Annotated in this window: 53 protein-coding genes and 1 pseudogene (2 of these 54 only partly in view); 34 read left to right on the forward strand and 20 right to left on the reverse strand. The window is 36.0% G+C overall.

The genetic code is table 11. The annotated features are described in order from the left end of the window. A protein-coding gene (locus ACZ430_RS10265; protein WP_297213076.1) for a type II toxin-antitoxin system HicB family antitoxin crosses the window boundary here: on the reverse strand, positions 1 to 43 show its beginning. 167 nt of this gene lie to the left of the window's left edge; the window shows 43 of its 210 coding nt (coding positions 1-43); the start codon lies at positions 41 to 43; its stop codon lies off the left edge, out of view. Beyond that, positions 36 to 301: pseudogene (locus ACZ430_RS10270) on the reverse strand (type II toxin-antitoxin system HicA family toxin). Before ACZ430_RS10270 ends, ACZ430_RS10265 begins: the two are co-directional and overlap by 8 nt. A gap of 712 nt (positions 302 to 1,013) precedes the next feature. Here ACZ430_RS10270 and ACZ430_RS10275 point away from each other — a divergent pair. The 8 genes from ACZ430_RS10275 to ACZ430_RS10310 all read left to right on the forward strand — a co-directional run bounded on the left by ACZ430_RS10275 (position 1,014) and on the right by ACZ430_RS10310 (position 8,166). Beyond that, a complete protein-coding gene (locus tag ACZ430_RS10275) occupies positions 1,014 to 1,295 on the forward strand; it encodes a DUF4372 domain-containing protein (RefSeq protein WP_297213075.1) in 282 nt (93 codons plus the stop codon). A 45-nt stretch (positions 1,296 to 1,340) separates the two neighbouring features. After that, the gene (locus ACZ430_RS10280) at positions 1,341 to 1,550 is read left to right on the forward strand and encodes a hypothetical protein (protein ID WP_297213073.1); all 210 of its coding nucleotides are present in this window, start codon (positions 1,341 to 1,343) and stop codon (positions 1,548 to 1,550) included. Between the two features lie 368 nt (positions 1,551 to 1,918). After that, positions 1,919 to 2,500: a tyrosine-type recombinase/integrase gene (locus tag ACZ430_RS10285; RefSeq protein WP_440871063.1), complete on the forward strand. Its 582-nt coding sequence runs from the start codon at positions 1,919 to 1,921 to the stop codon at positions 2,498 to 2,500. 46 nt (positions 2,501 to 2,546) lie between these two features. Continuing rightward, positions 2,547 to 3,686, forward strand: a complete 1,140-nt coding sequence (locus tag ACZ430_RS10290; protein ID WP_297212041.1) for a Druantia anti-phage system protein DruA — start codon at positions 2,547 to 2,549, stop codon at positions 3,684 to 3,686. After that, entirely contained in the window at positions 3,687 to 4,838 is a 1,152-nt protein-coding gene (locus tag ACZ430_RS10295; RefSeq protein WP_297212044.1) for a DNA double-strand break repair nuclease NurA, read from the forward strand. 30 nt (positions 4,839 to 4,868) lie between these two features. Next, a complete protein-coding gene (locus ACZ430_RS10300; RefSeq protein ID WP_297212047.1) occupies positions 4,869 to 6,671 on the forward strand; it encodes an ATP-binding protein in 1,803 nt (600 codons plus the stop codon). 775 nt (positions 6,672 to 7,446) lie between these two features. Further along, the gene (locus ACZ430_RS10305; RefSeq protein WP_464910589.1) at positions 7,447 to 7,611 is read left to right on the forward strand and encodes a hypothetical protein; all 165 of its coding nucleotides are present in this window, start codon (positions 7,447 to 7,449) and stop codon (positions 7,609 to 7,611) included. 126 nt (positions 7,612 to 7,737) lie between these two features. Beyond that, positions 7,738 to 8,166, forward strand: coding sequence for a Fic family protein (locus ACZ430_RS10310; protein WP_297212053.1), 429 nt, complete (start codon positions 7,738 to 7,740; stop codon positions 8,164 to 8,166). Between the two features lie 17 nt (positions 8,167 to 8,183). Here ACZ430_RS10310 and ACZ430_RS10315 read toward each other — a convergent pair whose 3' ends face one another. Further along, entirely contained in the window at positions 8,184 to 9,089 is a 906-nt protein-coding gene (locus ACZ430_RS10315) for a hypothetical protein (RefSeq protein ID WP_297212056.1), read from the reverse strand. Between the two features lie 849 nt (positions 9,090 to 9,938). Here ACZ430_RS10315 and ACZ430_RS10320 point away from each other — a divergent pair. The 4 genes from ACZ430_RS10320 (at position 9,939) to ACZ430_RS10335 (ending at position 14,665) form a co-directional block, all read left to right on the forward strand. After that, positions 9,939 to 11,675 carry an McrB family protein gene (locus ACZ430_RS10320; protein WP_297212058.1) on the forward strand — a complete coding sequence of 579 codons (1,737 nt, stop codon included), beginning with the start codon at positions 9,939 to 9,941 and terminating at the stop codon, positions 11,673 to 11,675. After that, on the forward strand, positions 11,672 to 13,054 hold the full coding sequence (locus ACZ430_RS10325) for an McrC family protein (RefSeq protein WP_297212061.1): 1,383 nt from the start codon (positions 11,672 to 11,674) through the stop codon (positions 13,052 to 13,054). The genes ACZ430_RS10320 and ACZ430_RS10325 overlap by 4 nt, the downstream gene beginning before the upstream one ends. A 244-nt stretch (positions 13,055 to 13,298) precedes the next feature. After that, a complete protein-coding gene (locus ACZ430_RS10330) occupies positions 13,299 to 14,228 on the forward strand; it encodes a 4Fe-4S cluster-binding domain-containing protein (RefSeq protein ID WP_297212064.1) in 930 nt (309 codons plus the stop codon). A gap of 245 nt (positions 14,229 to 14,473) precedes the next feature. Beyond that, positions 14,474 to 14,665, forward strand: coding sequence for a hypothetical protein (locus ACZ430_RS10335; protein WP_464910590.1), 192 nt, complete (start codon positions 14,474 to 14,476; stop codon positions 14,663 to 14,665). A gap of 973 nt (positions 14,666 to 15,638) precedes the next feature. Here ACZ430_RS10335 and ACZ430_RS10340 read toward each other — a convergent pair. After that, the gene (locus ACZ430_RS10340; protein ID WP_297212069.1) at positions 15,639 to 16,016 is read right to left on the reverse strand and encodes a gamma-glutamylcyclotransferase family protein; all 378 of its coding nucleotides are present in this window, start codon (positions 16,014 to 16,016) and stop codon (positions 15,639 to 15,641) included. Positions 16,017 to 16,031: 15 nt separating this feature from the next. Then, positions 16,032 to 17,294, reverse strand: coding sequence for an AAA family ATPase (locus tag ACZ430_RS10345; protein WP_297212072.1), 1,263 nt, complete (start codon positions 17,292 to 17,294; stop codon positions 16,032 to 16,034). Positions 17,295 to 17,476: 182 nt separating this feature from the next. Between ACZ430_RS10345 and ACZ430_RS10350 the strand changes: the two genes are divergently transcribed. After that, complete coding sequence (locus tag ACZ430_RS10350; protein WP_297212075.1) at positions 17,477 to 19,516, forward strand: hypothetical protein; 2,040 nt, start codon at positions 17,477 to 17,479, stop codon at positions 19,514 to 19,516. Between the two features lie 505 nt (positions 19,517 to 20,021). Here the strand turns inward: ACZ430_RS10350 and ACZ430_RS10355 are convergent. From ACZ430_RS10355 to ACZ430_RS10370, 4 genes are read right to left on the reverse strand one after another with little or no spacing between them, the layout of a single operon-like run. After that, the gene (locus ACZ430_RS10355) at positions 20,022 to 20,873 is read right to left on the reverse strand and encodes a 2-oxoacid:ferredoxin oxidoreductase subunit beta (protein ID WP_297212077.1); all 852 of its coding nucleotides are present in this window, start codon (positions 20,871 to 20,873) and stop codon (positions 20,022 to 20,024) included. Next, positions 20,857 to 22,569: a 2-oxoacid:acceptor oxidoreductase subunit alpha gene (locus tag ACZ430_RS10360; protein WP_297212080.1), complete on the reverse strand. Its 1,713-nt coding sequence runs from the start codon at positions 22,567 to 22,569 to the stop codon at positions 20,857 to 20,859. The genes ACZ430_RS10355 and ACZ430_RS10360 overlap by 17 nt, the downstream gene beginning before the upstream one ends. Beyond that, positions 22,569 to 23,192 (reverse strand): TusE/DsrC/DsvC family sulfur relay protein, encoded by a 624-nt coding sequence (locus tag ACZ430_RS10365; RefSeq protein WP_297212083.1) that lies wholly within the window; start codon positions 23,190 to 23,192, stop codon positions 22,569 to 22,571. The genes ACZ430_RS10360 and ACZ430_RS10365 overlap by 1 nt, the downstream gene beginning before the upstream one ends. 9 nt (positions 23,193 to 23,201) lie before the next feature. Then, a complete protein-coding gene (locus ACZ430_RS10370; RefSeq protein ID WP_297212086.1) occupies positions 23,202 to 23,780 on the reverse strand; it encodes a superoxide dismutase in 579 nt (192 codons plus the stop codon). A 118-nt stretch (positions 23,781 to 23,898) separates the two neighbouring features. Between ACZ430_RS10370 and ACZ430_RS10375 the strand changes: the two genes are divergently transcribed. Genes ACZ430_RS10375 through uvsE form a run of 5 tightly spaced genes read left to right on the forward strand, consistent with a single transcriptional unit; the run spans position 23,899 to position 29,344 of the window. Next, a complete protein-coding gene (locus ACZ430_RS10375) occupies positions 23,899 to 24,828 on the forward strand; it encodes a methyltransferase domain-containing protein (protein WP_297212089.1) in 930 nt (309 codons plus the stop codon). A 10-nt stretch (positions 24,829 to 24,838) separates the two neighbouring features. Continuing rightward, positions 24,839 to 26,881: a molybdopterin-containing oxidoreductase family protein gene (locus ACZ430_RS10380; protein ID WP_297212092.1), complete on the forward strand. Its 2,043-nt coding sequence runs from the start codon at positions 24,839 to 24,841 to the stop codon at positions 26,879 to 26,881. Positions 26,882 to 26,886: 5 nt separating this feature from the next. Continuing rightward, the gene (locus ACZ430_RS10385) at positions 26,887 to 27,798 is read left to right on the forward strand and encodes a bifunctional methionine sulfoxide reductase B/A protein (RefSeq protein ID WP_297212095.1); all 912 of its coding nucleotides are present in this window, start codon (positions 26,887 to 26,889) and stop codon (positions 27,796 to 27,798) included. After that, a complete protein-coding gene (locus ACZ430_RS10390; RefSeq protein WP_297212097.1) occupies positions 27,767 to 28,459 on the forward strand; it encodes a hypothetical protein in 693 nt (230 codons plus the stop codon). The genes ACZ430_RS10385 and ACZ430_RS10390 overlap by 32 nt, the downstream gene beginning before the upstream one ends. 3 nt (positions 28,460 to 28,462) lie before the next feature. Next, positions 28,463 to 29,344 carry a UV DNA damage repair endonuclease UvsE gene (uvsE, locus tag ACZ430_RS10395; protein WP_297212098.1) on the forward strand — a complete coding sequence of 294 codons (882 nt, stop codon included), beginning with the start codon at positions 28,463 to 28,465 and terminating at the stop codon, positions 29,342 to 29,344. A 41-nt stretch (positions 29,345 to 29,385) separates the two neighbouring features. On the opposite strand, the gene ACZ430_RS10400 is transcribed toward uvsE, so the two are convergent. Genes ACZ430_RS10400 through ACZ430_RS10420 form a run of 5 tightly spaced genes read right to left on the reverse strand, consistent with a single transcriptional unit; the run spans position 29,386 to position 33,480 of the window. Beyond that, the gene (locus ACZ430_RS10400) at positions 29,386 to 29,817 is read right to left on the reverse strand and encodes an ACT domain-containing protein (protein WP_297212103.1); all 432 of its coding nucleotides are present in this window, start codon (positions 29,815 to 29,817) and stop codon (positions 29,386 to 29,388) included. An 11-nt stretch (positions 29,818 to 29,828) separates the two neighbouring features. Further along, complete coding sequence (locus ACZ430_RS10405; RefSeq protein WP_297212107.1) at positions 29,829 to 31,133, reverse strand: phenylacetate--CoA ligase family protein; 1,305 nt, start codon at positions 31,131 to 31,133, stop codon at positions 29,829 to 29,831. 9 nt (positions 31,134 to 31,142) lie between these two features. After that, positions 31,143 to 31,571, reverse strand: a complete 429-nt coding sequence (locus tag ACZ430_RS10410) for an ACT domain-containing protein (RefSeq protein ID WP_297212109.1) — start codon at positions 31,569 to 31,571, stop codon at positions 31,143 to 31,145. Positions 31,572 to 31,592: 21 nt separating this feature from the next. Further along, positions 31,593 to 32,888, reverse strand: coding sequence for a phenylacetate--CoA ligase (locus tag ACZ430_RS10415; protein WP_297212112.1), 1,296 nt, complete (start codon positions 32,886 to 32,888; stop codon positions 31,593 to 31,595). After that, positions 32,824 to 33,480 (reverse strand): indolepyruvate oxidoreductase subunit beta, encoded by a 657-nt coding sequence (locus ACZ430_RS10420; RefSeq protein ID WP_464910591.1) that lies wholly within the window; start codon positions 33,478 to 33,480, stop codon positions 32,824 to 32,826. The genes ACZ430_RS10415 and ACZ430_RS10420 overlap by 65 nt, the downstream gene beginning before the upstream one ends. A 219-nt stretch (positions 33,481 to 33,699) precedes the next feature. On the opposite strand from ACZ430_RS10420, the gene fabG reads away from it, so the two are divergent. Genes fabG through ACZ430_RS10440 form a run of 4 tightly spaced genes read left to right on the forward strand, consistent with a single transcriptional unit; the run spans position 33,700 to position 36,444 of the window. Next, positions 33,700 to 34,437, forward strand: a complete 738-nt coding sequence (fabG, locus tag ACZ430_RS10425) for a 3-oxoacyl-[acyl-carrier-protein] reductase (RefSeq protein ID WP_297212116.1) — start codon at positions 33,700 to 33,702, stop codon at positions 34,435 to 34,437. Positions 34,438 to 34,466: 29 nt separating this feature from the next. Beyond that, positions 34,467 to 34,703, forward strand: a complete 237-nt coding sequence (gene acpP, locus ACZ430_RS10430; RefSeq protein ID WP_297212119.1) for an acyl carrier protein — start codon at positions 34,467 to 34,469, stop codon at positions 34,701 to 34,703. 6 nt (positions 34,704 to 34,709) lie between these two features. Further along, positions 34,710 to 35,957 carry a beta-ketoacyl-ACP synthase II gene (gene fabF / locus ACZ430_RS10435; protein ID WP_297212122.1) on the forward strand — a complete coding sequence of 416 codons (1,248 nt, stop codon included), beginning with the start codon at positions 34,710 to 34,712 and terminating at the stop codon, positions 35,955 to 35,957. Next, a complete protein-coding gene (locus tag ACZ430_RS10440; protein ID WP_297212125.1) occupies positions 35,920 to 36,444 on the forward strand; it encodes a ribonuclease III family protein in 525 nt (174 codons plus the stop codon). Before fabF ends, ACZ430_RS10440 begins: the two co-directional genes overlap by 38 nt. Here the strand turns inward: ACZ430_RS10440 and coaD are convergent. From coaD to ACZ430_RS10470, 6 genes are read right to left on the reverse strand one after another with little or no spacing between them, the layout of a single operon-like run. Next, the gene (coaD, locus tag ACZ430_RS10445; protein ID WP_297212127.1) at positions 36,353 to 36,838 is read right to left on the reverse strand and encodes a pantetheine-phosphate adenylyltransferase; all 486 of its coding nucleotides are present in this window, start codon (positions 36,836 to 36,838) and stop codon (positions 36,353 to 36,355) included. The two genes, ACZ430_RS10440 and coaD, sit on opposite strands and share 92 nt — an antisense overlap. Continuing rightward, entirely contained in the window at positions 36,835 to 37,347 is a 513-nt protein-coding gene (gene rsmD / locus ACZ430_RS10450) for a 16S rRNA (guanine(966)-N(2))-methyltransferase RsmD (protein ID WP_297212130.1), read from the reverse strand. Before rsmD ends, coaD begins: the two co-directional genes overlap by 4 nt. Continuing rightward, a complete protein-coding gene (purN, locus tag ACZ430_RS10455; protein ID WP_297212132.1) occupies positions 37,348 to 37,995 on the reverse strand; it encodes a phosphoribosylglycinamide formyltransferase in 648 nt (215 codons plus the stop codon). A gap of 2 nt (positions 37,996 to 37,997) precedes the next feature. Then, positions 37,998 to 39,014 carry a uroporphyrinogen decarboxylase gene (gene hemE, locus ACZ430_RS10460; protein ID WP_297212136.1) on the reverse strand — a complete coding sequence of 339 codons (1,017 nt, stop codon included), beginning with the start codon at positions 39,012 to 39,014 and terminating at the stop codon, positions 37,998 to 38,000. Then, positions 39,011 to 40,069, reverse strand: coding sequence for a radical SAM/SPASM domain-containing protein (locus ACZ430_RS10465; protein WP_297212139.1), 1,059 nt, complete (start codon positions 40,067 to 40,069; stop codon positions 39,011 to 39,013). The genes hemE and ACZ430_RS10465 overlap by 4 nt, the downstream gene beginning before the upstream one ends. A gap of 57 nt (positions 40,070 to 40,126) precedes the next feature. Continuing rightward, positions 40,127 to 40,990 carry a UbiA-like polyprenyltransferase gene (locus ACZ430_RS10470; RefSeq protein WP_297212141.1) on the reverse strand — a complete coding sequence of 288 codons (864 nt, stop codon included), beginning with the start codon at positions 40,988 to 40,990 and terminating at the stop codon, positions 40,127 to 40,129. Between the two features lie 31 nt (positions 40,991 to 41,021). Between ACZ430_RS10470 and ACZ430_RS10475 the strand changes: the two genes are divergently transcribed. The 12 genes from ACZ430_RS10475 to ACZ430_RS10530 form a co-directional block, all read left to right on the forward strand. Next, positions 41,022 to 42,017, forward strand: coding sequence for an HlyD family secretion protein (locus ACZ430_RS10475; RefSeq protein ID WP_464910592.1), 996 nt, complete (start codon positions 41,022 to 41,024; stop codon positions 42,015 to 42,017). Beyond that, positions 41,999 to 43,708 (forward strand): ATP-binding cassette domain-containing protein, encoded by a 1,710-nt coding sequence (locus tag ACZ430_RS10480; RefSeq protein WP_297212146.1) that lies wholly within the window; start codon positions 41,999 to 42,001, stop codon positions 43,706 to 43,708. Before ACZ430_RS10475 ends, ACZ430_RS10480 begins: the two co-directional genes overlap by 19 nt. Continuing rightward, positions 43,701 to 44,831 (forward strand): ABC transporter permease, encoded by a 1,131-nt coding sequence (locus tag ACZ430_RS10485; RefSeq protein WP_297212149.1) that lies wholly within the window; start codon positions 43,701 to 43,703, stop codon positions 44,829 to 44,831. Before ACZ430_RS10480 ends, ACZ430_RS10485 begins: the two co-directional genes overlap by 8 nt. Continuing rightward, the gene (locus ACZ430_RS10490) at positions 44,831 to 45,955 is read left to right on the forward strand and encodes an ABC transporter permease (RefSeq protein ID WP_297212152.1); all 1,125 of its coding nucleotides are present in this window, start codon (positions 44,831 to 44,833) and stop codon (positions 45,953 to 45,955) included. Before ACZ430_RS10485 ends, ACZ430_RS10490 begins: the two co-directional genes overlap by 1 nt. Before the next feature lie 47 nt (positions 45,956 to 46,002). Next, positions 46,003 to 48,645: a preprotein translocase subunit SecA gene (gene secA / locus ACZ430_RS10495; RefSeq protein WP_297212154.1), complete on the forward strand. Its 2,643-nt coding sequence runs from the start codon at positions 46,003 to 46,005 to the stop codon at positions 48,643 to 48,645. A 188-nt stretch (positions 48,646 to 48,833) separates the two neighbouring features. Further along, positions 48,834 to 50,858: a TonB-dependent receptor gene (locus tag ACZ430_RS10500; protein WP_297212156.1), complete on the forward strand. Its 2,025-nt coding sequence runs from the start codon at positions 48,834 to 48,836 to the stop codon at positions 50,856 to 50,858. Next, positions 50,840 to 51,889 (forward strand): ABC transporter substrate-binding protein, encoded by a 1,050-nt coding sequence (locus tag ACZ430_RS10505; protein WP_297212158.1) that lies wholly within the window; start codon positions 50,840 to 50,842, stop codon positions 51,887 to 51,889. Before ACZ430_RS10500 ends, ACZ430_RS10505 begins: the two co-directional genes overlap by 19 nt. Positions 51,890 to 52,258: 369 nt before the next feature. Next, complete coding sequence (locus tag ACZ430_RS10510) at positions 52,259 to 54,502, forward strand: TonB-dependent receptor (protein WP_297212161.1); 2,244 nt, start codon at positions 52,259 to 52,261, stop codon at positions 54,500 to 54,502. 12 nt (positions 54,503 to 54,514) lie between these two features. Beyond that, complete coding sequence (locus ACZ430_RS10515) at positions 54,515 to 55,303, forward strand: ATP-binding protein (RefSeq protein ID WP_297212163.1); 789 nt, start codon at positions 54,515 to 54,517, stop codon at positions 55,301 to 55,303. Next, entirely contained in the window at positions 55,290 to 55,697 is a 408-nt protein-coding gene (gene tsaA / locus ACZ430_RS10520; protein WP_297212165.1) for a tRNA (N6-threonylcarbamoyladenosine(37)-N6)-methyltransferase TrmO, read from the forward strand. Before ACZ430_RS10515 ends, tsaA begins: the two co-directional genes overlap by 14 nt. Before the next feature lies 1 nt (position 55,698). After that, positions 55,699 to 56,790 carry an iron ABC transporter substrate-binding protein gene (locus ACZ430_RS10525; RefSeq protein ID WP_297212166.1) on the forward strand — a complete coding sequence of 364 codons (1,092 nt, stop codon included), beginning with the start codon at positions 55,699 to 55,701 and terminating at the stop codon, positions 56,788 to 56,790. Next, positions 56,756 to 57,662: the 5' portion of a FecCD family ABC transporter permease gene (locus tag ACZ430_RS10530; RefSeq protein ID WP_297212170.1), read on the forward strand. 176 nt of this gene lie beyond the right edge of the window; only the first 907 of its 1,083 coding nucleotides appear in the window; its start codon is at positions 56,756 to 56,758; its stop codon lies off the right edge, out of view. Before ACZ430_RS10525 ends, ACZ430_RS10530 begins: the two co-directional genes overlap by 35 nt.

A 57,662-nucleotide genomic window follows, 5' to 3' on the forward strand; every position in this document is an offset into this window, starting at 1 on the left:
CATCTTCCTCAGACCAATAGATTATTATTTCATACCTATACATCTTTTACCCCCTTGTGAAGCTTATATTTTAATATCAAACTTCTCACTTGTTTTACTTGATAGGGTTTTGCTTTTCCATCAATCAACGGTTGCAAATTTATTATTTCCTCAATTTCTTCCCTAAAAATATATGATGACTTCCCTTTATTCTCTCCTTAAAGCCAAAATCTATTAACAGTTTTCTTAGATCTTCAAACCTTAAATTTTTATCTGATAATCCAGACAACAATTTATCAAGAAATTTTTTGTTTACGCTCATTGATATATTTTATCACAGACTTTTCTTTTATCTAAAACTATTTAATTAAGGAAATTACGGTAACGAATAGTGTCAAAGCCTTGAAGCTAAAATTTACCATCAAAGAATTTGAATTTCTCTAGACAGTATTAATATTTTCTAAAGTGTAAATAAATTTTTGAGTAAAGGCACGAACGGTCATTAATGGCTACAGATAAAATTTATATGAAAAAGGCAGAAGGGTTCTTTTTATCTGTTAAAGATTTTTATCGATGTATAACAACGATGTCGGGACGTCCCGACATCGTTTCTGAATTCAAAACTTCTGAATGAGAAGTGATAGAAAAATTCCTATAGCTTATTATTGCAATATGTTTTCAATTTTTATCTGCGATTTCAATATTGTTTATGAGATTATTATTAAATTTAGATGTTGCCACGTGGCAACACATCTGTTAATTATATTTTAAGTTCATAAATAAAACTATTATCGTGTCTAACAAAATAGTATTGTTAACCTTTATGGCATCGTTAAATCTGAAAGATATTGGCACTGAATATTTATTCCAGTTAGTCCCGAGTTTATCAATTTAGCGTCAAAAAATAGCAAAATCAGCTCTTAAACACTTGTTTTTACTTGATGTCCACATCTGTCCAAAATAATTTTTAGAAGGAAGCCTCGATAGGGTAAAATTGTCTTGCCCAAAAAACAAACCCTATAAGGAGGCTTCCCATGAATAAGTTTAACAGTATTTTTGGACAAATTCTACAGATAGTTTCAAGGAGCGAGTTTTGCAAGGCAGTAATGGAGACAGGAACAGAAAAAGGAGCTAAGGGGTTCACCTGTTGGGAGCAGTTTGTTGCGATGCTTTTTTGCCAGTTAGCTAAGGCACATTCTTTAAGAGAGATAGGTGGCGGACTTGCAAGCTGTCTTGGGAAGGTAAAGCATCTTGGCATTAAAGGTGCACCCAAACACTCAACTCTCTCTTATGCTAATGAACACAGACCATGGTAGCTTCATCAGATAAAGACCTTTGTAGGGACATCGCCGAATGCAGTAATGATACAGATTTGGACAGCATTGATAGCAATACTTATTCTTAGGTATTTGAAGTTTCGCTCCTCTCTTGGGTGGTCACTGAGCAACCTTGTGGTGATGCTTAGGTATAATCTATTTACATATAGGGACTTATGGGAGTGGATAAATAATCCTTATGAAATGCTGCAGATTATGCCAGATGCAGAACAGCTTTCTTTAGAGGGGATTTAATTGGACAGCATAATGAAAGAGAGAGAAAAAAGAGGGGAACCTGATTTTGAAAACACGGATTAACCTGTCTAAAATCCTTGTTTTATAAAGGATGATTCTATGAATTCAGATTATTTTGGACAGATGTAAAGACCTTTTATTAATTAATCTAAAATTTGTATACGACAACTTATTTTTTATCTAAAAACTAATAAGCTCAAAATAACCCTGTTTCAATTTTCCATAAGGTTTTTGAAATAATTTCATTATTTATAACAAAATTTTGTTATGAATAGTTGATTTTCCTATTATCTTTTCCTATTATCTAGTAATATAATCATGTCATAATATCTTGACTATTTATAACATTTCTACTAAGATAAAAAGAAATGCTTACTCTAAAAAAGAATTCCTTTATTATAACATCTTCGCAGGAAGGAGAAATATATAATCTTACCGAAGATGAACTTAACAGGCTTACCACAGAATTTCAGAAATGGTTTGAGGAAAAGAAAGGCATTGTAAGGGTAAGATACTGGCTTGTATTTTTATTCCTGAGATACACAGGGGCAAGAATCTCAGAAATTAATGAAATCCGTGATATAGATTTCAGAAACTCAACGGTAAGGCTTATAACCCTTAAAAGAACTGGCAGAAAAAAAGGACAGTATAGAATTATCCCTATTCCTGACAGGCTTATCTCCGCGTATATAAGAACTGTAAAAATATATCCTTCTTTAGAAGGTAAGGTTTTCAAAATAGAGAGAAATAATTTTTTCACTGTTTTTAGAGAAATTTGCAAAAAAGCAGGGATTCCGTCTGAAATTTCACACCCCCATGTTTTAAGGCATAAAAGAGCGATAGAGCTACTGAGGGCAGGTATTCCGACTACTGTAGTTCAGCAGTTAATGGAACATGCAAGTTTAAATACAACAGCTATGTATTTGAGATTCAGTAATATTGAGATGTAGGGATTGATGAAAAGTAAGAGATTAATATAAGTTCAGATAGAAAGAAATGGAATTAAATCAGTTTGAAAATGAACTGAGAGAGCAAATCATTAAGGCATTAAAAGAACAAGGATTTAAAATAAATCCTCATTTAAGACCAGTAGAATGTAACAAGGAAGTATATCGCAGTATTCAACTGAAATCAAAGTTTGAACAAATGTCTTTGCATAAAAAATTTTTATTGAATTCCATAAAACAAGTAAAAAATTACTGTAGAAATGGTTATGAAATTAGCCCCGAAAAGATTACTTTACAGGTAAGAGAAGTTAAATGTAGGTCAATGGAGGAAGTTTTATTTAAATGGTGGAATTTAGTTTGGTGGAGCATCCCTTATCAGCGTCCTTATGGACGCCAGTTGAGATTTTTGCTTTGGGATATCAGTCATGATGCTCCTTTTGGCTTAATTGGTTTACAAAGTCCTGTATTAAAATTGTCTGTTCGTGATAAATATCTTGAGTTACCTAAAGAGACAATGGATATCTGGGTAAATATGTCAATGAACGCTCAAAGAGTTGGTGCACTGCCTCCATACAATCAATTAATTGGTGGGAAAATGGTTGCTCTAGCATTAACCTGTAATGAAATAAGAGATTTTTACAGAAAAAAATATGGAAATACTATAACAATCTTACAAAAAAGAAAATTAAAACCAGAACTTTTGTTTATAACTACAACAAGTGCCTTTGGCAAAAGTAGCATATATAATCGCTTGAAATATAATGGAGAGACTATTGCTATTAATCTTGGTTATACAAGAGGTGCTGGCACCTTCCATATTCCTGAGAGTTTATATGAACAAATTTTAAAATTTTTATCCCTTAAAGGAGTTAATATTGCCAGAGGCTATGGATATGGTCCGTCAAGAAAAATTAAACTGATAACTCTTGGTTTAAGATTGCTTGGGTTGTTTCAGTATGAGTATCACGGAATTAAACGAGAATTCTATCTCTTTCCGCTTGTTAAAAATCTAAAAGAAGTTATTCAAAAAGGGCAAGAACCTATATGGATTGACCGTCCTTTTGGCGAGCTGGTTGATTACTGGAAGAAAAGATGGGCACTGCCACGAGCAGAAAGAATATCTAACTGGAAATACTTTAATAGTCATAAGTTTTTTGAAGAAACCGAAAAAATGCTAAAAGAGATATAGATGGAAAAGTTTAATCAAACACCTTTTGCTGAACTTCCAGAAGCTTTGGTGGAAGAGATGCTTTCTAAAAGTGAGCAAGTCGGGGATAAGCTTTATGATTCTTTTAAAGAAATTCAAAATAATAAAGATAATTTACGAAAACAATTACAAGAACAAAATATTCTAAAACAAGATACAGAAGTTGGCTATCCGGGAATCCCAACAACTTGTGGTGTAGATGGTTCATATGCTGTTGAGAGGCTTTTAACGACTGATTTAGTTGCCTGTGCAGCAGTTGCCTGTGAAGGATTAACTCCTCCCTCTGAAAGAAGATACTGGGTAAAGCCTCATCATAGAGTATTTATTCATCCAGAGAAGCACGATCCAGATACAGGCACGGTTGCCAGGGGAGTAATGATAGAAATGGAATTTGAGCTTGCAGCAAATGCTCCTCATGATATAGTTTTTTTAGATGGTTCTTTTACAACGCCTTTAATTTATATGAATCAGGCCATAAATAAAGTTTTAGAATGGGAAAATGAAAACAATAGCACACAAATTGGGAAAGCACTAAGAGAAAGATTCAGGAAATTCCTTGAGGATTATAAAACCATTCTAAAGTCTGAAAGAACTGATAAATTATGGGTAAGTTTACCTAAATATACTACAAGAAGAGAATTGGGCAAAATATTAAATTGGTCATCCAATTATGATGACCGTGCAATTTTAACTGCCATTTTATTACCAGGTGAATTTACCTTACCGGTTCCTTTAGAAAAGCCTCATCAACCATGGCATTTGAAAATGCCTTCTGATGATCCAGAACTTGAGAGATTAAAGGATGATGTTATTTCAGCAATAAATAAAATTTATGTTATATATTACAGACCCTATAGCTGGACACCTGTTTTTAGAATTGAAATCGCCTCTTCTATTGCTTTTAATAATTTTCGGATAGCAATATTGCTTCAAGGTGTCAGATATCAGTCTGGAACACCCGGAATTATGGAACTTTATCCTCTTTACATAGCAGACCGAATGGTAAAACACCTTGGCAGTGCTATTCCTGCCTTCAGACAAACAGCTACCAGGAGAATGACAGAACTGCATCAGGGCGATGTTGGAGAAATATTTTTTAGTATGCATGGTTATAGAACAGAAAGTTGGAGGTAAAAAGTAAAGCGAATAGGGGGTGATTAAAAAATGTCGGATATAAATGTTGACCAACTAATTAATTCCTCTGAACGAATTGGTACAATAGGTTCCCCTTCTTCCACAAGTGAGCTTTCCATAGATATTCTTGGCACTGCAGTTGGGAGGAAACTGGTGGGTGAGCTTGCTCTTTTTAGCTTTTACCAAGATGGCAAGCCCCATTATGCCTTAGGGCAGATAACAGAGGTTCAATTAAAAAATATATGGCTCGAAGATCCAACAATGAGATCTCTTGCAAGACAGAGGGGACAGGTAAATCCTGTAAGCGGACAACAGGATACTCATCTTGGTGAGATGACAGTAAGTGCAGTGTTCAGAGATGATGGTTATAGATTTGAACCAAGTATTCTGGGAACTGTTCCAGCAACAGGAACTTTTATACATCTGGTAAGTGATCCAATATTAAATAAATTATTAGAAAATTACAAAGAAGAAATATTTTATCTTGGTCATGTTTATGGTTCAACACCAAAACTACCTTTCTGGTTTAAACATTTTGGAACAGGACTACATGGAGCTGGTGAGGCATACCATATCGGAATTTTCGGTAAAACCGGTTCTGGAAAGTCAGTTCTGGCAAAGATGATTCTCTTGGCCTATGCAAGATATCCTGAGATGGCTATATTTGTGATTGATCCCCAGGGAGAATTTTCAAAAGATGTCCGAGGAGAAATAAGGACAGAAGGATTTCCTTTAAATTTATCCGATATCTTTTCATATTTAAACAAAGAAGTCGTCATTACAAATGTTAGAAATTTGATTCTGGATAGATGGGATCTTTTCAGTGAAATTCTTTATGAATCTCCGTTTTTTGAACGCCTAAGCATTCCAAAAGGTGAAAATAGAAGAATAGCTTCTGAAGTCTTAGCAGAAAGATTGCAGAGAGCAGGTATTACTTTACAAAATTTATATCAACGTGAATCATTTAATCGTACATGGCAAATTATTGGCGATTCAAATGTTCAGATGCAATTCTATAGAACTTCGCAATCTCGTGACAGGTTTAATGCAGTTTATCAAGAATCAGATCAAAATGAGTTTTTTAATAATTATTGGATTCCGGTAACCAGGTTATTCAGAAAAGATCGTGAAGGAGCTATAAGTGTTGATAATCTTATACAACAAACTTTTGATGTGAATAGAAATCGTCGCCCAGTTGTGGTTATAGACCTGTCAAAGGAGATGGCATCGGGACTTTTCTGGAATGAGACAATACAGGCACTGGTTATAAAAAGGTTATTAGACGGACTAACTTATCTGGCTGAAAATGCTTATCGTGAAAACAGATTTTTAAATACTCTTGTGATACTGGACGAAGCCCACAGATTAGCCCCGAGAGATAAAATTGAAAATGAAAAACAGGAAAGTGTTAGAATGTCCTTGCTGGATGCAGTGAGAACTACAAGAAAATATGGACTTGGCTGGATGTTTATCAGTCAGACATTGTCAAGTTTACATAAAGAAATTATCAATCAATTGAGAATTTTTTTCTTTGGATTTGGTTTATCTATGGGTACAGAGTTTATGTCTTTAAAAGAGATTGTTGGCGGAGAACCTAATGCTTTAAAACTTTATCAATCATTTCGTGACCCTCACAGTGCTTTTGATATTACATCCAGACAATATTCTTTCATGACTGTGGGTCCAGTCTCTCCTCTTTCATTTGCTGGTACACCTCTTTTCTTTACTTCATTTAATAATCCTGAAGAATTTTTGAGAACCAATAGATTATTAAGACAAGTTCAAAAGTTTTTTGTTTCTGGAGGCTCTGGAAAACTTTTTAATGAAAAATAAAGATTAATATAAATGGATAAAATGCCTAAATGTACTTTAAAATTCTAACTGTTTGAAGAAGAGTATACCCTTAAAACCTATCTAAACGGGAAAAATTGATAGAGGTTGTATATGAGTTGGACAAATATTTGCTGGATAAGTTCCCAGTTCAAGAACATGTTTTTTCACGATTAGAGAGATAGCAGAAAAAGGTAGAGATAAACTATGGCAAATAATGGAATACTATAACCTGTCATTGGACGATGATGACTAAAATTATAAGTAATAGAAAGTGAAAATTATTAGAAATTTATTTGTATTTATTCGCTTAATTAGTTTATTTTTTTAACTTCTCTTGATTCCTATGCTATTACCTGTCAAGTAATCCGTATCCTTAAAGGTGATATTTTTCATTGTCTACCTAAAAAGCCACCATTTGGTGCTAAAGTTCACAAATATGGCAACATCTCAGTTAGCATGGATGGTATTGATGCTCCTGAAAAAAGGCAGAATTATGTTAAAGATACAGGACTTTCAATTAAGTAAAGAATTGGTAGCAAAAATGTAAATCTTGACGTTAAAGAGAGAATACCCTCTAAAATTTACCCCTATCCATAAAATTTGAAATTTCTACTAAAAACTCTGTAAATTTTTTTTAGCATTCTCTTCCCCTACAACACTCTATAAATCTAGAACTTTACTTACATTAGCTGCTTCAAATTTCTTCACCTTATTATAACAAAAACTTGATTTTTTTTATTTATTAGCATGGTATAATATAAATATGGATATTGATGTGAATGTAATAAAAGAGTATATTTCTCAGAAAGAAAAATTAAGGAATTTATTCTCTGACTTAGAAATTCTTGAAAAAATGTGGGATGAGGATTATAAGAAACGCAAAAGCAAGGAAAAAGATAACAATATAATTTCAGATAAAAAGCCAGAGGATAGTGAATAATAAAATACTTTGACAATAAATTTCTTTGAGGCGTCTATCTATTATTCACTCTTAAATGGCTCTCGATAAATATAAATCCCGTTCAAACATTATTAATAATATTCTAAAATCCTAAAGAATTATAAAATGAACGAAAATTTTTATAGAATATTTGAGAAAATTTACAAGCGAAGAAAAGAAATTCTACTAAAGCTATCGGGGAAAAGTATTATTCTCCCAACAGTTGATGAAATTATTGAAATTAATAAAAGAATCACCCAAATCCACAGGGAGACTTATGAAATAAAAGATTTAAGAATTTTGCATCACATTGTAGATTCAGTCAAGAATGAAAAGGAAGTTTTAAAAGCAGCACTGATATTATTTGAAAAAATTATAAAAAACAGGCCATTCAAAGAAGGCAATAAAAGAACAGCTGTGATTGTCTTTGACATGACTTTAGAAAATAACAACGTAAATATAGAGATTTCCAATGAAAAGCTTTATCAATGGGCGATTGGATTGACTGAAAATCGAATAACAACTGATGATATAATCAAACAAATCAATTTTTGAAAAATGTGCGGAAATCACTAAAACCATCCTAATAATACGAGTTCTGTTATCCTTTCTCTGATCTTTCTATACTGAAGGGAATCACTTAATGCAGTTTCATGACTTGGTAATCCACTTCTTATGTAATTAATTAAATCACTCAACAGTTGAAGGTTTTTCTCAATTAAAAGTTCTGCAGGGTCTTTCCTTGAAACTATAAAGTCTATAACCTCCACATACCGTTCTCTTGCTTGCATTATTGCTTTAAAATTAGCTTTTTTTATTTTTTCAATAAATGTCATTCGCCTTGCTTCTCTTTTATCCTTATCTTTACTCTTGCCTATTTCCTCAAGAAAGAGGGAATCATCGAAATTGGCTGTTCTTTCAAATAGTCCTACAAGATCAATCATAGAGAGATAATTTTCAACTTTCTCCTTGTCTATTTCATTTTTGAGGGTCTCTGCTTTCTTTTTTAAACTTAAAAAATCCCTTCTATGTAGCTTTATCATAAAAACACAATCCGAAAGGTCTTGTTTATTAGCCCTGCAGAGTTTTGAGACAATAAGATTTTCAACGGGAATAGATACTGCCGATAGCCTTTTCCCACTGTATAAAGTTACTTTTTCTTTGTCATCAATATCACCTAAATCAATAGATTCCTGAGACTCATTAGAAAATCTTAATGCAAGATTTACTGACTTTTCAGAGACTGGAAATTCGTCCCCTACTGAAAGTCCTACTTTTAAACAGGCGTTGATGAAATCTTCTATGTCTTCTATTTCTGTCAGGGGAGACCAGATATTAATGTTGTCTGTTGTTCTTTGATACATCCCCATTGAAATTAAAACATACCCTCCAAAAACACAAAGAATGGCTTTAGAGTTTAAATATTTATCAATTTCACTAAAAAGAAATAGTGGATGCGTTTTTTTAAACTCTGTCATATTCGGATAGCTTTACTCATTTCCAACAAAATTATGCCACTTATGCGATTAATTTTCACTTCCAATGCCTTGAGCAAGAGCAATTAGATAAATTTATATATACCTCCTTATATATACCTACATTTATATCCATATTTACAAAATAGAGAAATAAATCGCTCATGATAGGAACTATTATATCAAACTCTGAAGAATCTCACATACTAATCCCACCAACTATGCAGATGAATTAACTAACATTGTCTTGAGTGGAAAATATTTACAATATATTGTTCTTTCTATATTTAATGTAATAACTGATAGAAAATCGCCAAAAATTGATTTATAATAAAGAATCTTAACATAAGAAAAAACATTATGAAGATAATAAAAATTAATAAAAACAATATCGACAATAGAATATTTGCTGCGCTATTGGAAATGATAAACAGAACCAAAATCATGCTCAGAAAAAGAAAGAATAGATGAAGGAAATGTTTAAATAATGTTTAAATATGGATTAGTACTTAAGAGATTTCATTAAGGATGTAAAATACATTTAATATATGCTAATTAAAATATATGGGAACCAATTTATGTTAGAAATTATATGATTATAAATTGTATTTATTTTGGAAATTTTAAAGGGAAAGGTTTATTAAAATAATTTATTTAGAAGTATTTTAAAAGATTATCGGAGGTTTTTAAAAATAGAAAGATCCCTTTATAATCAAGAAACTACAAATTTATAAAAAAGCACAACAAATGGGAAAAACATTTGGGAAACTGGGAATTTATTATATGACTTTTAAACTTATTCACTAACTGGAAAACAAAATTGAAAAATTATTAAAGAAAAGAGGAAATGGTATGAGTAATAACAACGGGAAAAAACTCATAAAAGAAATTCAAAATTTCATAAGAGAAAAAGCTAAAGAGTTCGGTGCTAATCCAGATAACGAATTTAACAAACCCTATGTTGAACGGAAAAATATTGAAGATCAAGCTCTTAATGACAATGGGGCATTTTTTGGATTTATACATCCCGAAGAGGAACCTTCCGGCCCTTATCACGACTTTTCTTTTGTTATTTTTCCATCTGACAAACAAAATGATTCTTTCGACTTTTATGAGGAAGAATTCAAGGACAAATACACCATACAAGGTTTAGTTGATGCACTAAAGAAAGATAAAGTTATCGATGAGAAAATGGTAATTGACAATATAGAAAAGCTCAATAAAATATTAGAAAATACCGAGTTATATGAGAAAATACTTCAATCTAAGGAACAACAGCAAACAACTGATAGACTTACTTCTCTTAGGGAAGATTATAATAATAGTAAGAATAAAGATGTTTTAAAGAAGCTTAATAGAACTCTATTAGAGACGTTTTATCCTCAGCAAACCCCGAAGAGCCCAAAAACTAAACCATGGTTAGTTTGCCTTGGAGTAGGTTTACTTGGTTTCAAAAATGACTATGAACTTGCAACTTATCCAGGCTTAAGGAGATTATTTTCGAGACTAATAAATCAAGATGGTTTTTGCAAATCTGACTTTTCAGACATAGAAGCGAGTTTACCAAAATTAATCACTAATAGGACAGACTTACAGCACCTAAAAAACACAATTAAGACATACACAAAAGTTTTACCAGCTTGTCAAATCGTTCACGATCCACAAAGCGAGGAAGGAAAAAAAATTATCGCAGCTTTTCTTGCTGGCTATGCAAAGATTAGAGACTGGCCCTCTAACCAAAACCATAGAAAAGCAATTTCAAAAGCTTTAGAGCCATTTTTAGGGGAAAATACAATCAATGAAATAGAAGAAGTAAAAAAGCTCTTATTAGAAAGAAAATACATAATTCTTCAAGGTCCTCCTGGAACAGGAAAAACCAGGACTGCAAAAATTGTTACAGACCAAATAGGAGCCAAAACATTTTTCACACAATTTCACGCAGAAACAAGTTTTTCTGATTTTATTTTTGGAATTCGACCTGACACAGCAAAAGAAGAGCTGAGATACAAAGAAAATCTAGGTATTTTTTCAGAGGCCTTAAAATATGCTGTTGAACATAACAATGAAAAGGTTATTTTAATCATTGACGAAATAAATAGGGCTAATCTATCAAATGTATTAGGGCCTATTTTTTATTTATTTGAACACAAGATGGATATTTCTAATGTTGAAATTGAAATTGCTCCTAATTTTAAAATAAAGAAACTACCTGAGAACTTCTTTGTAATTGCCACAATGAATACCGCCGATAGAAGTTTAGCTGTTGTTGACTTTGCATTAAGAAGACGTTTTGCTTGGTATACTCTAAAACCAAAAAAAATTGAAGTAGAAGAGCCTTATAAATTTTATGTTGAAGACTTTCAAAGATTTCAAGAAATTTTTGAGTGGTATGCAACAAGCGAAGAGTTAAACTTACAACCAGGACAAGGATATTTTATTGCAAGCACCGATGAAGAAATGGAAAATCGTATTAGATATGAATTATTACCTTTGATTAAAGAGTATCTGCAAGAAGGTTTTTTGCTAAATGCAAAAGAAGAATTTAACAACTATTTCTTCGATAGAATAGAACTCTCATTGTTCGAATGACAAAGTCAAAAAAATTAGATGTTTTTTGCGAAATTCCCTGCCTGACTGAACAGTCAAAAAAGTTACGTGGAGTTGACTTGCAAAAAAAGTGGTTTAAATCAGCCGATAAAAGATATATTGGACAATATCTTCAAAAATTCATCAATTACAATTCAAAAGCATTTCAATTTCTTGGTATACAGCCATATATTTTGGGAACGGACCGAAATACTGAACTAGCATTCCGTTCTTCTGAGTATATTGGTGCCATTCCTCTTAGGGCCCCTGATACAGGAAAACAAATTGGTGATTTTGTAGTTATGCCAAGGTATGGTGGTCGGGACAGATTTGAGGATTACATTGAAATTTTGAATTTAATAGGAACCGACATCAGCCCAGAGATTATTGATAGCTTACCTTTAGCTTCAGGTAAAAACTTCAGACCTCCATTATATCTGGAGGCGGTAAAATTCATTGATTTACTTGAGAAACTTACAATGAATCCATGGAAAAAATTTGATAATGTTGAAAAAATATCAAATCAGCCGTGCGGACAAATAAATTGGAAAAAGTATATAAACAATGAATATAAGATTGAAAACCGTTTGAAATTTCCTGTAAGATCAAATGTATTAAGCGAATTTCATAGTGAATATGCAGAAATCAGATATGTATTTGACATTTGTAAGTGTGAACTTCTTTCACATAATACACCACAGAGAATTAAGAACAATTTAAGATCGAAGTTGATTTTTCTTGAAGAACGTTTGTATTACCACAAACCAAAAGTTACTAAAAAAATTAAAATAAGGTTTTCTGATAGTCCAACAGTTAAAGCCTGCAAGGAACAAGCAAATAGAATTTTGAATTTCAATCTTGTAGACAGCACTGCTTGGCGTGTTGATTTTGCAGAGGTTTTCGAAAAATTTATACAATATATTTTTAAAGAAGTAGCAAAAGAAACTGGAGGTCGATTATATTCAAACTTCAAGTTTCACTCGATGAATTCAAAGCATTACTCTTGGGAACTCAATCATATAGAGCCTGACGCAATTTACCAAAAAGAAAATATTCTAGTTTTCATTGACGCCAAATATAAATCAAATCTTTATAATAAGTATGATCAGAGTGAATTTTTAAAAGAAGATCACAGACACGATCTACACCAAATAATGGCTTACTCATCTTTTAGTAGCACATATTTTAAATTTGGTTTTCTTTGTTATCCATCGAACCAAATCGAATTAAAGAGCATTCAGTATAGAAACACCATAAATGATGTAAAAAATATCATATTTATCTTAGGTATTCCTTTAAAAAAGGAGAGCTTAAACGAAATAAAACTATTGTTGATCAACAAATTTAACGAGATTGAAATAATAGCAACTACAAGTAAATAGTTTACGATTCAAATTTGCAATAAGTTGTAATATTGAAAAGAAGCCATTATGTCAGACTTTTATATGCTACCGGAAAATGCTTTGAACCTTAAAATTTCATCGATATTCAAATGGTATTCAAAAAAGTAAAATGCCGAGATAATAAAGATGATATGCAGTTGCACTTGTGATAAATTTTATGTTACATTTTTTTTTTACTTTTTTAACAATTGAAAGAAAAGATTTGAACCTAGGAGGAGAAAACATGGTATATCTAGCTTTACAGAGACATTATAATGCACCAAAGAATCAACCACATAACAAAACTATCGCAATTCAGAAGTGTGGTAATTACCCTTATGAAATCTCTTTGCGCTTTGCAGGATGTCAGTTAAAGTGCGGAGCTTGCTATTCTGCAAGCTATTCATGGCACCCTTGTTTTATAAATAGTAATCGTGTTGTCAATAACAAAACAATAAATGATCTAGTTAATGACTACAATGCCTTACCAACAGGGCAACCACCTTACAATTGGATGAGGATTGTAGGCGGTGAGCCCTTAAAAAATCAAAATTATGTTGACTTTTTGTTTAATTTCCTAAAATCAATCCAAAATACTCACATATTTAATAATAAAGTAATAATACAAACTAATGGAATTTATTTAGGACAAGAGTTACTTGGAAACCAAAATACAAATTTTAGCAACATTCTTAAACAACATTTAAATGATTTAAAAAAAATACACCCCCAACTACAAATCGTAATTGAAATATCTATAAAAGGCTCAAACGCAAACGAATTTCAACTAATATCACAATCAAATCCCAATTTATTCCAATATAACATTGGTGTATATAATGCGCTTAAAAATTTGAATATTTCAAATCTGAGACCTACAGTAGTTGCAGGGTTCGGTATTAACGAATCTCTATTGTTACCTGGATCAAGAGTGAGTAAAAATACAAGAATATTGACAATTCTAAATTCTAATAGGACACCTATTTTTCACAACTCAGGATGGTCACCCGATTTCAAGAATCTTTATAATGACTTTCTTCAAGATTGTAAAAACCGAAATATAAATTTTCAAAAAATGCCAATGCATGGATTTGATCCTAATAGTGGATGGGGGAGAAACGCAATTGTTAATGCAAAAAAATATATAATAAAATATATAATAATTATTTTTTAGACTCCCCATTTTCAGCATTAGGGTCAAACTTACAACAATGCGTGTTAGATATACGTAATGATTTTTTCTACCCTGCAATTATACATAATGGGTCTTTATCCCCTGATAATCATGCATATTATTCTGCTTTATAAGTTTTGCCATAAATGGGGTAGTGGTTGATCTTTTTCTCGGCGTAGGGATTTCTGAATAGGAAGCATTTCTAATAAAGCTTTGTTTAATTAGTGTGGATCAAACCTATTGCTATGAGACTTGCCTACATGCTTTTATCAACTTCTTTCATGGTAGAGGTGCAAGAAGCATTCGTCCATCTTTATGGACTCGCTAGAGATTTAATTTTGTATAATCCATGCAATCTATTTGCTCTGTCAAGATATTCTCTTGGATACTCAAGGAAAAAGCCAAATCTACCATTCTTCAATGTTTCTCTAAGCTAGCTCAATCTGAATATGTAGTTTCCTATCTTTTCAGTGAAGTAAACGGGGTTTCAAAATTTCCAATATTATCAAAAATTAGAATTCCATAATTTATCTGGAAGCCTGAAGCTTAAGAGTCTCTTAGTTTTATGAATGAGTTAACTTTATTCATTTCTTATCCTTTTAGTTGATTTTTTGAAGAAGTTGCATAATTGCATCTATCAGGCTTTCAAACCTTACACGTTTTTCGCCATACAGATTTATCATTTAATTCTCCATTATCTTAAGAATTGTTATAACTGCAAGAAATCTATCTTTATTAAGATTGTTTAAAATATCAGTCGCCAAATCTGCTACTTCTTTGCTGATTTGTTCTTGCATGATGTTGATGAGAAAGACATTCTTTTTAGGTTTATAATAGACATTGGAAACCTCTTGTACTTTATCAAAAAGTTTCCGGAGGAAAATCCGAGTGTAGAGATTTTCCATCCTAAGTATAAATTAATATCAATCCTCGTATTTAAAAATGCTAAAACAGCAAGGAAAGTCATATCTGAATCAATAAAGGAACGATTAGATTTACCTCCTCTCTTTTATTTGCAAGGATTGCAACTTTCCTCTCTTTCGCGTCCTATCTGAAATAACTCTGGCAAGAAATCCTTTAAGCTTATAAATCATCTCATATCTTAAAATTCTTACCCGCTCCCTTAAACAACTTATTATACACATATGCAAGTTCGCAGTGTATGGTGTAGCCGTAGAAATATCAGGAGTGGGTTGTGGATGAAAAGTCTGAGAATAGTCACTTTAAAATTATAATACTAAGGAGTATTTTTTAATTTTCGTCTTGGTTATCAGGACTATCTAGAATTTCCTGCTAAATAAAGATTGAGCCCTTTCTGGGAAAATCCCAAAAATGGATTTCCCCAGAAAGCTTTTTATAGTTTTTATATAGGTGCATTTAAAAAGGTTTCAATGTCAAAGACTATTGTTTTCATAATACCTCCTTCTGATTTAAATATTTTATCCAGTCACCATCTTTTATTAATTTAGCATTATTTATCGGGAAACTATAAACATAGACATGAGCATTAATCCTATCTCCTTGCTCTAATTCCACCTCGCAGAATGTTTTTCTAAAAAGCCCAAGTCTCAACCCCTCTATATAGTCAAGCCAATCAATAAATGCATTACTTACCTCATAGACCTCACCGTATATAATACCTTTGCCGGCAACGACTCCCGGATAGGCACCAAAATCATACATGTCAAACCCACATACTCTACCAAAACCTAAAAATCTGCAGCTTTCAATGAGTTTATGTCTTTTTTGCCCCTTTCTTAATGTTCCGTATACAAAAAGTTTTTCCATTTTTTTCCTCTCCTTTTAGTACACATTAAACCCAATTCTTTTTTTCTCCGTTCTGAAGCATCCCTTTATTTCTTTTGATAGTTCTTCCTTGAAGAAGTCCTTAATATCTTTTCCATAGTGCCAAGGTGACAGGTATCTGCGATAAATTGTCTTTAGCTTACCTTTTAGTGATCTGAAATCATGCTTTTTTATTTTTACAATTTCACCGAGAAGGTCTCTGATTGTATCAGAGTTTTTAAATGCTTCTTCTAACCGCTTGTCAATTCTTCCGACTTCTTCATTAAAACTCTTAAGTACATATTCGGCAAGAAAATCTTCTGACATAGGCTTTACAAAAACAGTATAAGCTCTTGACTTGATATAGTCTGGAATCTGATTTTCGTCATTAGCGGTTAGAATAAAAACAAAGCTTTTTAAGTGATAAAGAGGCAGATTGAGATAGGGGTCTTCAAATGTTTTTACAGGGTCTATGATGTGGTTTATAGTATCTATTAGACGGTGTTCGTTGGAATGTCCTGTTTTATCGACTTCATCAAATATCACAATAAAAGGAAACTTTTTCACTTCTATCATTTTCCTCGCAAGTATGCTCTCTTTACTGTTAGACCAGTTTGATGCTGAACCGGCAACCCCTAAGTAGTCATTTGATGCACAGTCAATTGTAATGCATGGTATTCTTAATACATCAGCAACTATCTGACCAATCCAGCTTTTTCCGCACCCAGGCTCACCTATAAGGAGAAGAGACTGACAACTCAGATATCTGCTCCATGATAAATCTTTTAATGTGATATGATAATCTCTTTTTCGCGCAAACCTCATGAGTTCGATGTAATATCCGACTATAGTTTCACAAACCTTACGTAGAGAATCGTTACTTATAACCAGACTGTCAAGCTTTCTCTTTATTTTTTCTGGAGAGAAAAATAATCTGGAGTTTGTAGGAAGTTGAAGTATTTTGTAGAATATATCTGCCTCGCTGTCTGAACCTCCTTTTTCATTGAATTTTTTTAGCCAACTTTCAAGACTAAGAGCATATCTTTTGGGATAGATAGTATTCAACACTCCATTAAATTTTTCAAAATTTTGTAGATTTTTGAAAAAATCAGTTCTTTCCTGATTGTCATAAAAGATTTTTTCCAGATGCTCAGGCGATAAGTCCGTTGTTACCTTTCCAAGCAATCTCTGCAATTCAAAAATTGAGGATTCTTGATTATTCAGTTTTGAGGCAAACCTTTGGTTAAAGTTCTTATCTCTCTTTACAACATTATCACTCATGCTTTACCTCCTTAATAGTTTTTATAACTAATTATAATTATAAAAACTATTTTTTGTCAAGTAAAATATTTTTTAAAAATTATTTAATTTGAAAAAAATGTATTAGACTTGTTTTGATGCAGTGAGGGTTTTATTTAAAGTTAAATTATTGAAAATAATTTTAAAAAACTATAAAATATAGTATGAAGATTTTTGATGAATTTTTAGAGATTTTTAATGAATTGATCACCAATCCAAGTGCATTAAAAGTTTTCAGTGAACTTCAAAAACAAGTTTTAGACTCAGACGGTAATAACATTTTTCATTATCTTGTCTTCTCTGAAAATTTACAACTTATAAGAAAAGTTGTAGAATTTTTGAAAGAAAACGATTTACAGTCTTTTAAAAAATTAATCACAGAAAAAAACAGATTTACAGAGACACCCAGAGACTGGGCATTGTCTATCAAGAATTACAAACTTAGAGAGAGCATTTCATCACTGTTAGAGAATAAGGATAAAGAGCCGCCTCGTGCCTATTGGGACAGATTCTATCAAAGTGTGCCTACATCTGGTTTTAGCTTCATGAATCCTATAAATTTTATGATTAATACTAAAAATAACCTTGATTTACCTGAATACAGTATTTCCGAAAAGCATAAAGGAGGATATATCGGCTCAATATACGGAAAAAACTTGCTTAAAAGTAGTCTTAAAAGGATTCTCTCGCCTTGCGAGATTCTCTATTCCTTCTCTGAACATCTCGGCAATGTTTTACTAAGAGGAGAGATTATCGAGCCACGCTTTAAGAGAGCATATCTCCATCTATATCACTTTTTCTCAGAAGGCTTATTTACTGTTGATGAAGCAAAGGATAAGCTTGCTGAAATGGGAGAGGATGTGTCAAATGTAAACGTAATCATCAAAAGACTATCGGATGCTAATTTGATTTTGAAGATTTCAAGGGAAAAAGAAACTGAAAGAAAAAATGAAAAAAACACAATGGGTAGACCAAAATCCTTATACAGACTTGCCAATTTTTTTTCAACAGACGAGGAATGTCCAAAGACAGTAGAGGATAGGCTTAAGGAAAATCCCTCCTCCATAAATCATTACTTTACACCTATCAAAGCATTAGCCAGATGGATTATTAATGAAGTTACAGAGAACGAATACTACCTTGTGATATCTTCCATTCTTGAGGGATATTTGAAAAGCTTCGGTAATGTTGAATTTATCCATGCTCTTGCCATTTATGATTATCCTAAAAGACACAAAAAAAGAGGAAGAAAAAAAGAATACGCCGAGATTCATTTATGGATTAAAAGTGTAAGCAATTTTTCTCAAACTGTTTTCAGAAAACTCATTGAAAGGAAGATATACATAACGGACGAACAGATTTTATCATTAATCGTGGAGCTCTTTCAGGAAAGGTCAAGAATTCTCGGAACTGCAATGAGTTATGAGTTAAAAGGATTGCTTGCCAGATTTATTTCTGACAGATTATTTAATTTGTCAGAGGAGGCTTCTGCACCATCTAAAAATAAGAGTTTGAATCTCATTGTTCCTTTTGTTGATTCTGATATGACTTTTCTCTCTGTTTTGGCCTACTTGAAGAAAATTGGAGTTGAAGTTAATTTGTATATAAATTTGGAAAATTCTACTCTCTCTCTGTTACTAAGAAAACTTTTTGATAGGGTTAATGTTCAAGTTGCTAATTTTACTCATGTCCAAGACCTTAAATATCTTTCTAATAAAAGAAATGTTTTTCTCATAAACATCCCCCATGAACAAATAGGTAAAGAAGAAGCTAAGATTGTCATAGATAGTATGAATGAACTCAAAAGCGAGACTTCTATTGCATTAATGACTTTTCCGAGATTAAGGGAAAATGAATTAATCAGCCTTTACAGGGAAAGATACATAACTTATGACAGATTCATTGGTAAAATAGAAGAAATTCTTGAGAAAAATCAATTAAATGGATTAGATATGTCTGGACTTAATTCTTTCATAAAGTTAAAAGATTCCTCTCCTTCAGGCTCTCAGATAAATTACGGCATACTGATTCTTGATAAAAACAGAGAATTAAAAAACACGGTTTACTTTGCAGAGGAAATTGAAAACTATACTTTTAGATTGAGCTGGTTAAGGGATACACTTAAGAGTGGTAGCTTCGGATTCATCTTAGAGTATTCAGAAGAGTATCTTGGCAGTGGTAGCAGATTAGCCTGGATTGTATGAATGAATATTTTCAAAAGTTATTAAGTTAAAATTTTTTGCCAAAGACTAACATGTAAATGCTCAATCCTAAAATACTCATTTTCTTATCAATACGAGAATGACCCAAAAAATGATATAAATCTGGGGCGAATGGCAGAACAATCTTTACTTGCAGACTAAACTTGCTTATTGAATATCTAAAAAGGTTGATTGATAAGAATTTTAATTTCTGTTGTCTATATAGGATATATAATAAAACGAAGATGGATAAAGAGGAGCCATTTTAGTTTAGCTATTAACACATGAGTAGAATACCTTTGTTGAACTTTCAAGACATTTTTAGTTCAAATACTATGAGTAGCACCGGAGTAATTTTGTATAAAGTTTTATAAATCAGAAGCCAAAAAGCGTTTACAAAAGTGAGCGCTCTATAGGTAAAAAAAATTGATAGATTGCCAAACTAAGGAATAAATCACAAAAATATTTTAATTTGACATATTTTCAGAAAATTGGAGCACGAGTAAGTCTAATAGAACTCTAAGAAAATTTCTTTTATCTTTTCTGGGTTGAATTTTTGCTCTACAAGAGTTTCACTTGAAATTACAGGAATTTGCCCATCGAGGGAAGGTTTATTAGCTATATAAATAATTCCGATTGGAATTCTCTCACCCCATTCAAGGGATTTCTCAAAGGCTCTAATTCTGTCCCTTGGGTCATAGTCATCGGACAGTCTGTAAACCCTCTCTTTGTACCATTCAAAGGTATTTACTTTATTGAAACTTACACAGGGTTGAAGTATGTCTATGAGAGTGAATCCTCTGTGGTTTACTGCTTCTTTAATCAGACCCTTTAGATGGTCAATATCTCCTGCAAAGGCTCGGGCAACAAAGCTACAATTTAGAGCTATTGCTAAAGTTAAAGGATTAAACTGTTCTGAGAAAACTCCAAAAGGTTGAACCTTTGTGACCATTCCTTTCATTGAAGTTGGTGATGCCTGCCCCTTTGTAAGTCCGTATATTTGATTGTCATGGACAAAGAGTTTTACGTCAATGTTTCGCCTTATTGCATGGATAAGGTGATTTCCACCCTCTCCATAGCAGTCTCCATCACCTGCTACAGCAAAGACCTTAAGCTTATGATTTGTAAGCTTTATTCCTGTTGCAACAGGTAGAGTTCTTCCATGTAATCCATTGAAGGTATGACATCTTGTATAGTGGGGAAATTTCCCAGCCTGACCTATTCCAGAGACAATTACGAATTCATGGGGACTAAGCCCAAGCTCAACTATTGCTTCATTGAATGCCCTTAAGATTGAAAAGTTACCGCATCCAGGACACCAGGCAGGCTTCTGCCCTTTGAAATCATCTAAGGTAGGCATAGACTCTCTCCTTGAGTTCATCTAAGGTAAAAGGTCTTCCATCAAAGCGATTTATGTGGTTTTTTAGCTCTATTCCAGTCTCCATCCTAATGAGCTTTGCAAACTGACTTGTGGCATTCTGTTCGATATTTATTGTGACTTTTGCTTTCTCTATTTTCTCTGTCCATCTCAAATCATTTGAAAAGGGATAGAGTTCACTGAAATGAAGCATTGTTATTTTAAACTTATTAGAGAGTTCATCAACTACTTCTCTCACTATTCCATATGTTGAACCCCAACAAGTTAGCACTATTTCAGGCTCAAGGACACCATAAAGCTTTGGTGGCTCAATTTCTCTCTGAATTAGGGGCATTTTTCTAAATAGCCTCTTTTCAACCATTTTAATCCTTGTCTCTGCATCCTCAATTATGTGTCCCTCTTCGTCATGTTCATCACTGTCAGTGACAACGAGATGTTCTGAGTCTCCGGGAACACCAAGTGGAGATACCCCTGTCTCTGTGAAGGCATGTCTCTTATAGCTCTCTAATGCTCTAAACTCACCGTTTCTCAATCTATAATCAATGTATTTCAAACGGGAAAGGTCAAATCCTGTATAACTCCACTGGCTATCAGCAAGATACTGGTCTGTAAGAATTATCACTGTAATTTGATATTTCTCTGCCAAGTCAAAGGCTTTGTTTGTAAGGAAGAAGGCTTCTTCAGGGCTTCCCGGTGCAAATAGCACCCGTGGAAACTCTCCATGTCCTGCAAAGAGGGCAAAAAAGAGGTCTGCCTGCTCAGTTCTTGTAGGAAGTCCTGTGGCAGGACCTGGTCTTTGGGCAAGGGCAATTACAAGGGGAGTTTCGGTCATTCCTGCCAAAGAGAGTCCTTCAACCATAAGGGCAAAGCCACCGCCTGAAGTTCCAGTCATGGCACGTACTCCAGCAAAGGATGCACCAAGTGCCATATTAATTGCAGCAATCTCATCTTCTGCCTGCTCAACAACTATTCCAAATTCCTTTGCTTTATCGGCAACAAAATTAAGTATCCCTGTTGAAGGTGTCATCGGATAGGCAGAATAAAACTTAAGACCAGAGGCGCAGGCACCAGCACCTATTGCTTCATTACCTGTAATTAGCATTTTCGGAGATTCAAACCCTGAAACCATAAAGGAGCAGGTAAGGCAGTGCTCCCTTGCAAAGTTATAACCTGCCTCTGATGCTCTAAGGTTTGCCTCAATAACTTCGCTTCCCTTTTTCTTAAAGGTCTTCTTTATTAGTTCATACATAATATCAGGCTTCATCCCAAGCATTCCCACAACTGCACCAACTGCCACAGTATTTGCCATGATTTTACTTCCACCGTGTTTGATTGCTAAGTCAAAGAGAGGCACATCAAGGAAGTTGGCTTTTTCGTATTTTTCCTTTAAATATGATGAATCATAGAGAACATGACCTGTAGGACTAAGTTCCCTTTCATGTTGAATGATGCTTTCTCTGTCGAGGGCAACAAGGATGTCAATGGGAGTTCTTGAGGCAGTGATAGGCTTGTCTGAGATTCTTATTTGATAGAAATTGTGTCCACCTCTTATTCGGGACTCGTAATCCTGATGGGTAAAGACATAGTAACCAGCCCTTGCAAATAGGCGGGACAGGGTCTCACCAACTGTCTGAATTCCCTGTCCTGCCTCACCACCTATCTTGATTGAGTAATCCATTATGAGGGAGTTACGCCATATTTGACTATGTTTATTAGATTGTTATCAGGTTTGGGAAGTCCTGCAATCTTCCAAGCAATGATAGGGTCAATCAATTTCTCAGCAATACAGTCCTTTGGCTGATTTACATTTTTACAGACGTGGCTAAGAACTGGGAAGTAGTTGTAAGTTTTATAGTAATTATTAATAAACTTGACCATATCAAGCTGTTCCTTTGTAAGAACTCCAACTCCCTCCCGTAGGGCAATCATCTGGGCAACCTTTTCATTCCAGTCGTTTATATTTTTTAGATAACCTTCTTCATCAAGGGCTACAGTTTTCTCAACAGCCTTGTATTCGGCTACTACTTCAGGCTTTTCCCTTTCAAAACGCTCTCTTTCAGTGAAGTTTTTAATGAACTGACCAATCTGTACTCCAAGATAGACACACTTTACATTATTCATGCAGTCATCGGCATCTTGCTTATCAAGATGGGTAATAAGCTCAGAAGTTCCCTTTTGAAATCTCAAAATGTAAGAATGTTTCTCCTCACTGTAGTAAATCGTAACGTTAAAACCCTGCTCTTTAACTTCTGGATACATTTCAAGTATTTTTGCCTTTAAATCATCAATTGTGTAAGCCATAAATTCCTCCTATTTCACTCTTTTTTCTACTTCTTGCCAGTTAATATTTTTAAAGAATGCTTCAATGTAGTCAGCTCTCTTAAGACCATAATCAATCATGAAGGCATGTTCAAAGACATCCATTATAAGCAGGGGATTACATCCAGAGGGATGACCCACATCGTGTTCGTTTATCCAGAAGTTGAAAAGTTTTCCAGTGAGAGTATCCTGATAGAGAACAATCCAGCCAATTCCTCTCATTGTGCCAGTTGCCTTAAAGTCCTTAAGCCAATTCTCAAAGCTTCCGAAGTTTTCATTAATAAGTAACATAAGTTTTCCAGCCTCTGGAGGAACACCATTGCCACCGAGATTTTCAAAGTAGTATTCATGAAGTCTTACTCCATTCCATTCCCAACCAAGCCTTCTTTTAAGCTCTGCATACTCAGGTGTGCCTGTTTTTCCCTCCTTAAGCATCTGATTGAGTGTGTCAAGAAGCTTATTCGTGTTGGTCACATAGCCCTGGTAGAGAGTAAAGTGATTTTTAAGGAGGGTTTCACTAAATCCAGACATTCCAATAAGATTTGAATAGTCCTTTGCCTGATAAGCCATAGGAGACCTCCTACTGAAATTTTATAAACAATAATAACAGATGGAGTTTTGAATGTCAATTCTGAGTTGGTTTATAATTTAGAAGTATTTAAAGATTCAACTTTTTAAAGGGGGATTTATGAAAAAGTTTTTGATAGAGTTTTTGATTTGTCCAGTTTGCCTTCCCTTTGAAGTAGAGCTTAAACTGAATGCCAATCAATCTGAAGAGGATGATGTAGTGGTGGGATTTTTGTTCTGTGAAAAATGTGGTTCAAAATTTAGAATATCCGATGGAGTTGCAATTTTAACACCCGACCCAGAATGGAAGCCCATTCAGGGAAATAAGTATGAAAATCCAAAGGTAGTCTCATCCTACTTGTGGAGTCACTACGGTGACCTTCTTCATGATAAAGAATGGCTTCCTGCCTATCCAGAGTGGGCATCTCTTATGGAAAGAAGTAGTGGCATAAGTCTTGACATTGGTTGCGCTGTAGGAAGATTTGTTTTTGACATGGCAGGAAAGAGTGATTTCTCAGTTGGTATTGACCTATCCTTTGCCTTCATTAAGACTGCAAGGGAGATAATGAAAAGAAGAGGAAAAAGATTTGAACTCACTGAAGAGGGACTTATTACAAGGGAGGCTGAGTTTACTCTTCCCGAATCTATGAAAACAGACAATACCGAGTTTATCGTAGCCGATGCACTAAGGCTTCCCTTTAGAAGAGAGACCTTTTCAAAGATTGTTTCTTTAAATATTCTCGACAAAGTGCCAGTACCCTTTAGACATCTTGAGGAGATGAATAGAGTTGGAAAGCCCTCGGGTTGCCAAATTCTAATTTCAGATCCCTATTCATGGTCTGAGGAGGTTGCTCCTCAGGAGCAATGGCTTGGAGGAAAGGGAGATGGAAGATTTTATGGATATGGTCATGAAAATGTAGCTAAAATACTTGAGAACGTTCTCGTTCCACCATGGAAAGTTGAGGCAGAGGGAGTTGTGAACTGGAAAATAAGGAATCATAGAAATCATGCGGAACTAATCAAGAGTCTATACACAAAAGCTCAAAGATAGGAGAAAGCCAGTGAAAAAAACAACTGTCTGTAGACTCTGTTCAGCCTGTTGTCCCATTGAAGTAGAGGTAAATGATGGTCAATTAGTCAATGCAAGAAGACTTACTCCCTTTGAGAAAGCAATAGTATGTCCTAAGCTTGCCAATGCAAAAAATATTGTCTATTCAAAAGATAGGGTGCTAAAGCCACTTTTAAGGGAAAATCTTAGTAAGGAATTTAGAGAGGTTTCATGGCAGGAGGCACTGGATTTTATCGCTAATAAAGTTAATAAAGTAAAAAACTCCTACGGAGCTCAATCTATCGCACTTCTTAGGGGAATGGCTGCTGATTGGGGAACTCCCTGGGATTATGCTGTAAGGCTCATGAGTGCCCTTGGCTCTCCAAATGCCCTCGGAAACGGCTCTGTCTGCTTTGTTGCAAGAGAGATTGCCCATACCTATACTTATGGAGCAATTACAATTCCTCAGCCAAAGGATGCAAAATGTATTGTGATATGGGGGAAAAATGATAGAAATACATTGCCAGTCATGGCAGAGGCAATAATTCATGCGAAAGAACGTGGAGCGAAATTAATAGTTATAGACCCTGTAAAGACTTTCTTTGCAGAGATTGCAGACCTTTGGCTTCGGATAAAACCTGCCCATGATGGAGCCCTTGCAATGGCTTTGTCTAAGGTTATAGTTGAAGAGGGATTATATGATAGAGATTTCGTTGAGAGATACTGCGAGGGTTTTGATGCCTTAAGGGAAGTGCTTTCAAAGTTTGATTTAGGCGAGTTATCTGAGAAAACCTCAATCCCCGTTGAGCTCATAAAGGATGCAGCAAGGCTTTATGCAACAGTGAAGCCCGCATGCATCATTGATGGAAATGGTATTGACATGCAGACAGATGTCTTTCAAGCAACAAGGGCAGTATGTATCCTTAGGGCACTCACAGGAAATATTGACATTCAAGGCGGAGACTTTATACCTCAGCCGATTCCCCTTACGAATGTCCAGTTAAGAGAAAAGGTTGTAGATGTACCATCAGTTATGCTTGATTATCCCCACTTTGAAAAATTCCATCCCACTTGGGGACTTCACGGACAGTCCTGCCTAATTGATGCAATCATTGAGGAGAAGCCCTATCCTGTAAAGTTTCTCTTTGTCCAGTCGGGAAATCCAGCTGTTACAATGATGGATTCAGGAAGAGTAAGGGAGGCTTTGAAGCGTCTTGACTGTCTTGTAATGATAGATATGTTTAAAAACAAAACAGCTGAGTTTGCCCATGTAATTTTGCCTGCTTCAAGCTGTTTTGAGAAGACACAGATTAATAGGGCATACATAAGAAACTGTTTCATAATGCTTCAGCAGAAGGTAATTGAACCCCTTGGTGAGAGCAAGGAAGACATTGAAATAGTCTTTGAACTTGCTAAGGCTTTAGGAGTCGGAGATTATTTCCCTTGGGATACAGTAGAGGAAGCCCTTGATTTTCAGCTTAAACCAACAGGTTTGACAGTAAAGACTCTAAAAGAGAATCCTCAAGGGATATGGTATGAAAAACCTCGCTTTAAAAAGTATGAAACTGAGGGACTTAAAACTCCTTCAGGAAAAGTTGAGATTTTCTCTCAAAGCCTTGCCGATACAGACCATGATCCAATACCCTTTTTGAATGGATTCCATAGAGACCCAATTAGTTTTAGTGGAAAGGGTGACTTGAAATTCATAGGAATAAGTGGAGAAAGAGTGAACTGCTACACCCATACCCAGTTTAGAAAGATTGGGGAACTGAGAAAGCTTGACAGAGAACCCTTCATAGACATCAATCCAAAAGATGCGGGAAAGCTCAATATTCACGATGGTGACCTATTGAAAGTCTCCACACCAAGAGGAGAGGTAAAGATGAAGGCAAGAGTTTCAGAGCTGGTTGGTGAGGGAGTTTTAAGAATAGCTTGGGGATGGGGTGAGGAGTCTGACCAGTGGAACCTAAACGCTCTCACCGATGATTTTGAAAGAGACCCTATTACATGCACTCCTTCAGGAAGAAGTTTTTACTGTAAAGTGGAAAAGGTGTAAGAAAAATGAAAAAAGAGAAACTCACTCCAATGCAACACTATGTATTTAGAGAGGGAGGGACAGAGCCTCCTTTTCAGAATGAGTATTGGAACAATAAAGAACATGGTCTTTATGTGGACATCGTAAACGGAGATGTCCTATTTTCCTCTCTTGATAAATTTGACTCAGGCACTGGTTGGCCCAGTTTCACTAAACCTGTCCATGAGGAACTTATTGAAAAAAGACTTGATACCTCTTACGGAATGATTAGAACAGAGGTTAGGACAAAGAGAACGGACGGACATCTTGGACATGTCTTTGAGGATGGACCACCTCCTACCGGGCTTAGATACTGTATTAACTCAGCAGCTCTGCGATTTGTTCCTCTTGAACGTCTTGTTGAGGAGGGATACATTGATTACTTGCCCATGTTTAAGGACTTAAAAAGAGATTTTGAACAGATAATCCTTGGTGGAGGCTGTTTCTGGGGTGTTCAGGCATATTTTAAAAGGGTTAAGGGAGTTAATCGCACAGTAGTTGGATACTCCGGTGGATGGAAGGAGCATCCTACCTATGAAGAGGTATGCACAGGTAGGACTGGTCATGCAGAGGTTATCTTAGTTACCTTTGACCCTAAAGTAATAAGTCTTGAGAGGATTCTTAGACACTTTTTTAAGATTCACGACCCGAGCACAAAGGACCGTCAAGGACCTGATATTGGTCCTCAGTATCGTTCAGCTATTTACTATTTTGATGAAGCACAGAAGGAGATTATCGATAAAGTAATTGAGGAAGTCAAGTCTAAGGGGATAAGGGTTACAACAGAAGTATCTAAGGCAAAGAACTTTTATAAAGCAGAAGAGTATCATCAGGACTATCTTGATAAAAACCCAGGAGGATACTGCCATGTCAATCTTAATAAAATTTGGGATTTTTAGCCTTATTCTGCTATTTAGTCTCTCAGACTCTTTTGCCGAAACTTACAGGGATAGCTTTCCACAGGGTAAAGCACAACTTAAATGGAACTTCTTTCCCCATTTTTTTCTTGACAATTTAGAGGCAGTCAAAGACAGTTCTGCACCAGATGGAGACAGTGGAGTAGGAGTGCTAAGAAATGCCAATCAAGGAGGTTTTGCTGCCTTAAGTTACGCAGTAACTGAAGAGGTATCGAATTTTTATCTTGAATCTTATGTTTTATGTCCTGTCACAGATAAAGAAAAGGGTCAACTTTCAGGACTTGCCTTTCTGATTGACCCAGTAAATTCAAGGTTTTATCGATTTATCTGTGACTTTAACGGCAAAGACCCTTCTCTTAATGTGGCATACATAGGCAAGGATACAAGACACTTTCCTGTCTATCTCAAATTCTGGAAGGAGAGGGAGATACCTGGTGGAGTTCCTAAGAAGGCAGGATGGCACAAGATGGCAGTGAGGGTGAGGGATGGAAAAGCAAAATTTTACTGGAATGAAAAGGAATTATCGGGAACAGTTGATGTATCAAGAATAAATAGAGGATTTGTCGGAGTCTACGCAAACTTTGTTGGCGGTCTTGGAGGAGCTGAGACAAAGATTGACTCCTTTATTCTTAAAGTTGAGTGAGAATTGACAGAGATAGGCTTTGGAATATTCTGCACAAACGGAGATGGGAAACTTTCGACAAATCACACTTTTAGACTTAAAAACCTCACCTTTGACAGAGTCTTTGAGGCATTTCTTAAGAATCTAAGTGATTTTTTCAAACTTCTTGACCTATGCAAAAGAGAAAAAATCGAAGTATTCAGACTTGGCTCAAACTTTATCCCCTATGCATCCCATAGGGATTTCAAAGAGGAATGGTTTGGCAAACTTGAGTCCTATCTGAAAGAGGCTTCGGAGAGGCTAAAGGAATATCCACTCAGAATAACCATGCATCCGGGACAATTTGTAATACTAAATTCGCCAAAGAGTGAAGTCATTGAAAACTCTCTAAGAGAGCTTGAATATCATTTTTGGGTTCTTGATAGTCTTGGGGTTGGTGATGAAGGCATTGTAATTATCCATGTTGGAGGGGTTTATGGTGATAGAGAGCGCTCAATTGATAGATTTATGGTGAATATAGAGAAAAACAAATGGCTAAAAATAAGGCTTACTGTCGAGAATGATGAAAAACTTTTCAATGCAAGAGAGGTGTTAAATATTGCTAAGAATTTAGGGATACCCTTTGTTTTTGATTTTTTTCATCATCGTCTGAATCCTTCTGAGATTGAACTTAAAGAAGTCTTCAATACATGGATAGGCAAAGGAGTTCCGAAAATGCATCTTTCATCGGCAGGAGAAGGAAGAATAGGGAGTCATGGAGATTATATAAATACTGAAGATTTCCTCGAGCTCTATAAAATGATTAAAGATAGCGACGTAACAAGAGTTCATATTATGATTGAAGCTAAGAAAAAGGAGAAGGCTTTAGAAAAGTTGAGAAAATCCTTACTGCCTGTTAAGCTTTAGAATTTAGAAATCCGGTATTTAAGTTTTACTTCTCCAAAAAACTAAAGAGATAAAACATCCTCCCAGCTAAGTAGCTTTATATCTTTATCCTGTAATATAGAGATTGTTTTATCAAGGTTTTCGGTTCTTAGAACGACAACCGCCTTTTCACCAGATTTTTCAACAAAGGCATAGATATACTCGATGTTTACATTTGCGTCATAAAGATATTTAAGTGCCTCTGCAAGTCCTCCTGGTTTGTCTTTAACGGCAATGGCAATAACATTAGTGAGTTTTACGGTGAATTCATTTTTTTCAAGTATTTCTTTTGCTTTCTCAGGGTCTGTGACGATTAATCTTAATATGCCAAACTCAGAGGTATCTGCTATAGATAGAGCCCTAATGTTAATTGATGCATCAGCAAGGGCTTTTAAGGCTTCATATAGTCTTCCCCTTTTGTTTTCAAGAAAAATTGAAATTTGTTTTATTTTCATTTTTTAACCTCCTATTCATTTAGACTTCTTTTGTCTATAATTCTTTTTGCTTTACCTTCGCTTCTTGGAAGGCTCTTGGGTTCGACAAGCGTTACTTTTACTCTTATTCCAACTATCTCTTCAATGCGTCTTTCAAGCTTCCTCTTAAGATTTTCAAGATGTTTGATTTCATCTGAAAAGCTCTCACGCGACATCTCCACCATAACTTCTATTTCGTCAAGATGTTGAGGTCTTGTTATAACTATTTGATAGTGGGGTTCTACTCCCTGTACCTCAAGTATAGCCTTTTCAATCTGATATGGAAACAGCATTACACCCCTTACTTTTATCATGTCATCGGTTCTTCCTCTGATTCTCTCTATCCTTGCAAATGTTCTTCCACAGGCGCACTTTTCTCTTATAAGAGACGTAATATCTCTTGTCCTAAATCTGAGCATCGGCATTCCTTCACGGGTAAGGGTTGTAAGAACAAGTTCTCCTCTTTTGCCTTCTGGAAGATTATCTCCTGTATCAGGGTCAATTATCTCTACTATAAAATGGTCTTCAAATACGTGCAATCCATTTTTTTCAGAACATTCATGTGCCACACCAGGGCCAATTATCTCCGTAAGGCCGTAGATATTGTAAGCATTCAATCCAAATCTTTTCTCTATTTCATATCGCATAGCTTCTGTCCACATCTCTGCTCCAAAACATCCTGCCTTTAGTTTTAGAGTAGTTGGTTGGATTCCCATCTCTTCAGCAACTTCGGCCATGTAGAGGGCATATGACGGTGTGCATGTTAATATGGTAGTTCCAAAGTCTCTCATTATCTCTATCTGTCTGCGTGTATTACCTGCTGAGGCTGGAACTATCATAGAGCCAATTTTTCGAGCTCCATAGTGAACTCCAAACCCTCCTGTAAACAGTCCATATCCATAAGCAACTTGAACTATATCGTTCTTTGTTGCGCCTGCCATAGTAAGACATCTTGCCATTACCTCTGACCATATCTCAATATCTTGCAGCGTGTATCCAGCTACCACAGGTTTTCCAGTAGTGCCACTTGACATATGAATCTCTACAATTTCACTTAAAGGAGCAGCGAACATGCCAAAGGGATAAACTTCTCTGAGATCAGCCTTACTTGTGAATGGAATTTTTCTAAGGTCTTCAAGTTCTCTTATATCTTCGGGAACAACTCCGGCTTCATCAAATTTTTTCTTGTAATAGGGAACTTTCTCATAAGCTTTTTTGACCGTTTCCTTAAGTCTTTGAAGTTGTATTTCTCTTAAATTTTCCTCTGATATACACTCTAACTCTTTATTCCAATACATAGATTCACCTCACTTTATATCTTCAGCATTTAAGAATCTTAAGTTCTCTCCTTTTAGCATCTCCATAGCCTTTGCCGTATCTTCTACTTCAACTATTAAATAGGCCTTTTTTCTTGTTTCTGCTACATATACGGAAGCGCTTTCAATGTTAATGCCTTTTAAAGATAAAATCTTCACAACCTCATGAAGTCCACCTGGTTGGTCTTTCATTTCAATTCCGATTGCTTCATTGAGAGATACTGTGAACCCCTTTTCTTTGAGTAGCTTATAAGCCTCTTCCCATTTGTTAACCATGAATTTTATGATGCCAAATCCATTTGTGCTTGTTATTGAAAAGGCAAGGATATTTATATTGGCCTCTGATAGAACCTTTGTAACTCTCTCAAGTCTACCCGGTTTATTCTCTGCAAAAATAGATATCATGTAGACTTTACTCATAGATAACCTCCTGTTATGGCTTTAAATAGTTCTTTTATCAATCACTCTCTTTGCCTTGCCTTCACTGACTGGTAAAGTGCCGGGCTCGAGAAGTTCAACCTTTGGTTTTACCATCGTGGCAGAACGTATTTTTTCAATTATCTCCTCTTTCATCTTAATGAGTCTCTCAATTTTTCCGTCGAAAAGCTCTCTGTCAAGTTCAACTTTAACTGTCATCTCGTCATAGGACTCCAAAACAATCTGGTAATTCTGCGCCACACCTTTTATTCCCATTAAGACCCTTTCAATCTGCTGAGGGAAGATATTTACTCCTTTCACTATGAACATGTCATCGGATCTTCCGAGTATTCTTGAAATTCTCCTGTGCGTTCTTCCACATTTACAGGGTTCAGAGATTATTTTAGTTAAATCTCTTGTTCTGTATCTAATCAGCGGCATCGCTTCTCTGTTTAAAGTTGTAAGAACAAGCTCGCCAATCTCACCTTCAGGTAGAGGTTCGCCAGTCTCTGGATTAATAACCTCCATTAGAAAATTGTCTTCCCAAATATGTAGTCCAGCTTTATACTTACATTCAAAACCCACTCCAGGACCGTTCATCTCTGTTAGACCATAACAGTTGTATATGTCTATGCCTAACATATCTTCGATTTTTTTCCTTGTCTCCTCTGAGTATGGCTCAGCACCTAAATATGCTCTCTTTAGTTTTAGTTCTTTTCTTGGGTCAATTCCTTTATCGTGGATAACTGAAGCTACATAAAGAGCATAACTTGGAGTTATGTGTAACATTGTTGTGCCAAAATCTCTCATTAAATTTATCTGCCTTTCCGTATTACCAGGACCAGCAGGGATAACGAGAATTCCCACCTTTTCTGCTCCATAATGCATTACAAAAGCGCCGGTGAAAAGTCCATAGGTCATGCTATTCTGAAGAATATCTCCTCTTCCAGCACCTGTCATTACGAGACAGCGAGCAATAAGTTCTGCAGAGTTGTTTATGTCTCTTTTTGAAAAAAATATTGCCTTTGGTTTACCAGTTGTACCGCTCGATGTATGTAATCTGAGGAGTTTTTCCACAGGAAGGGTAACTAAACCAAAAGGGTAATCTATGTATAAGTCTTCTTTCGTGGTAAAGGGAAGTTTATTAATATCCTCAAGGTGATTGATTCGCTCTGGAGTTACATTGGCTTCTTTAAATTTAGCTCTGTAATGAGGGACTTTTTGATATACTCTTCTCAGAGTTTTCTTAAGTCTTTCAAGTTGAAGTTCCTTTAGTTTTTTCCTCTCTAAGGTTTCTACTTCCTTGTTCCAGAATTGCATTTTCTTTTGCAAACCTCCTGCCTTCTTGGAATGCTTTTATATTTAGTTCTACTGTTTTCGGAGGGACAGAATCTTTAATTACTGCAGTCCATTCTTCGGAAGTAAAATTCAAAAAAACAGAGAGAAAACCTAAAATAACAGAGTTTTCTACCTTAACATTTCCTAAATTTTTAGCAATTTGTTCTGCATCGATTGTATAAACATTAAATTTTTTATTTTTGAGGAGAGTTTCAATGTTTTCAGGATAATCCTTGTCTTCCGCTAAGGCAGGAGTGATTTTTTTTCTGTTCAGTATTAATATTCCATTTGGCTTAAGAAACGCGGCATATCTTAGGGCTTCCATCTCTTCTAAGGCTACTAATATGTCTGCCTGTCCCTGAGGAATGGCTGGAGAGAAGATTTTTTCTCCAAATCTTATGTGTCCAATGACGCTTCCACCCCTTTGAGCCATTCCATGAATTTCACTTTCTTTAACGTCAAGTCCGCTGTTGAATGCCACATGGGCAATAATACGGCTTGCAAGAACAATTCCTTGACCTCCTGTACCAGCAAGTACAATGTTCGTTGTTTTCATAGTTGTGAATTTTACCATAGTAAAAAATCAATTTGCAAATGCCGGCATGAGTATACATCCCTTTGCTTATACTCTAAGTAAAACAGCCTGTTCTGTCTATATTTGAGCAAGGTGTGGTGGGTTAAAGGCAGATAGCAGAATAACAGTGCAGTTCTAAATTACCTTGAGGGTGGAATTTTTAGGTTAATTTTTTTTATAATTTGATTTTTAGATGTCTCTAAAAGGGGAGGAAAATTTATGCGTGGACAAACAGCAATAATAACCGGTTCTTCAAGGGGGATAGGTAGAACTTCAGCGGAGGAGTTGGCAAAAAGAGGAGTTAACATAGTTGTAGTTGACTTAGACGAGACTGTTGCAAAAAATGCAGCCCAAGAGATAAGAGACAAATTTGGCGTTGAAACTTTAGGAGTTAAAGCAGACGTATCAAAAGCTGATGACGTAAAAGTTTTATTTGATGAGGCCGTTAAAAAATTTGAAAAGATAGAGATTCTTGTGAACAATGCAGGAATAACAAGAGATAATTTGCTGATTAGAATGAAAGACGAAGAGTGGGATGCTGTTTTAAATATCAATCTAAAGGGTGCTTTTCTTTGCTGTCGTGAGGCCGTGAAGGTTATGTCAAAAAATAAGTATGGTAGAATAATAAATATTGCCTCTGTAGTGGCCTTCATAGGAAATCCAGGCCAGGTTAACTACTCTGCTTCTAAAGCAGGTTTAGTTGCTCTTACAAAAACTCTTGCTAAGGAGTATGCGTCAAGAGGTATAACTGTAAATGCTGTTGCCCCGGGTTTTATTCAGACGGCAATGACAGACAAATTGCCTGAAAAAGTTAAGGAGGAGATGTTAAGAATGATTCCTCTGTCGAGGTTTGGAACTACAGAGGATGTGGCAAATGCTATAATATTTTTAGCATTACCAGAGTCAGGCTACATAACCGGTCAGGTTATTCACGTAAATGGTGGCATGTACATGTAAAAAAGAAAACGAATGAAGGAGGTATGTAAATGGTAGAAGAAAAGGTAAAGGAAATTATAGCAAAACAACTTGGTGTTGAAGTATCGCAGGTAACACCGGAGGCTTCATTTGTTGAAGACCTTGGAGCAGACTCATTAGACACAGTAGAGCTGGTAATGGCCTTTGAAGAAGCCTTTGGTATCGAGATTCCCGATGAAGATGCTGAAAAGATTGGAAAAGTTAAAGATGCAATTGAATACATAAAAAACAAAACAGGACAGGCTTAATCTCTGATGGCAAAAAGAAGAGTAGTTGTTACCGGGCTGGGTGCTGTTACCCCGCTCGGTCCTGATGTTAAATCCTCCTGGCAAGCTGTTCTTGAGGGAAAATCTGGGGTTGGTTACATAACTCAGTTTGACACATCAAACTATCCTGTGCGTATAGCGGCAGAGGTAAAGGATTTCGACCCAACCAAATATATTGAACCTAAAGAAGTCAAAAAGATGGATAGATTTATCCACTTTGCCGTAGCTGCTACTCAGATGGCCATTGAGGATTCAGAATTAAAGATAACAGAGGCTAACTCTGAAAGAATAGGAATTGTAATTGGCTCTGGAATGGGGGGGCTTCCAGCTATTGAATATTACCATAAGATGCTTCTTGAAAAAGGCTGGAAAAGGGTGAGTCCTTTCTTCATTCCAATGGTTATTATTAACCTTGCCGCTGGACAGGTTTCGATGAAATACGGTATAAAAGGCCCGAATCTTGCTGTTACAACAGCTTGTGCTACAGGAAATCACTCCATTGGTGAAGCTTTCAGGATGATTCAGTATGGCGATGCAGATGTAATGATTGCCGGTGGAGCAGAGGCAGTGATAACGCCGATGGCAATTGCGGGTTTTTCAATCATGAGAGCACTTTCAACGAGGAATGAAGAACCACAGAAGGCAAGCAGACCTTTTGACATTGACAGGGATGGATTTGTTATGGGAGAGGGTGCAGGAATCATTATTCTTGAAGAGCTTGAGCATGCTTTAAAAAGAGGCGCTAAAATATACGCAGAGCTTGCTGGCTATGGAATGAGTTCCGATGCTTATCATATAACCGCACCTGCTCCAGAGGGCGAGGGTGGTGCCAGATGTATGAGGATGGCAATTAATGATGCCGGAATAAAGCCTGAAGAGATAGACTACATTAATGCGCACGGAACTTCAACAAAACAGGGAGATGAGCTTGAAACGCAGGCAATAAAAACTGTCTTTGGTGAACATGCCTACAGACTTTGTGTGAGTTCAACTAAGTCTATGACGGGGCATCTTCTTGGTGCAGCAGGCGGCGTAGAGGCTATATTTACAATTCTTAGTATTTATAATAATGTTGTTCCACCGACAATAAATCTTGACAATCCAGACCCAGAGTGTGACCTTAATTACGTACCCCACAGAAAAATAGAAAGAGAGATAAAATGTGCCATTACCAACTCTTTCGGATTTGGCGGAACTAATGCATCCCTTGTTTTTAGAAAATTTTCAGGAAATTGAGAGTATTTTAGGTTATCACTTCAAAAATCCTCATTTTCTTTTTCAAGCCCTCACCCACAGTTCCTATGCTAATGAAAACTATCTACCATCCAACGAGCGACTTGAATTTCTTGGAGATATTATTCTTGGCTTCGTAGTTTCCGAGTATCTCTTTAATTTAACTCCGGAACTTGATGAGGCGGAAATGTCAAAAATAAGAGCCTTTTTAATAAGCAGAAAGTTTCTTGCCATGTTGTCTCGAAGACTTTTTATTGGAAGATTTATTTTTCTCGGGAAAGGTGAAAAACTCAGCGGCGGATTTGACAAAGAGTCAATCCTCGCAAACACCATGGAGGCAATAATAGGAGCAATTTATCTCGACGGTGGAATAACGGCAGTAAAGAATTTTCTAATTCCTATTGTTTCTGAAATTTTTGCTTCAGAGCCTTTTCTACTGTCGGAGGCACAAGGCTTTTTACAGAGCCACCAAAATAGGCAATCTCTTTGACCAGGCTTGATGAAAGAAAAGAAAACTCTTCACTGGGCATGAGAAAAACTGTTTCAATATCTCTATAGAGTCTTCTGTTTGCATGGGCAAGCTGAAGTTCAAATTCATAGTCTGACACTGCTCTCAACCCTCTTACAATAGCAACGGCTCCTTTTTGTTTTACAAACTTAACAAGTAAGCCATCAAAGGGCTCTACGATAAGATTTTTGAGCTCTACCGTTGTTTCTTTTATGAAAGCAATTCTCTCATCAATTGTAAAGATGGGAGATTTTTTATAGCTTGATATTGCAACAGCCACTATGAGTTTATCAAAAATTTTCAGTGCCCTTTTGATTACATCAAGATGACCGTTTGTAATAGGGTCAAAGGTGCCAGGATAAACGCCAATTTTCATTCTTCCCTCCTGTATAAAGTTAAAAGAGTATCACCATATCTGTAACATTTATAAATTCTTAATTCCTTTAGCTTTTCTCGCAGAGATTCATTTTTGTAGTGCTGTAATATCAAAATCCCCTCTTCTTTCAGCAGATTTTTTCTCTCAAAAATCTTAAAAATTCTCTCTAATTCACCGGATTCATAAGGTGGGTCAGCAAATATTATGTCATACTGAAGTTGTGATTCATCCAGAAATTTTATTGCATCTAAGTTTAGCACTCTTCCTTTATTTAACAAGTTTTTCTTCTGCAAGGAGTTTTTAATGAAAAGGCACAATACAGGGTCTCGTTCCACAAAAATTACCTCTTTCGCACCTTTTTTCAATGCTTCTATGCCTACAAAGCCTTTACCTGCATAAATGTCAACAAAGGTTTTATTTTCCACATCTCTAATAATATCAAATATTGCCTTTCTAACTATGGCGGGAGTAGGTCTTACTGTCTGTCTTTTGAATTGTGAAGATGTCATTTATCGGGTCTCTGGATTGGTAAACTGAATTTCGGGAAGCCGGTAGTTTTCTATTTTTACCTTTCGTCCTTCAACTTTGAGCCTTCCTTCAGCAAAAAGTCTTATAGCCTCTGGAAATATTTTATGCTCTAATTTTAAAATCCGTTCTGCCAGACTTTCTTCTGTGTCGTCAGGATGGACGGGAACAGCCGCTTGAATTATTATAGGTCCTGTGTCTACTCCCTCATCTACAAAATGGACTGTGCAGCCACTTATTTTAACTCCGTAATCAACAGCTTGCCTCTGACCATGAAGTCCGGGAAAGGAGGGTAAAAGAGCCGGATGAATGTTCATTATTCTGTTGGGGTAAGCCTCAAGAAGGGGTTTTCTTACAATCCTCATGAATCCAGCTAAAACAACAAGTTCCACTCCTCTTGATAGGAGTTCTTCCTTTATTCTTTCATAGAACTTATCTTTGGTTTCAAAATCTTTTGGATTTATAAAAAGATGGGGTATGCCGTGTTTTTTGGCTCTCTCAATAGCGTAGGCATTTGGGTTGTCAACGATTAAAATCTCTATTTTGGCAGTGATTCTGCCAGCGTCTATTTCATCGATTATTGCCTGAAAATTTGAGCCCCTTCCCGAAGCTAACACTCCTATTCTGAGCATGCTTATTCCTCCTTGTGTTTAAAGTTGTGAACAAAATCAACGAGCTTTTTCAGTGTATCCACTTTAGTGTGAATATTAACTCCGTGACCGAGATTAAAAATATGAGACCTCGCCTTCCTGCCGCCTGTCAGTATGTAGGTTGTTCTTTTAAATATTTCATCTTCTGACCCGAGAAGAGTTAAGGGGTCAAGATTCCCTTGAATTGTTTTCTCTCTAAATAATCTGGAAGCATCGCTTATATCTATTCTCCAGTCAATGCTTAAGACATCAGCTTCCGTTTCATTTATTTGGTTTGCCAAGCCTGTTGCATTAGGACAGAAATAAATCACAGGCACAGATTTTAGTCCCTCAGTAAGTCTTTTTACATAGGGTTTTACAAAAAGCTCATAATCAAAAGGCGAAAGAATACCTGCCCATGTATCAAATATCTGAATGGCATTAACTCCCGCCTTTAGCTGTTCTTTAAGGTATAAAAGCATTGAATCTGTAAGCGTAGCCATTAGTTTGTGAAAACTTTCTTTGTCAGAAAACATAAACTTTTTTGAGTTTATGAAATCTTTAGATGAAGTTCCTTCAATTATGTATGTAGCAAGAGTAAAAGGCGATGCAGCAAATCCAATTAGAGGAACGTTAAGTTCCCTAATGAGAATTCTTATGGCTTCAAAGACATACTGGATTTTTTCAATTTCTATTGGTTTCAGTTGACTAAGCTGGGCTGATGTCCTAATAGCTGGATGAACTTGCGGACCTTTTTCCTCAATAAACTCAATTTTCATGCCCATTGCTTCAAGGGGAATTAGAATATCGGAGAAAAGAATGGCCGCATCAACATCTAAAATCCTCACCGGTTGCATTGTGACTTCTGCTGCTATCTCAGGAGTTCTGCACATAGTAAGAAAATCATACTTTTGTCTGACCTTCTGATACTCAGGCATGTATCTGCCAGCCTGTCGCATAAACCATACAGGTGTATAGTCAGTTTTTAAGCCATTACAAGCTTTTATGAATATATCTCTCACTTGCTTCTCCTGGGAGTGTATTTACAATATGGGTCTTCCTGCAGATAATCACCTTTGAGGCAGTATGCCCTTGCCCTGCATCCTCCGCATACGTTTATATATTCGCAGTTATTGCAACGACCTTTATAGCGAGAAAACTCTCTTAAATCTTTGAAGATTTCAGAGTTCTCCCATATTTCCTTGAAAGACTGTTTTTTAATGTTGCCTGCAGGCAGAGGGAAATAACTGCAGGGCATAACATCTCCATCAACATTTATGAGACATATAAGTTGTCCTGCCACGCATCCTTTAGCTCCTCCTGTCGAGAATTTCAAAGACCTTCTTTCGAATTTTTCCCCATCTTTCTTTGACCTCTCTAAAACTATCCTGTAGTATTGAGGTGCACAAGTAGGTCGAACAAGTATGTCTTTTTCTTTTTTTTCCATATCATAGTGCCAGTTTAGAATATTTTCGTAGTCTTCTTTATCGATTAATTCATTTAAGAGTTCCTCTGCCCTTCCTGTTGGAACTATCATAAACATATACCAAGCTGTAGCACCAAGGCTTTTAGCTAATTCATACACTTGCGGAATATATTCTTGATTTCTCTTTGTGAAGGAGGAGTTTATGAGGAAGGGTATGCCGTGTTTTTTAAAAAGCTCTATTGCATTGATTGTTCCTCTGAATGCACCTTGTTGATTTCTAAAATCATCGTGCACCCTTTCATTCGGTCCGTCAAGGCTTAGTGAGACCATTTTTATATCAACGGCTTTTAATTTTTCACATATTTCCTCATTTACTAATGTGCCGTTTGTGGCAAGACAAACTCTTAATCCTTTTTTACCAGCGTAATCGGCAATTTCAAAAAAATCTTCTCTTAAAAGCGGCTCTCCGCCTGTTAGAACAAGAACTGGTTTAGCATAGGAGGTTATGTCGTCAATTATTTTTAGACACTCCTCTTTTGTAGGGTCAGGATGTTCTAATACTGTATTTTCCGACGATGACCTACAGTGAATACATCTTAAGTTGCATCTTCTTGTTATTTCCCAAGCTATCCATTTAGGCTCAGATTGCATTTGATTATTATAACCTAAAAAAACGATTTGAAGCCTCTAAGGATATACCGGAGTATTCTATACCTTTATCAATACAGCCATTGAAGTGAAGAGAAAAACAGTAAGACTTATGTATCCGTTCATATTGAAAAAAGCTAAGTTTAGTTTTGAAAGGTCATTGGGTTTCACAAGAGAGTGTTCTTTTATGAATAGAAAGGCAGTAACAGCCATTCCAAGCCAGTAAAAAACATTTAAATTGAAAACCACACCCGTTATAAGAAGAAAACTCCAGGCAAGAAGATGGAAAAGTCTTGCCAAGTTGATTGCTTTTCTGATGCCGAAGACCTTGGGAATAGAGTATATTCCAAATCTTCTGTCAAAATCCACATCCCAAAGGGCATATAGTGTGTCAAAACCTGCAAGCCAGAAGATAACAGTTATAACCATCGGAATTATTTCCCAGTCAAAGCTTCCTCTTACTGCTATCCAAGCACCAAGAGGTGCAATCGCCAAAGATATTCCCAAAACAAAATGACATGCCCAGGTAAATCTTTTAGTGTAGGAATAAAGGAATAGTATCATTACTGCAATAGGAGATAGTTTAAAACATAGAGGATTAAGCATCCACGCAGAATATACAAAGAGGATAATGCACAGAAAAGTAAAAACAGATGCTTCCCATAGCTTGATTTTTCCAGAGGGAATTTCTCTGTTAGCTGTTCTTGGATTGAGAGCATCTATCTTCCTGTCAATTATTCTGTTGAAGCCAAAAGCAGCAGCTCTTGCAGTCACCATTGCTACGGTAATCCAGACTATTTTATCCAGCTCTGGAATGCCTTGAGCAGCGAGCAGAGCGCTTGCAAAGGCAAAGGGAAGAGCAAAAATACTGTGCTCAATCTTAATCATTCGGAGATATAATGCGAACTTATTAAGTAGAGACATAACAAGATATTATAACAGGCTGTTTAAAAATATGAAAGGATTGATAATTCTGGATTTTGTTATAATAGTTCCTATGCATATTAGAGGATTATCTAAAGGATGGCTTATATTTACTGCATTAATCGGAGTTTTCATAGTTATTTATTTTGCCTTTTTTAAAAGTGAAAAATCTCCAGAAGGTTTGATTTATCTGAGTGGAAGAATAGAAGGAAGGGAAACCAATGTATCTCCAAAGGTTCAAGGGCGAATAATAAAAGTTTACAAAGAAGAAGGAGAAAAGGTTAGGCAGGGCGAGTTGCTCTGCGAAATTGATTCAGAACAGATAGTTGCAAGATATAAAGCAGCTGTTGAGAATTCTCAGGCCTATTACTCAATGATTGAGCAGGCAAAGGCAAATTTAGCAAAATCACAATCTATCCTGAAAAAAGCAAAAAATGACTATGAGAGATATTTGAGCCTTCTTAGGGAAGACCTTGTTTCAAAAAGTGATTTTGACAGAATCAAAACTCAGTATGAATCGGCATTAGCTGAGGTTGAAGCATCTACTAAAAGCATAGTTCAGGCAGAGGCGAGTTTCAAGGCTGCCCAGCAGAGGCTCAGAGAGGCTGAGGCAGACTTAAAGGAGACAAAAATTTACTCTCCCATAAGCGGTGTCATATTGAGCAGACCTGTTGAAATTGGCGAAGTTGTTAATTTCGGCAGCACCCTTTATGTTATAGTTGACCCCAATAGGCTTTATGTTAAAGTTTACATTCCCGAACCTGAACTTGGAAAGATTAAGTTAGGCTTGCCAGCAAGGGTTTATATAGATGCTTATCCAGATAAGTATTTTAATGGTAAGATTACCAAGATTTACGAACAGGCTGAGTTTACTCCAAAAAACGTCGAGACAAAAGAGGAACGAGTTAAGCTTGTCTTTGGTGTTGAGGTTTCTGTAGAGAATTCTGAAGGATTGCTGAAGCCAGGAATGCCTGCAGATGTTGTAATAAAATGGAAAAATGAAGCCCCTTGGATAAAGCCACGATAAACACCGTTATACAGGTCGAAAATCTCACTAAGAACTACAAGAAAATCAAAGCATTAGAGAAAGTCTCCTTTTCCGTAAAAAAAGGTGAAGTTTTTGGCCTCATAGGACCTGACGGAGCTGGAAAGACATCGGTAATACAGACTTTAGCAGGTGTTCTAAGGCCTGACAGTGGCAAGGCCTTCATAAATAACATTGATGTCTCTAAAGAGCCAGAAAAGACAAAAAAAATCATAGGTTACATGCCTCAAGGACTCGGACTTAACCTCTATGATTCCCTTTCAATTGAGGAGAATATAGAATTTTTTAAGGGTTTACGGCTTATTGACGACGAGTTATTTGAGAAAAACAAACAAATTCTTCTTGATATGACAAGACTTACGCCCTTTCGTAAAAGACAGGCAAGAGCACTCTCTGGTGGAATGAGGCAGAAGCTTGCTTTAGTCTGCACACTTCTGCATCTTCCCGATGTTATCTTGCTTGATGAACCGACAACAGGAGTAGACCCTCTTTCAAGACAAGATTTCTGGAGTATAATCCATGGTCTTGTGAGAGACAGAGAGGTCACTGTTTTGCTGACTACCTCTTACATGGATGAAGCAGAGAGATGTCATCGTATAGCCTTGATGCATGAGGGCAGAATTCTTCTTGAAGGCAGGCCAGAGGAACTTGGCAATCTTGAAGAGGTATTTATAGAAAGAGTTATTTCTTTTTCATCTTCCGATACATTGAAGATTAGAGACATATCCAAAGAAACAAAGAATCTCGATACTTCGATAGCCATCTCATGTCAGTCCGTTACAAGAGTTTTTGGTAAATTTAAAGCTGTTGATTCTGTAACATTTGATGTTAAAAAAGGAGAGATTTTAGGTCTTCTTGGCCCGAATGGAGCGGGTAAGACAACTCTTATCAAAATAATGTGCGGACTCCTTGAACCTTCTGATGGGAAAATAATTATAAATGGCTTTGATGTTCACAGAGAAAAAAAGAGAGTATGGTCAACAATAGGATACATGTCACAGAGATTTTCTCTCTATAGAGATTTAAAAGTAATAGAAAATATGAAGCTTTATGCAGGGCTTTACAGTGTAAAGAATAAGAACTTCAGAGAAATAATTGAAATGCTGGGATTGGAAGGTTTTGAACAGAGAATGACAAAAGACCTTCCTCTTGGCATAAGGCAAAGAGTAGCTCTTGCGTGTGCATTACTTCACGAGCCACCTGTAATTTTTTTAGATGAACCTACAAGCGGCGTTGACCCTATTGCAAGAAAAAACTTCTGGAGAATAATATTTAACCTCTCGAGACAAAAGGGTGTTACAGTGATTGTCTCCACCCATTACATGGATGAAGCTGAAAACTGCGATAGGCTATGTCTTATGCATCACGGAAGGTTGATTACTATAGGCACACCAGAAGAGATTAAAAAAGGTTCGGAAACGATTTCGGGTAGCCTGATACAACTTAAAAGTAAAAATTTTCATCAAGTTTATGATTTAATCGTAAAGGAATTTAAAAACATAAGCATATACGGTAGTAAAGTGTTCATAAGAAGTTTTGAGCCTGATGGGACAATTATGAAAATAGACGAGTTGTTAAAAAAAGCTGGAATAAGAGATTATGAGATTGATAAGACTACCATTCCTCTTCAGGAAGCTTTTGTTGATTACATAAGGAAGAGCGAAAATGCTTAGAAGACTGTTAGCTATCTTAAAAAAAGAATTCCGAGAGCTTTTCCGAGACCCCCTTTATCTAACCTTTGCCTTTTTAGTACCCGTTGTAATAATTATTCTCATGGGTTATGGATTGATTCTTGATGTGAAAAATATCTCCGTTTCCTTTATTGATTTTGATAGAAGTAAGTTGAGTAGGGAGTACAGATACTCTTTTACTAATTCAGAGTATTTTAGATTTCATAAGCTAATTACTTCTTACAAAGAAGCAGAGGAACTTATCAAATCTGGAGAATCAAGGGTAGTTGTGGTTATTCCTCCTGATTTTTCAAGAAAGCTCTATGGGGGAAAGCCCGCTGAGGTTCAAGTATTAATTGACGGTTCTTTTCCGATGAGAGCGGAAGTTATGAAAGGATACGTTTCTGCGATAAATATGCAATTTAATCAAAATCTGATAGAGAATTTTTTGAAAAATCGAGGAATGCCATTAATTACTCTTCCCCTATCAGTTGAGACAAGGGCGTGGTATAATCCTTCGCTGGAGAGTAAAAATTTTATCCTTCCTGGAGAACTTGTTACTACTCTAATGTTTTACTCTGTCTTGCTTGCCTCTTTAATTGTTGTAAGAGAGAAAGAGTCTGGAAGCATCTTTAATCTATACTGTAGTCCTGTTAAGGCATGGGAAGTTGTTTTCGGTAAAGCTATTCCTTATGTAACCGTTTCCTTTGTTACTTATCTTATAATTTTCTTGCTTACCGTTGGACTTTTCCAAACAAAATTTACAGGAAGTTTTCTTTTTTTGACATTTTCAACAGTTATTTATCTTTTCTGCACAGTTGGAATTGGAGTTTTCATATCAATTGTTACGAAAACTCAGATAACAGCCATGCTGATAGCTTTTCTCGGAACAATAATCCCTTCATTTATATATTCAGGATATTTCTCGCCTGTGACAAGTATGTCTGAAACTGCTCAGATAATAAGTAAAACAATCCCCGCTTCTTATTTTATGGGCATAGTTAGGGGAGTGTATTTAAAAGGAATAGGCGATGAAGGTTTCCTACTCGAAGTTTTTTCACTTCTTGTATATGCAGCAGTAGTATACACTCTGGCAATTTTATCTTTCCAAAAGAGAGTGGGATAATGAGGCTTTTAACGCTAATTAAAAAGGAAATTACACATCTTATAAGAGATAAGGCTTTGATTTTTATACTATTGTGGGCTTTTACAGGAGCCGTATACACTTCGGGAAGTGGTTTTACGATGGAGGTTAGAAATTTTCCAACTATCATTTACGATATGAATAATACCAAAGAAAGCAGAGAGATTATTGACAAGTTTCGAAAGCCCTATTTTAAAATCATCTCTCAAATTGAGACTGAAAAAGAGCTCACAGAATGGCTCGACAGCGGAAAAGCATCGATGGCAGTAATAATACCCCCGGATTTTAGTCGTAAGATTAATGAAAATAAGGCGAAGATACAGGTAATTGTTGATGGAACAATGTCAATCTCTGCAACTGTAGCCATTGCCTATGTGTCAGAAATAACCTATGGTTATGCGCTGGAAGTTCTGGAAAGAGAAAAACTTGGACTGACAGCAGTTTATAGAAACCTTCCTGTTATCGAAGAAAAAACAACTGTAGAGTTCAATCCTAATACATTGAGCTCATGGTTTATGAGCATGCTTGAGTATTTCAATATGATTACAATGGTATGTCTTTTAGTGACTGCAGCGGCAATGGTAAGGGAGAAAGAACAGGGAACAATTGAACAGTTACTGGTCACGCCGGTGAGAACATGGGAGATATTCTTTGCAAAGATAATACCTACTGTTCTCTCTGTAGCAATACTTTCACCTTTAACAATATACGGCATATTGAAAGGAGTTTTTGGGGTGCCTCTAAGGGGAAGTATTTTCCTTTTTTATCTGGTGATGCTATTTTATGCTTTTACGATTTCTTCATTGGGTCTTGTTATCTCAACAATTGCAAAAAATCTTGCCCAATCGATGATGCTCATGCTTGTAATCTTAATTCCTATGCTTTTTCTTTCAGGAGCATGGACACCGCCAGAGTCAATGCAGGCAGTGATGAGAAACCTTAGCCTCCTTTCACCTATGAGATATTTCATAGATTTTGGCTACAGTGTTCTGTTTAAGGGTAATGGAATAGAAAATGTGTGGCATGACATATTGGGAATAATTTTAATTGGCGGCATTTTATTTGTCTTTTCCGTTTATCGTTTCAGAAAGATATTTATAAAGTAATGCATATTTTCTTGAATAAAGCTTACTCGGTGGTTTAACATACAGATATGGTTAAAATACTTGAAAAAATTTTTGGCACAAAGAACGAAAGAGAGCTAAAAAGGTATTTCAAGATAGTTGATGAGATTAATGCCTTAGAAGATGAAATCTCAAAGCTTTCGAATGAACAACTAAGAGCTAAAACTGAAGAGTTCCGTGATAGGCTTGCAAAGGGGCAGACATTAGAGGAGATTCTAAACGAGGCCTTTGCTGTTGTAAGAGAGGCAGCAAAGAGAACACTTGGTATGCGACATTTTGATGTCCAACTTGTCGGTGGAATTGTTCTTCACGAAGGAAAAATTGCCGAAATGAAAACTGGTGAAGGTAAAACCCTTGTAGCAACTCTTTCTGCTTATTTGAACGCTCTTGAAGGCAAGGGTGTTCATGTTGTTACTGTCAACGACTATCTCGCCAGAAGAGATGTTCAGTGGATGGGCGCACTATATCACTTTCTTGGCCTATCAGTAGGAGTAATACAACATGATGCTTCTTTCCTTTATGACCCTCAATACAGGTTAAATGATAAGAGATTTGACAGGCTTCGTCCTTGCAGTAAAAAGGAAGCCTATGGTGCAGACATAACTTACGGAACAAACAATGAATTTGGCTTTGACTACTTGAGAGACAATATGACATATAGTCTAGCTGACCTATGTCAGCGAGAACTCAACTACGCCATTGTCGATGAAGTTGACAGCATCCTGATTGATGAGGCAAGAACTCCCCTAATAATCTCAGGTCCCTCGGAAGAATCAACGGAGATTTACTATGCGGTGAATAAAATCGTTAAGTATCTTAAACCTGACGAAGATTTTAAGCTTGACGAAAAGCTTAAAAATGTTGTTTTAACCGAGCAAGGTTCGCAGAAAGCAGAGAGACTTCTTGGAATGGGCAACCTCTATGAACCCTCAAATATTGAGGTTGTCCACCATATAAATCAAGCAATAAGAGCACACTACTTTTTCAAAAGAGATGTAGATTACGTTGTCAAAGACGGCAAAATAGTTATCGTAGATGAATTCACCGGAAGACTTCTTCCCGGAAGAAGATGGTCTGACGGGCTTCATCAGGCAATAGAAGCAAAAGAGGGGCTCAAGATAGAGGCTGAAAACCAAACCCTTGCCACTATAACCTTCCAGAATTACTTTAGGATGTATAAAAAGCTTTCAGGTATGACAGGAACGGCTGATACAGAAGCCTCCGAATTTGCAGAAATATATAACCTCGAAGTGGTCGTAATTCCTACTCACAGACCAATGATAAGAGAGGACTACCCTGATGCTGTATACAAAACAGAAAAAGCAAAATATGAAGCCGTTGTAAGGGAAATAGAGGAATGCTATAGAGCAGGCAGACCCGTTCTTGTTGGCACTACATCAATTGAAAAATCAGAACTCATAAGCAAAATGCTCAAGAAAAAGGGCATACCGCACAATGTGCTAAATGCAAAATATCATGATAGAGAAGCAGAGATTATTGCTCAGGCAGGAAGAATTGGCTCAGTAACAATAGCAACAAACATGGCTGGTAGAGGAACGGATATTCTTCTTGGAGGCAATCCCGAATTTCTTGCAAGAGAGATGCTTGCTGGCAAGGAATACACAGAAGAAGAATTCGAAAAAGCTCTCAATAAAGCAAAAGAAATTTGTAGGGAAGAACACGACAAAGTAGTCTCGCTCGGTGGATTACACATAATAGGAACAGAAAGACATGAATCGCGAAGAATTGATAATCAGTTAAGAGGTAGAGCAGGTAGACAGGGAGACCCTGGCTCGTCGAGATTTTATCTCTCCCTTGAAGACGAACTCTTAAGACTATTTGGAGGAGAGAGGCTTCAGAGCCTCATGCAGTTTCTAAAAATTGAAGACGACACTCCTATTGAAAATAAAATGGTGTCAAAAGCCATTGAAAACGCCCAGAAGAGAGTAGAGGCCCACAATTTCGACATAAGAAAGCACCTTCTTAAATACGATGATGTAATGAACAGCCAGAGAAAAGAGATTTACTCTTTTAGAAGAGAAGTTCTTGAAAGTGAATCCCTTAAGGATAAAGTTTTTGAACTTCTTGAGATTGAAATTGACGAGCTCGTTGATTTCTATTTCTCTCAAGAAGAAGAGGGAGTTATAAAACTCAAAGAACAGATAACCGCCAGATTTGATATAAATGTTGAAATAGTGGGCAAGTCTAAGGATGAGATGAAAAGCCTTATCCTTGAGAAACTAAGAGAAGCTTATGAACTTAAAGAGCAAAAAATTGGCTCAAATTTGATGAGAGATATAGAAAAAATGGTCTTCCTACATGTAATAGATACAAAGTGGAAGGATCATCTTCTCGGTATTGACCACATCAAAGAGGGAATTGGTCTTAGAGGCTATGCCCAGAAAGACCCTTTAGTGGAGTATAAAAAGGAAGCCTTTGAGCTTTTTGAGGAGATGTCCCGAAATATTGTCTCAGAGATTCTTACAAGGTTGTTTAAAATTCAGATAAGAGAGGAAAGTCAGTTTACAGTGTCTCGCAGACCCTATGTCAGTAGAAAAGATGGTGATTCACCGGCAGAACCAATTAAGAGACCCAATAAAGTAGGTAGAAATGACCCATGTCCATGCGGAAGCGGAAAAAAGTATAAAAAATGCTGCGGTAAGGGTGAATGAGATATTGACATAAAAAATTTTTTTATGCTTTAATTATTTAACCCACGAAGGGCAAAGTTGGTCATGAAGGCCGTGGAAGGGAAGAATCCCAGCCACGGCTTTTTTATGAATCGGACTCATGAAGAGTCTCAAACCTCTCTGAAGGGAGTAGAAATTAGAGAATCTCAAAAATTTCATGGAGGCTTGTTATGAAAAAGATAATATTTTTTTGTATTGTATTTATTCTCATTACTTCAAGTTATGTCTTCTGTCAGGATAAAAATGAGGATTTTAAACTTAAAGAAATAACAGTAACAGAGTCAAAAATTGAGCAACTGCCGCAAGAACAGACACATAAGATTGACATCGTTGACAAAAGAGAAATTGAAACTATCAATCTTCCTAATAGAAATCTATCCGAGTTGATTAAATATCTTCCAGGTAACTTTGTAAATCCGCTATCTCGTAATGATGCAAATTGGGGCTCCTATGGAGGATTAGGTCCTAAATACAATAGCTGGCTACTTGATGGTCTTCCCATTGATTCTTTTGTTGACCCTATGAGTCTTGATTTTATATATCTTGACAGAATAGAGGTTCATCGTGGACCTGCCTCAGTTCTATATCCTAACTATATGACCATGGATTTTGCTGGAAATGAGACTCCTTTAGCGGGAATAACTAACTTGATAACAAAGGACAAAATTGAAAAGCCCTATACAAATATATCTCTTGGTTATGGAACATGGAATACGATAAATGCAAGAATTTACCATGAGGGAAATGCTGGTCCCTTCAACTTTTTCCTTGGTGCAAACTATGAACAATCTGACTATACAAATTATGGAACAAAGCCTTCATGGCTAAATATGATAGATGACCCAGAGTATAAGAAAATTAAGGGATATTTTAAGACAACATACTTTTTTACTCCAGAAACTAAGCTCTCTCTATTTGTCCATCATACTAAACACGATGGAGATGCAGGTAGACCTCACAGAGGTTATGACCATCAGTACGATGTTGTTAATTTAAACTTCTCAACCCCGCTTTTTAAGGATTTCATATTTAGTGCAAAAGCTGGATATAGGTATTATCATCGTTCTTGGGAAGAGGATAAATATGATCCTCCAAAATCCTATGATCTTAGCTTGCGTGAGGAAGATGGAGTTAAGCAAAATATTTTCCCATTTGATTTATCTATTAACTACAAACATTTTGGTAAAAGTGTTCTTACAGCAGGTATTGACTCGCAGTTTTCAACATATGAGACCTATGCTAAAGTAGGTGGTAACAAGAGTATTGATAATGATGTTAATGCAAAAAGTTTTGGCATATATGCTCAGGAAAAACTCATTATTGATAAATGGGTTTTGAGGGCTGGATTAAGATACGCCTATACAAAACATGACTATGATAAACTTGGTGGAGTGAAACCTGAAGTTTCCTCAAAATCATGGGATCAGCTCCTATGGAGCGCTGGTGTAAGATATAATTTTACCGATAATTTTGGAATATTTGCTAATGCAGGCTCAAGTTATCTTGTTCCTTCTGCAAAATCTGTGGGTGGAACTATTAAGGAATCAGACAGAGGAGTCTCTGGTAAGAATGGGCAATTACCCAATCCTAATCTTAAGCCAGAGAAAGGTTACAGTTTTGACCTTGGTGCAGACCTCTGGGCTTTGAGCAATCTGTATTTTAGCCTCAGAGGATTTTACCACATAACGAAAGATACTATAGTGGAGAATAAAATAAGCGACACTCCATCCCAGACTCAATCTGTAAACGCAGGGAAAGCTTATACAAAGGGAGCAGAGTTTGAAGTTCAACATTTTATCAGTGATAAATTTAAATGGTTTTCAAACCTTACCTTGACTGACACGGAGGTGAAAAACTCTTTAGATAAAAATCAAGATGGAAGTGAAATTTCCTTTGTTCCAGATTTCATAGCAAATGCAGGATTTACAGCAAATCTTCCCTATGGCTTTACGATATCTCCCTATTTTCAGTATGTGGGGAAATATTATGATAGCACTGATAAGACAAAAAGAAAAGACTTTGGAGACTATTCGACAGTTAACTTAAATATAAAAAAAGAGCTTTTCAGAACTGATAAATACTATTCCAATCTAATTCTTGAAATTAACAACCTCTTTGATAAAAAATACGAAATGCCCTGGCAATTTCAAGACCCTGGATTTAATGCGATGTTAAAATGGGAATTAAATTTTTAAGAGAATGGAGCGGTTCAGTCCGCTCCATCTTAATTAAATCTCATGCATTAATTTTAACTTTTGCACTATTTTTCATTTTATCTTCCAGTGAAGTATTTGCAAAGATTACAGTACAAGATTTCAGAGGAAAGTCTATCCATCTTAATAAACCAGCAGAAAGAGTTGTATGTCTAATTGAAAGCGCTCTTACTGGAATTTATATGTTAAGGCAAGGTAAAAAGGTTGTTGGTATTCCAACAAATGTTTATAGCGAAGGATTTTATTATAGTGATACTTTCAGATACTATGCCGCCTTAGATGATAGAATAAAACAAAAGAAAATTCCCGCTGTTGGTAATTGGGAGTCAATAAATATAGAAAAAATTCTTTCGCTTAAACCAGATTTAATAATCATATGGTCAAGTCAGACAGATGCAATTCAAACATTTGAAAAATTAGGAATTCCTGTTTATGGAGTTTTCATTACAAAAATTGATGATATTTTCAAAGAGATAAGAGATTTTGGATTAATGCTTGATGCGAAGGATAGAGCAGAAGAATTGATAGGATACGTAAGGAAGGAAATCGACGGAATTGATAGGATTGCAAGAAAAATTAAGAATCATAAAAAAGTCTTCTTCAGTTGGGCTCAGCATAGTTTTCTTCAGACATCCTGCAAAGGAAGTATAATAAATGAAATTATAAGTAAGGCTGGCGGAATAAACATATGTAGCAACATTGAGGCAGAGTCACAGACTTTAACAATGGAAAAGCTAATCAAGCTAAATCCCGATGTGATAATAATGTGGTATGCTAAGGCATTAAGCCCTGAGGACATAAGAAATAACAGTCAGTATAGAGCAATTAATGCAGTTAAGTCAGGCAAAATTTATCAGTTTGATGATACTTTTTTCTTTGATTTGTGGACATTAAAATTTATATACTCAATGAAATTCATTGCAAAAACTTTGTATCCAGAATTTTATAACTTTGAACTTGCTAAAGAAAAGAGAAAAATAATGCAATTTCTATATGAAAAATCTTTACTTTAGTTAGATATACGCAAAGAATATTTAATGAATTTTGGATTGAAGATATAGAATGCTAAAATCTCTAAATTAAGTTACAGTTTAGTTGGGTTGACATAAAAAAATTTTTTATGCTTTAATTATTTAACCCACGAAGGGCAAACTTGGTCATGAAGGCCGTGGAAGGGAAGAATCCCAGCCACGGCTTTTTTTATGAATCGGACTCATGAAGGGTCTCAAACCTCTCTGAAGGGAGTGAATGTCATCCTGAGGGACTTAGTCCCGAAGGGTCTCTTCCGAAGTTTAATAAAAAGGAGGAGATTCCTCGCTTGCTCCGCAGGCTCGGAATGACAGGATAAAATTCATGAAAACTGAATTGTAGAGGGGGTTGAGATGCTTTATTTAGTGATTCTTGTTCTTGGCTTGCTTTTTTGGGATTTTAATAATGCATTAGCAGAACAGCAGGAGACAAGGTTGCCAGAGGTAGTTGTAACAGGTGAAAAGATAGTAGTTCCCACGAAGCAGACAGGAGAGACTGTTTACACAGGAACGGAGATTACAACAAAAGGAATTGAGCTTTCAGGCGAAAGAGGAAAAATAAATGTTTACGAATCGATTTCTCTTTTACCAGGCATAGTGTTTGAAAGTTCTGATGCTAACAATATGGCAACGGAGCAAACAAATGTCCGAATTAGGGGCGTAAGGGGCTATCTTGGTGCAATGACCGTAGAGGGTATTCCAAACTATGGTGGAAACCCAATCGGACCGAGAGCCTATATTTATGACCTTGAAAACTTTGAAAGCATCGCTGTTTATAAAGGTGCAGTGCCTGCTGATTTAGGCTCAGGCATTGGTAACAGGGCAGGTGCTATCGAGCTTAGACCTCTATGGGCAGATGAGAAATTTGGTGCGAAACTATCTCAATCAGTGGGTTCATTTGAGTATAAAAGAACTTTTCTAAGGCTTGACTCAGGCAAGATAGGTCCTGTTGATACAAGACTTTCCATGTCTTACTCTTATACAGGACAGGATAAATGGAAAGGTCCTGGTGACGTTGGACCAAGAAACAATTTTAATCTTACTCTTGTTCAGCCAATTGGAAAAAATGTGGAACTTAAGATATGGGGTAATTTTAATGAGATAAAACATTACAAATATCGTTATTTAAGTTATGCTCAGGCAAAAGACCTTGATAGGTATTATCGTCTTGACTATAATGAGTCTCTTATAGGTAAAGATTATCTTTACTATGAGTTCAACAGAGAGTATCATAAAAACAGAGACCTCTTTGCCTCAATCACTGCTAAGATAACAGACAATATTAAGATTACCTTTAAACCTTATATCTCAAAAGAGGATGCAAAGATTTGGGAAGGAAATGAAAAAATAACCTCAAAAATAGATGGTTCACCCCAAACAAACCCTGGAGTTCAACAGAGAACAAGAGATATTGAGAGAAAGGGTGTGATATCTGAGATATCTATAGACTTCAACTTGGCAAAGGCAGTAACGGGCTATCATTACGAGGCATCAGATATGAACATATTTACTGAGAATTACTGGATAAGAAATGATGGAAGTTTAAGATATTTAGGTTATGGAGTTTTTGCAACTACAGGGACAACTTACGTAAACAGCCCATATTTCAAGCTTGCTGGAACAATTGATAAATTTAACTGGCAGGCAGGAATCAAATATTTCAGATTTGAAGATTCCCAGAGCGATGGATATACAACTGATTATCCAGGTGGAGTGCCAACATTGAAAAGAGAACCTGACCTTGACAGAAAAGCAAGAACTTATGATATATGGTTGCATACCGTAGGAGTCTCTTACTCGTTTAATGAAACCATAGATACTTATATCAGCTATGGAAGAAACTTCATAAGGCCTTATGCTTATCTGCCCCTTGTAACTACTTACAATCGTTTAAAAGATAAATTTCAAGCTAAAGGTATCAAATTAAATGATTTATTTGAAGGATACAACATAGAACAATCTGACAATATTGACATAGGACTAAGATTTCGCAAAGATTTCATAGAGATAAATCCTACATTATTTCTATCAAAACATAAAAATCTTCTTACAGTTGTCTCAGACTCAAGAGTTTTTGATTCTGGAAAACCTGTAAATTATCAACAAAACATTGGTAAAGCAAAGGGATACGGATTTGAGATTGGCACAAATGTTTTTATCTCTGACTGGCTTACCTTTTACTTTAATCCCACATTTAATCATCTCACCTATGACGGCAACATAACCTATTCAGGTGCAACCCTTTCAACAGATGGTAAGCAGGTTGTTGATGTACCGAAATGGACGGTTGTTTCAGGGCTTTTAGTTAAATACAAAGATTTTGAGATTGTTCCTCAAATGCGTTATATTGGGAAAAGATATGGAGATTGCGAACACAAGGAAGAAATTCCGTCTTACGCAGTCTTTGATTTAAAATTAAACTATGTCAAAGAGAAAATAGGGATGCTCAAAGCATTAAAGCTTTCTTTAGAGTTTGACAACATATTTAACAAAAAATATGTCTCTGTAATAAATGCAATGGATGATGCGGTCTCAGGGACAACATATGGAGTAGGAGCACCATTTACGATGAGAGGTTCTATATCATTTGCCTTTTAAGGAGGTTTACGCATGAAAAAAGCAGTCGTATGCGGTAAGGGCGGAGTAGGTAAGAGTTTTATCGTATATGGAATTTCAAAAAGTATGGCAAAGAAGGGAAAAAATGTGCTTGTAGTGGATACAGATGAGAGTAATCAGACGCTTTACAGACTTTTTGGCTTTTCCGCCCCTCCAGAGTCCTTTATGGATTTTCTCGGTGGGAAAAAAGCTATCCAGCAAAGCATAAAGAAGAGATTTCAGTCAAGCGAAAAAGAACCAATTATGAGTGTTATAGAAGAGAGTTCTTTTAGTATTTCTGATATTCCTCATGATTTCATTAAAAAAGATGGCAATATTTCACTTCTTAGTATTGGCAAGATTAAGGAACCCCTTGAAGGATGTGCATGTCCGATGGGAATAATAAGTAGAGAGTTTCTTGAAAAGATTGCACTTGAGAGGAATGAAATTATAATTGTTGATACGGAGGCTGGTGTGGAGCATTTTGGGAGAGGGATTGAAAAGGGAATAGATACAGTCATTGCAGTGGCTGAACCATATCTCGACTCTATTGAAGTAGCTGAGAAAGCAATCTCTCTTGCAAATAAGATGGGAAAGAGAGTTTACCTTATCATAAACAAAGTTCCCAAGGAGTTCGAAGATAAAGTAAGAGATACAGTTATGAAGAGAGGACTTGAGATTTCGACTCTGATACCATTTTCACCAGAGGTATACAGTCTATCAATTGAAGGTAGAATTCCAGATAATTCTGCTGCCTTCATAGAAATTGAAAAATTTACCGAGAGGCTCAATGCATACCTATGAATTTAAACCAATCGGCTACATAAAAACACAGGCCGATACAGTTCCAAGGCATTGGAGTGTCTCTGAATTAGAGGGGGAGATTGTAATTGAGCCCGAATATAAGCTTGGACTTAGAGATATCAAGGCAGGAGATAAAATTTTAGTGCTCTTTGTTTTTCACAAGTCTCCTTCTTTTACTACTGAAAAACTTATTCAGAAACCGCCACATCTAAATGAGACAAAAGGAGTATTTAGCACTTGCTCACCCCACAGACCAAATCCAATAGGGCTTTCTGTTTTAGAAGTCTTAGAAGTAAGAGAAAATATGATTAAAGTCAGAGGGCTTGATATGTTTGATGGAACACCCGTGCTTGATATAAAGCCTTATATTGAGTATAAGAGCAAAGGAGGATAGAGTGAAGAGATTTATCTTTTCATTGATTCTAATTCTCACCCTTAGCAGTCAGGTCTATGCTAAAGATATGATAAGAATTACTGACATGGCTGGAAGAGAGGTGTTAATACCTAAAAAGGTTGAAAGAATCGTAGCTCTCTCTGGTTCTCTTCGTTATGTCGTCTATCTTCAAGTCTTTGACAAAGTAGTTGGCATAGAAGGAGTTGAAAAACAGAGGGTTATGCGGGGAAATCCGTCAACGGGAAAGGCATATTGGCTTGCAATTAAAGATAAAGTAGAAAAAATACCAACAATAGGAGAGGGCGGGCCAGGTAAGCTTCCTGATTTTGAAAAACTTATAGCAGTAAAGCCAGATGTGGTGATTACTTTTGAGGTGGATGGTGCTAAATTGATACAGAATAAAACTGGCATTCCTGTAATAGTTATTCAGTATGCTGGAACAGAGGGATTTAAGATAGATGATATTAAGAACACATTTTTCTTTCTCGGAAGAATTTTAAACCGAGAGAAGAGAGCAGAGGAACTTAACAGTTATATGCAGAAGTGCATTGAAGATTTAAGAAGAAGAACAGAAAATACTTCTAAACCGAAGATTTACATAGGCGCAATAAATGCAAGAGGTGCACATGGCATAACGAGTACGGAAGTGGACTATCCACCATTAAAATGGATTAACGTAGTCAATGTGGCAGATGAAGTTGGCAAAAAAGGTCATGTTTTCATTGATAAAGAAAGCCTTATCTTGTGGAATCCTGATTTCATTTTTATTGACACAGGAGGTTTAAATCTTGTTAATGAAGACTACTTAAAAAACAAAGATTTCTACAAGAAACTCAAAGCTGTTAAAGAAGGACGAACATTTACTGTTTTCCCTCACAATTTTTATCGAACAAATATTGAAATACTATTCGCTAATGCCTATTACATAGGCAAAACAGTTCATCCTGAAAAATTTAGAGATTTAAACATAAAATCCAAATCAGAAGAGATATTTAGAAAATTTTTAGGTATTAATATTTATGATGACCTGAGTAGAAATTTCAAGGGGTATAGAAAGGTTGAATTTAAAGAAACAGGGCTTGCAGTCAATTGAGAAATCTTTAAAGAGACAATACATAAAGTCCATAACCAAAAGATTGATTTTTGGTCTTTTTCTTGTTTTATTGATTTTAGTATCAGTAGTCATATCTATTTCTGTCGGGTCTCTTCAACTATCCGTAGGCGAAGTATTTGATTCGATTATTAGAGAAACAGAAAACTCCTATGTTGTATGGAACATTAGGCTTACGAGAGCCTTAGGAGCAGTTCTTGCCGGTGCTTCCTTGGGAGTAGCTGGAGCAGTAATGCAGAATGTATTGAGAAATCCCCTTGCATCTCCTTTTACTTTGGGAGTATCTCAAGGAGCTGCCTTTGGTGCGGCTTTTGCGATTATTGTTCTTGGAGCAGGTCAGACGCACAGCTTTGGAACAGAGGCAGTTACTGTATTTAAGCTTTATACTGTTGTGATTTCAGCTTTCATAGGAGCACTTTTAACAGTGATACTTATTCTATCTCTGTCTTTTCTAAGGAATATTACGCCTGAGGCTATAATTCTTGCGGGTGTTGCATTAAGCAGTCTCTTTGGCTCTGCAACAATGTTTCTTCAGTATTTTGCCAGTGATTTTCAGGTAGCAGCTACAGTTTTCTGGACTTTTGGAGATATTGGAAAGGCAGGGTGGAGGGAAAATGAATTGATGTTTTTATCTTTTTCTATATGTTTCATCTACTTTTTCTTTCAGAGGTGGAATTTTAACGCAATGCTATGGGGCGATGAAGTTGCAAAAAGTCTTGGAGTGAAAATCAAATTTTTACGTATATCCAGTATGTTCGCAAGTGCCTTTGTTGTCTCCGTATGTACTGCTTTTTTGGGTATAATAGGATTCGTAGGTTTAATCTCTCCTCATGTAATTAGACTTATCATAGGAA

Source organism: Thermodesulfovibrio sp. TK500a, assembly GCF_055381765.1.

What these genes read in the sequence shown, in the direction of transcription:
- ACZ430_RS10275 (WP_297213075.1), top strand. Translation starts at nt 1,014, where the DNA reads ATGAATAAGTTTAACAGTATTTTTGGACAAATTCTACAGATAGTTTCA.
- ACZ430_RS10280 (WP_297213073.1), top strand. Translation starts at nt 1,341, where the DNA reads ATGATACAGATTTGGACAGCATTGATAGCAATACTTATTCTTAGGTAT.
- ACZ430_RS10285 (WP_440871063.1), top strand. Translation starts at nt 1,919, where the DNA reads ATGCTTACTCTAAAAAAGAATTCCTTTATTATAACATCTTCGCAGGAA.
- ACZ430_RS10290 (WP_297212041.1), top strand. Translation starts at nt 2,547, where the DNA reads ATGGAATTAAATCAGTTTGAAAATGAACTGAGAGAGCAAATCATTAAG.
- ACZ430_RS10295 (WP_297212044.1), top strand. Translation starts at nt 3,687, where the DNA reads ATGGAAAAGTTTAATCAAACACCTTTTGCTGAACTTCCAGAAGCTTTG.
- ACZ430_RS10300 (WP_297212047.1), top strand. Translation starts at nt 4,869, where the DNA reads ATGTCGGATATAAATGTTGACCAACTAATTAATTCCTCTGAACGAATT.
- ACZ430_RS10310 (WP_297212053.1), top strand. Translation starts at nt 7,738, where the DNA reads ATGAACGAAAATTTTTATAGAATATTTGAGAAAATTTACAAGCGAAGA.
- ACZ430_RS10315 (WP_297212056.1), bottom strand. Translation starts at nt 9,089, where the DNA reads ATGACAGAGTTTAAAAAAACGCATCCACTATTTCTTTTTAGTGAAATT.
- ACZ430_RS10320 (WP_297212058.1), top strand. Translation starts at nt 9,939, where the DNA reads ATGAGTAATAACAACGGGAAAAAACTCATAAAAGAAATTCAAAATTTC.
- ACZ430_RS10325 (WP_297212061.1), top strand. Translation starts at nt 11,672, where the DNA reads ATGACAAAGTCAAAAAAATTAGATGTTTTTTGCGAAATTCCCTGCCTG.
- ACZ430_RS10330 (WP_297212064.1), top strand. Translation starts at nt 13,299, where the DNA reads ATGGTATATCTAGCTTTACAGAGACATTATAATGCACCAAAGAATCAA.
- ACZ430_RS10335 (WP_464910590.1), top strand. Translation starts at nt 14,474, where the DNA reads ATGAGACTTGCCTACATGCTTTTATCAACTTCTTTCATGGTAGAGGTG.
- ACZ430_RS10340 (WP_297212069.1), bottom strand. Translation starts at nt 16,016, where the DNA reads ATGGAAAAACTTTTTGTATACGGAACATTAAGAAAGGGGCAAAAAAGA.
- ACZ430_RS10345 (WP_297212072.1), bottom strand. Translation starts at nt 17,294, where the DNA reads ATGAGTGATAATGTTGTAAAGAGAGATAAGAACTTTAACCAAAGGTTT.
- ACZ430_RS10350 (WP_297212075.1), top strand. Translation starts at nt 17,477, where the DNA reads ATGAAGATTTTTGATGAATTTTTAGAGATTTTTAATGAATTGATCACC.
- ACZ430_RS10355 (WP_297212077.1), bottom strand. Translation starts at nt 20,873, where the DNA reads ATGCCTACCTTAGATGATTTCAAAGGGCAGAAGCCTGCCTGGTGTCCT.
- ACZ430_RS10360 (WP_297212080.1), bottom strand. Translation starts at nt 22,569, where the DNA reads ATGGATTACTCAATCAAGATAGGTGGTGAGGCAGGACAGGGAATTCAG.
- ACZ430_RS10365 (WP_297212083.1), bottom strand. Translation starts at nt 23,192, where the DNA reads ATGGCTTACACAATTGATGATTTAAAGGCAAAAATACTTGAAATGTAT.
- ACZ430_RS10370 (WP_297212086.1), bottom strand. Translation starts at nt 23,780, where the DNA reads ATGGCTTATCAGGCAAAGGACTATTCAAATCTTATTGGAATGTCTGGA.
- ACZ430_RS10375 (WP_297212089.1), top strand. Translation starts at nt 23,899, where the DNA reads ATGAAAAAGTTTTTGATAGAGTTTTTGATTTGTCCAGTTTGCCTTCCC.
- ACZ430_RS10385 (WP_297212095.1), top strand. Translation starts at nt 26,887, where the DNA reads ATGAAAAAAGAGAAACTCACTCCAATGCAACACTATGTATTTAGAGAG.
- ACZ430_RS10390 (WP_297212097.1), top strand. Translation starts at nt 27,767, where the DNA reads ATGTCAATCTTAATAAAATTTGGGATTTTTAGCCTTATTCTGCTATTT.
- ACZ430_RS10400 (WP_297212103.1), bottom strand. Translation starts at nt 29,817, where the DNA reads ATGAAAATAAAACAAATTTCAATTTTTCTTGAAAACAAAAGGGGAAGA.
- ACZ430_RS10405 (WP_297212107.1), bottom strand. Translation starts at nt 31,133, where the DNA reads ATGTATTGGAATAAAGAGTTAGAGTGTATATCAGAGGAAAATTTAAGA.
- ACZ430_RS10410 (WP_297212109.1), bottom strand. Translation starts at nt 31,571, where the DNA reads ATGAGTAAAGTCTACATGATATCTATTTTTGCAGAGAATAAACCGGGT.
- ACZ430_RS10415 (WP_297212112.1), bottom strand. Translation starts at nt 32,888, where the DNA reads ATGCAATTCTGGAACAAGGAAGTAGAAACCTTAGAGAGGAAAAAACTA.
- ACZ430_RS10420 (WP_464910591.1), bottom strand. Translation starts at nt 33,480, where the DNA reads ATGGTAAAATTCACAACTATGAAAACAACGAACATTGTACTTGCTGGT.
- fabG (WP_297212116.1), top strand. Translation starts at nt 33,700, where the DNA reads ATGCGTGGACAAACAGCAATAATAACCGGTTCTTCAAGGGGGATAGGT.
- acpP (WP_297212119.1), top strand. Translation starts at nt 34,467, where the DNA reads ATGGTAGAAGAAAAGGTAAAGGAAATTATAGCAAAACAACTTGGTGTT.
- fabF (WP_297212122.1), top strand. Translation starts at nt 34,710, where the DNA reads ATGGCAAAAAGAAGAGTAGTTGTTACCGGGCTGGGTGCTGTTACCCCG.
- ACZ430_RS10440 (WP_297212125.1), top strand. Translation starts at nt 35,920, where the DNA reads ATGCATCCCTTGTTTTTAGAAAATTTTCAGGAAATTGAGAGTATTTTA.
- coaD (WP_297212127.1), bottom strand. Translation starts at nt 36,838, where the DNA reads ATGAAAATTGGCGTTTATCCTGGCACCTTTGACCCTATTACAAACGGT.
- rsmD (WP_297212130.1), bottom strand. Translation starts at nt 37,347, where the DNA reads ATGACATCTTCACAATTCAAAAGACAGACAGTAAGACCTACTCCCGCC.
- purN (WP_297212132.1), bottom strand. Translation starts at nt 37,995, where the DNA reads ATGCTCAGAATAGGAGTGTTAGCTTCGGGAAGGGGCTCAAATTTTCAG.
- ACZ430_RS10465 (WP_297212139.1), bottom strand. Translation starts at nt 40,069, where the DNA reads ATGCAATCTGAGCCTAAATGGATAGCTTGGGAAATAACAAGAAGATGC.
- ACZ430_RS10470 (WP_297212141.1), bottom strand. Translation starts at nt 40,990, where the DNA reads ATGTCTCTACTTAATAAGTTCGCATTATATCTCCGAATGATTAAGATT.
- ACZ430_RS10475 (WP_464910592.1), top strand. Translation starts at nt 41,022, where the DNA reads ATGAAAGGATTGATAATTCTGGATTTTGTTATAATAGTTCCTATGCAT.
- ACZ430_RS10485 (WP_297212149.1), top strand. Translation starts at nt 43,701, where the DNA reads ATGCTTAGAAGACTGTTAGCTATCTTAAAAAAAGAATTCCGAGAGCTT.
- ACZ430_RS10490 (WP_297212152.1), top strand. Translation starts at nt 44,831, where the DNA reads ATGAGGCTTTTAACGCTAATTAAAAAGGAAATTACACATCTTATAAGA.
- secA (WP_297212154.1), top strand. Translation starts at nt 46,003, where the DNA reads ATGGTTAAAATACTTGAAAAAATTTTTGGCACAAAGAACGAAAGAGAG.
- ACZ430_RS10500 (WP_297212156.1), top strand. Translation starts at nt 48,834, where the DNA reads ATGAAAAAGATAATATTTTTTTGTATTGTATTTATTCTCATTACTTCA.
- ACZ430_RS10505 (WP_297212158.1), top strand. Translation starts at nt 50,840, where the DNA reads ATGGGAATTAAATTTTTAAGAGAATGGAGCGGTTCAGTCCGCTCCATC.
- ACZ430_RS10510 (WP_297212161.1), top strand. Translation starts at nt 52,259, where the DNA reads ATGCTTTATTTAGTGATTCTTGTTCTTGGCTTGCTTTTTTGGGATTTT.
- ACZ430_RS10515 (WP_297212163.1), top strand. Translation starts at nt 54,515, where the DNA reads ATGAAAAAAGCAGTCGTATGCGGTAAGGGCGGAGTAGGTAAGAGTTTT.
- tsaA (WP_297212165.1), top strand. Translation starts at nt 55,290, where the DNA reads ATGCATACCTATGAATTTAAACCAATCGGCTACATAAAAACACAGGCC.